This is a genomic window from Streptomyces sp. NPDC104106, assembly GCF_055584345.1.
Window position 1 is genome coordinate 166,044 of sequence record NZ_JBVJMF010000013.1, and the last position, 55,628, is coordinate 221,671.

General features: G+C 74.1%; 50 protein-coding genes and 1 pseudogene (2 of these 51 cut by a window edge). 32 read left to right on the forward strand and 19 right to left on the reverse strand.

The genetic code is table 11. The annotated features are described in order from the left end of the window. From ACZ60X_RS28155 to ACZ60X_RS28170, 4 genes are all read left to right on the forward strand, one after another. Positions 1-31, forward strand: partial view of an amidohydrolase family protein gene (locus tag ACZ60X_RS28155; RefSeq protein ID WP_469604070.1) — the 3' end only. Its footprint begins 1,163 nt before the window's first position; the window shows 31 of its 1,194 coding nt (coding positions 1,164-1,194); its start codon lies off the left edge, out of view; the stop codon is at positions 29-31. After that, positions 31-1,164, forward strand: a complete 1,134-nt coding sequence (locus ACZ60X_RS28160) for an acyl-CoA dehydrogenase family protein (RefSeq protein ID WP_469604073.1) — start codon at positions 31-33, stop codon at positions 1,162-1,164. The genes ACZ60X_RS28155 and ACZ60X_RS28160 overlap by 1 nt, the downstream gene beginning before the upstream one ends. A 2-nt stretch (positions 1,165-1,166) precedes the next feature. Further along, positions 1,167-2,129, forward strand: coding sequence for an acyl-CoA dehydrogenase family protein (locus ACZ60X_RS28165; RefSeq protein WP_469604349.1), 963 nt, complete (start codon positions 1,167-1,169; stop codon positions 2,127-2,129). Between the two features lie 550 nt (positions 2,130-2,679). Then, a complete protein-coding gene (locus ACZ60X_RS28170; RefSeq protein WP_469604075.1) occupies positions 2,680-3,192 on the forward strand; it encodes an ATP-binding protein in 513 nt (170 codons plus the stop codon). A gap of 280 nt (positions 3,193-3,472) precedes the next feature. Here the strand turns inward: ACZ60X_RS28170 and ACZ60X_RS28175 are convergent, their stop codons facing one another. Beyond that, positions 3,473-4,399: a cyclase family protein gene (locus ACZ60X_RS28175; protein WP_469604078.1), complete on the reverse strand. Its 927-nt coding sequence runs from the start codon at positions 4,397-4,399 to the stop codon at positions 3,473-3,475. 86 nt (positions 4,400-4,485) lie between these two features. Here ACZ60X_RS28175 and ACZ60X_RS28180 point away from each other — a divergent pair, with 86 nt between their 5' ends. Genes ACZ60X_RS28180 through ACZ60X_RS28190 form a run of 3 tightly spaced genes read left to right on the forward strand, consistent with a single transcriptional unit; the run spans position 4,486 to position 7,652 of the window. Then, a complete protein-coding gene (locus ACZ60X_RS28180; protein WP_469604081.1) occupies positions 4,486-5,400 on the forward strand; it encodes an SDR family NAD(P)-dependent oxidoreductase in 915 nt (304 codons plus the stop codon). 54 nt (positions 5,401-5,454) lie between these two features. Beyond that, positions 5,455-6,603, forward strand: coding sequence for an acyl-CoA dehydrogenase family protein (locus ACZ60X_RS28185; RefSeq protein ID WP_469604086.1), 1,149 nt, complete (start codon positions 5,455-5,457; stop codon positions 6,601-6,603). Next, positions 6,603-7,652, forward strand: coding sequence for an alcohol dehydrogenase catalytic domain-containing protein (locus tag ACZ60X_RS28190; protein WP_469604088.1), 1,050 nt, complete (start codon positions 6,603-6,605; stop codon positions 7,650-7,652). The genes ACZ60X_RS28185 and ACZ60X_RS28190 overlap by 1 nt, the downstream gene beginning before the upstream one ends. 21 nt (positions 7,653-7,673) lie before the next feature. Here the strand turns inward: ACZ60X_RS28190 and ACZ60X_RS28195 are convergent, their stop codons facing one another. Continuing rightward, positions 7,674-8,705, reverse strand: a complete 1,032-nt coding sequence (locus tag ACZ60X_RS28195; protein WP_469604091.1) for a GlxA family transcriptional regulator — start codon at positions 8,703-8,705, stop codon at positions 7,674-7,676. Positions 8,706-8,776: 71 nt separating this feature from the next. Between ACZ60X_RS28195 and ACZ60X_RS28200 the strand changes: the two genes are divergently transcribed. Together ACZ60X_RS28200 and ACZ60X_RS28205 are read left to right on the forward strand one after the other, a co-directional pair. Beyond that, positions 8,777-10,087 (forward strand): MFS transporter, encoded by a 1,311-nt coding sequence (locus tag ACZ60X_RS28200; protein WP_469604094.1) that lies wholly within the window; start codon positions 8,777-8,779, stop codon positions 10,085-10,087. Between the two features lie 189 nt (positions 10,088-10,276). Continuing rightward, positions 10,277-10,531, forward strand: a pseudogene (locus tag ACZ60X_RS28205) (methyltransferase); the annotation flags it as partial. Positions 10,532-10,576: 45 nt separating this feature from the next. On the opposite strand, the gene ACZ60X_RS28210 reads toward ACZ60X_RS28205, so the two are convergent. The 4 genes from ACZ60X_RS28210 to ACZ60X_RS28225 all read right to left on the reverse strand — a co-directional run bounded on the left by ACZ60X_RS28210 (position 10,577) and on the right by ACZ60X_RS28225 (position 15,552). Further along, complete coding sequence (locus tag ACZ60X_RS28210) at positions 10,577-11,185, reverse strand: flavin reductase family protein (RefSeq protein ID WP_469604097.1); 609 nt, start codon at positions 11,183-11,185, stop codon at positions 10,577-10,579. Positions 11,186-11,236: 51 nt separating this feature from the next. Next, on the reverse strand, positions 11,237-12,028 hold the full coding sequence (locus ACZ60X_RS28215) for an enoyl-CoA hydratase/isomerase family protein (RefSeq protein WP_469604100.1): 792 nt from the start codon (positions 12,026-12,028) through the stop codon (positions 11,237-11,239). Next, complete coding sequence (locus tag ACZ60X_RS28220; RefSeq protein ID WP_469604103.1) at positions 12,019-14,241, reverse strand: acetate--CoA ligase family protein; 2,223 nt, start codon at positions 14,239-14,241, stop codon at positions 12,019-12,021. The genes ACZ60X_RS28215 and ACZ60X_RS28220 overlap by 10 nt, the downstream gene beginning before the upstream one ends. 96 nt (positions 14,242-14,337) lie before the next feature. Next, positions 14,338-15,552 carry a flavin-containing monooxygenase gene (locus ACZ60X_RS28225; protein ID WP_469604106.1) on the reverse strand — a complete coding sequence of 405 codons (1,215 nt, stop codon included), beginning with the start codon at positions 15,550-15,552 and terminating at the stop codon, positions 14,338-14,340. Positions 15,553-15,735: 183 nt separating this feature from the next. Here ACZ60X_RS28225 and ACZ60X_RS28230 point away from each other — a divergent pair, with 183 nt between their 5' ends. Genes ACZ60X_RS28230 through ACZ60X_RS28240 form a run of 3 tightly spaced genes read left to right on the forward strand, consistent with a single transcriptional unit; the run spans position 15,736 to position 17,479 of the window. Continuing rightward, positions 15,736-16,188: a DoxX family membrane protein gene (locus ACZ60X_RS28230; RefSeq protein ID WP_469604109.1), complete on the forward strand. Its 453-nt coding sequence runs from the start codon at positions 15,736-15,738 to the stop codon at positions 16,186-16,188. After that, positions 16,185-16,601 (forward strand): Zn-ribbon domain-containing OB-fold protein, encoded by a 417-nt coding sequence (locus tag ACZ60X_RS28235; protein WP_469604113.1) that lies wholly within the window; start codon positions 16,185-16,187, stop codon positions 16,599-16,601. Before ACZ60X_RS28230 ends, ACZ60X_RS28235 begins: the two co-directional genes overlap by 4 nt. Further along, a complete protein-coding gene (locus tag ACZ60X_RS28240) occupies positions 16,598-17,479 on the forward strand; it encodes a GNAT family N-acetyltransferase (protein WP_469604115.1) in 882 nt (293 codons plus the stop codon). The genes ACZ60X_RS28235 and ACZ60X_RS28240 overlap by 4 nt, the downstream gene beginning before the upstream one ends. A gap of 28 nt (positions 17,480-17,507) precedes the next feature. Here the strand turns inward: ACZ60X_RS28240 and ACZ60X_RS28245 are convergent, their stop codons facing one another. The 3 genes from ACZ60X_RS28245 to ACZ60X_RS28255 form a co-directional block, all read right to left on the reverse strand. Next, positions 17,508-18,173 carry a pyridoxine/pyridoxamine 5'-phosphate oxidase gene (locus ACZ60X_RS28245; protein WP_469604118.1) on the reverse strand — a complete coding sequence of 222 codons (666 nt, stop codon included), beginning with the start codon at positions 18,171-18,173 and terminating at the stop codon, positions 17,508-17,510. A 24-nt stretch (positions 18,174-18,197) separates the two neighbouring features. Continuing rightward, positions 18,198-18,623, reverse strand: coding sequence for a pyridoxamine 5'-phosphate oxidase family protein (locus tag ACZ60X_RS28250; protein ID WP_469604120.1), 426 nt, complete (start codon positions 18,621-18,623; stop codon positions 18,198-18,200). 83 nt (positions 18,624-18,706) lie between these two features. Next, positions 18,707-19,879 carry a thiolase C-terminal domain-containing protein gene (locus tag ACZ60X_RS28255; RefSeq protein WP_469604123.1) on the reverse strand — a complete coding sequence of 391 codons (1,173 nt, stop codon included), beginning with the start codon at positions 19,877-19,879 and terminating at the stop codon, positions 18,707-18,709. Between the two features lie 139 nt (positions 19,880-20,018). On the opposite strand from ACZ60X_RS28255, the gene ACZ60X_RS28260 reads away from it, so the two are divergent. After that, positions 20,019-21,284, forward strand: a complete 1,266-nt coding sequence (locus ACZ60X_RS28260) for an acyl-CoA dehydrogenase family protein (RefSeq protein WP_469604126.1) — start codon at positions 20,019-20,021, stop codon at positions 21,282-21,284. Continuing rightward, positions 21,281-21,754 carry a nitroreductase family deazaflavin-dependent oxidoreductase gene (locus ACZ60X_RS28265; protein ID WP_469604129.1) on the forward strand — a complete coding sequence of 158 codons (474 nt, stop codon included), beginning with the start codon at positions 21,281-21,283 and terminating at the stop codon, positions 21,752-21,754. The genes ACZ60X_RS28260 and ACZ60X_RS28265 overlap by 4 nt, the downstream gene beginning before the upstream one ends. Before the next feature lie 217 nt (positions 21,755-21,971). Here ACZ60X_RS28265 and ACZ60X_RS28270 read toward each other — a convergent pair whose 3' ends face one another. Continuing rightward, on the reverse strand, positions 21,972-22,601 hold the full coding sequence (locus tag ACZ60X_RS28270) for a LysE family translocator (RefSeq protein WP_469604133.1): 630 nt from the start codon (positions 22,599-22,601) through the stop codon (positions 21,972-21,974). Between the two features lie 82 nt (positions 22,602-22,683). Here ACZ60X_RS28270 and ACZ60X_RS28275 point away from each other — a divergent pair, with 82 nt between their 5' ends. Further along, complete coding sequence (locus ACZ60X_RS28275; RefSeq protein WP_469604136.1) at positions 22,684-23,136, forward strand: Lrp/AsnC family transcriptional regulator; 453 nt, start codon at positions 22,684-22,686, stop codon at positions 23,134-23,136. Positions 23,137-23,218: 82 nt separating this feature from the next. On the opposite strand, the gene ACZ60X_RS28280 is transcribed toward ACZ60X_RS28275, so the two are convergent. Continuing rightward, positions 23,219-23,854 (reverse strand): TetR family transcriptional regulator, encoded by a 636-nt coding sequence (locus tag ACZ60X_RS28280; RefSeq protein ID WP_469604351.1) that lies wholly within the window; start codon positions 23,852-23,854, stop codon positions 23,219-23,221. Between the two features lie 134 nt (positions 23,855-23,988). On the opposite strand from ACZ60X_RS28280, the gene kbpA reads away from it, so the two are divergent. Then, positions 23,989-24,774: an AfsK-binding protein KbpA gene (kbpA, locus tag ACZ60X_RS28285; protein ID WP_469604139.1), complete on the forward strand. Its 786-nt coding sequence runs from the start codon at positions 23,989-23,991 to the stop codon at positions 24,772-24,774. A gap of 187 nt (positions 24,775-24,961) precedes the next feature. After that, positions 24,962-27,325 (forward strand): protein serine/threonine kinase AfsK, encoded by a 2,364-nt coding sequence (afsK, locus tag ACZ60X_RS28290; protein ID WP_469604143.1) that lies wholly within the window; start codon positions 24,962-24,964, stop codon positions 27,323-27,325. Positions 27,326-27,679: 354 nt separating this feature from the next. Here afsK and ACZ60X_RS28295 read toward each other — a convergent pair whose 3' ends face one another. From ACZ60X_RS28295 to ACZ60X_RS28305, 3 genes are read right to left on the reverse strand one after another with little or no spacing between them, the layout of a single operon-like run. Continuing rightward, entirely contained in the window at positions 27,680-28,474 is a 795-nt protein-coding gene (locus ACZ60X_RS28295; RefSeq protein ID WP_469604146.1) for an enoyl-CoA hydratase/isomerase family protein, read from the reverse strand. Next, entirely contained in the window at positions 28,459-28,866 is a 408-nt protein-coding gene (locus ACZ60X_RS28300) for a Zn-ribbon domain-containing OB-fold protein (protein ID WP_469604353.1), read from the reverse strand. Before ACZ60X_RS28300 ends, ACZ60X_RS28295 begins: the two co-directional genes overlap by 16 nt. Positions 28,867-28,868: 2 nt before the next feature. Further along, the gene (locus ACZ60X_RS28305) at positions 28,869-30,023 is read right to left on the reverse strand and encodes a lipid-transfer protein (protein ID WP_469604149.1); all 1,155 of its coding nucleotides are present in this window, start codon (positions 30,021-30,023) and stop codon (positions 28,869-28,871) included. An 87-nt stretch (positions 30,024-30,110) separates the two neighbouring features. Between ACZ60X_RS28305 and ACZ60X_RS28310 the strand changes: the two genes are divergently transcribed. Continuing rightward, positions 30,111-31,724, forward strand: a complete 1,614-nt coding sequence (locus ACZ60X_RS28310; protein WP_469604151.1) for a FadD3 family acyl-CoA ligase — start codon at positions 30,111-30,113, stop codon at positions 31,722-31,724. A 66-nt stretch (positions 31,725-31,790) separates the two neighbouring features. Here ACZ60X_RS28310 and ACZ60X_RS28315 read toward each other — a convergent pair whose 3' ends face one another. Beyond that, positions 31,791-31,985, reverse strand: coding sequence for a hypothetical protein (locus ACZ60X_RS28315; protein ID WP_469604154.1), 195 nt, complete (start codon positions 31,983-31,985; stop codon positions 31,791-31,793). Positions 31,986-32,191: 206 nt separating this feature from the next. Then, the gene (gene afsR / locus ACZ60X_RS28320) at positions 32,192-35,167 is read right to left on the reverse strand and encodes an SARP-family global regulator AfsR (RefSeq protein ID WP_469604156.1); all 2,976 of its coding nucleotides are present in this window, start codon (positions 35,165-35,167) and stop codon (positions 32,192-32,194) included. A gap of 199 nt (positions 35,168-35,366) precedes the next feature. On the opposite strand from afsR, the gene ACZ60X_RS28325 reads away from it, so the two are divergent. From ACZ60X_RS28325 to ACZ60X_RS28350, 6 genes are all read left to right on the forward strand, one after another. Beyond that, a complete protein-coding gene (locus ACZ60X_RS28325) occupies positions 35,367-36,590 on the forward strand; it encodes an amidohydrolase family protein (RefSeq protein ID WP_469604159.1) in 1,224 nt (407 codons plus the stop codon). Then, positions 36,587-37,513, forward strand: coding sequence for an LLM class F420-dependent oxidoreductase (locus tag ACZ60X_RS28330; protein ID WP_469604161.1), 927 nt, complete (start codon positions 36,587-36,589; stop codon positions 37,511-37,513). The genes ACZ60X_RS28325 and ACZ60X_RS28330 overlap by 4 nt, the downstream gene beginning before the upstream one ends. Before the next feature lie 9 nt (positions 37,514-37,522). Then, positions 37,523-38,293, forward strand: coding sequence for an SDR family NAD(P)-dependent oxidoreductase (locus ACZ60X_RS28335; RefSeq protein ID WP_469604162.1), 771 nt, complete (start codon positions 37,523-37,525; stop codon positions 38,291-38,293). Between the two features lie 92 nt (positions 38,294-38,385). Further along, positions 38,386-39,504 (forward strand): LLM class flavin-dependent oxidoreductase, encoded by a 1,119-nt coding sequence (locus ACZ60X_RS28340; protein ID WP_469604164.1) that lies wholly within the window; start codon positions 38,386-38,388, stop codon positions 39,502-39,504. A gap of 15 nt (positions 39,505-39,519) precedes the next feature. Beyond that, complete coding sequence (locus tag ACZ60X_RS28345) at positions 39,520-41,250, forward strand: N-acyl-D-amino-acid deacylase family protein (protein WP_469604167.1); 1,731 nt, start codon at positions 39,520-39,522, stop codon at positions 41,248-41,250. Next, positions 41,247-42,707, forward strand: a complete 1,461-nt coding sequence (locus ACZ60X_RS28350) for an aldehyde dehydrogenase family protein (RefSeq protein ID WP_469604171.1) — start codon at positions 41,247-41,249, stop codon at positions 42,705-42,707. Before ACZ60X_RS28345 ends, ACZ60X_RS28350 begins: the two co-directional genes overlap by 4 nt. A 15-nt stretch (positions 42,708-42,722) precedes the next feature. Here the strand turns inward: ACZ60X_RS28350 and ACZ60X_RS28355 are convergent, their stop codons facing one another. After that, positions 42,723-43,118: a nitroreductase/quinone reductase family protein gene (locus tag ACZ60X_RS28355; RefSeq protein ID WP_469604173.1), complete on the reverse strand. Its 396-nt coding sequence runs from the start codon at positions 43,116-43,118 to the stop codon at positions 42,723-42,725. 147 nt (positions 43,119-43,265) lie between these two features. Between ACZ60X_RS28355 and ACZ60X_RS28360 the strand changes: the two genes are divergently transcribed. Genes ACZ60X_RS28360 through ACZ60X_RS28375 form a run of 4 tightly spaced genes read left to right on the forward strand, consistent with a single transcriptional unit; the run spans position 43,266 to position 46,100 of the window. Continuing rightward, a complete protein-coding gene (locus tag ACZ60X_RS28360; protein WP_469604175.1) occupies positions 43,266-43,643 on the forward strand; it encodes a hypothetical protein in 378 nt (125 codons plus the stop codon). Between the two features lie 10 nt (positions 43,644-43,653). Then, the gene (locus ACZ60X_RS28365) at positions 43,654-45,219 is read left to right on the forward strand and encodes a peptidoglycan-binding protein (protein ID WP_469604178.1); all 1,566 of its coding nucleotides are present in this window, start codon (positions 43,654-43,656) and stop codon (positions 45,217-45,219) included. Then, positions 45,173-45,661: a protease inhibitor I42 family protein gene (locus ACZ60X_RS28370; protein WP_469604180.1), complete on the forward strand. Its 489-nt coding sequence runs from the start codon at positions 45,173-45,175 to the stop codon at positions 45,659-45,661. The genes ACZ60X_RS28365 and ACZ60X_RS28370 overlap by 47 nt, the downstream gene beginning before the upstream one ends. Before the next feature lie 34 nt (positions 45,662-45,695). After that, positions 45,696-46,100 carry a hypothetical protein gene (locus ACZ60X_RS28375; RefSeq protein WP_469604183.1) on the forward strand — a complete coding sequence of 135 codons (405 nt, stop codon included), beginning with the start codon at positions 45,696-45,698 and terminating at the stop codon, positions 46,098-46,100. Between the two features lie 247 nt (positions 46,101-46,347). Here the strand turns inward: ACZ60X_RS28375 and ACZ60X_RS28380 are convergent, their stop codons facing one another. After that, entirely contained in the window at positions 46,348-47,898 is a 1,551-nt protein-coding gene (locus ACZ60X_RS28380; RefSeq protein WP_469604187.1) for a CehA/McbA family metallohydrolase, read from the reverse strand. Between the two features lie 155 nt (positions 47,899-48,053). Between ACZ60X_RS28380 and ACZ60X_RS28385 the strand changes: the two genes are divergently transcribed. From ACZ60X_RS28385 to ACZ60X_RS28395, 3 genes are all read left to right on the forward strand, one after another. Then, entirely contained in the window at positions 48,054-48,899 is an 846-nt protein-coding gene (locus ACZ60X_RS28385) for an LLM class F420-dependent oxidoreductase (RefSeq protein ID WP_469604190.1), read from the forward strand. Between the two features lie 48 nt (positions 48,900-48,947). After that, positions 48,948-51,533 (forward strand): bifunctional FO biosynthesis protein CofGH, encoded by a 2,586-nt coding sequence (locus tag ACZ60X_RS28390; protein WP_469604192.1) that lies wholly within the window; start codon positions 48,948-48,950, stop codon positions 51,531-51,533. A 62-nt stretch (positions 51,534-51,595) separates the two neighbouring features. Further along, the gene (locus ACZ60X_RS28395) at positions 51,596-52,159 is read left to right on the forward strand and encodes a hypothetical protein (protein ID WP_469604195.1); all 564 of its coding nucleotides are present in this window, start codon (positions 51,596-51,598) and stop codon (positions 52,157-52,159) included. Here the strand turns inward: ACZ60X_RS28395 and ACZ60X_RS28400 are convergent. Continuing rightward, on the reverse strand, positions 52,152-52,673 hold the full coding sequence (locus tag ACZ60X_RS28400; RefSeq protein WP_469604198.1) for a DUF2165 domain-containing protein: 522 nt from the start codon (positions 52,671-52,673) through the stop codon (positions 52,152-52,154). The genes ACZ60X_RS28395 and ACZ60X_RS28400 overlap by 8 nt on opposite strands. An 87-nt stretch (positions 52,674-52,760) precedes the next feature. On the opposite strand from ACZ60X_RS28400, the gene ACZ60X_RS28405 reads away from it, so the two are divergent. Then, positions 52,761-55,628: the 5' portion of a tetratricopeptide repeat protein gene (locus tag ACZ60X_RS28405; RefSeq protein ID WP_469604200.1), read on the forward strand. 144 nt of this gene lie beyond the right edge of the window; the window shows 2,868 of its 3,012 coding nt (coding positions 1-2,868); it begins with the start codon at positions 52,761-52,763; its stop codon lies beyond the right edge, outside the window.

Sequence of the window (55,628 nt, forward strand, 5' to 3'; positions counted from 1 at the left end):
CCGCATGCTCGGCCTGGACCTCGACAGGTGATGGACCTCTCGTACACACGGGAGGAGGAGGACTTCCGGGCCCGGCTGCGGGAGTGGCTCGCGAAGGTCCTGCCCGCGCTCCCGGCGAAGCCGCCGCCCGGCGACTGGCCCGCGCGCCGGGCGTACGACCTCGGCTGGCAGCGCATGCTGTACGACGCCGGGTACGCCGACGTCCACTGGGGCGCCTCCCCGACCACCCGGCTGATCTTCCTGGAGGAGACCGAGCGCGCCGGGGCGCCCTACGTGGGGGCGAACTTCGTGGGCCTGCTGCACGCCGGGCCGACCATCGCCGCCGAGGGCACCGAAGGGCAGCGGGCGCGCTGGCTGCCGCCGATCCTGCGCGGTGAGGAGGTGTGGTGCCAGGGGTTCAGCGAGCCGGGGGCCGGCTCCGACCTCGCCGCGCTGCGCACGCGCGCGTGGCGGGACGGCGACGACTACGTGGTGAGCGGGTCCAAGATCTGGACCTCGCACGCCGAGGTCGCCGACTGGTGCGAACTGCTGGTGCGTACCGACCCGGACGCGCCGAAGCACCGGGGCATCACCTGGCTCGCGCTGCCCATGGCCGCCGAGGGTGTCACCGTACGGCCGCTGCGCACGCTCGCCGGGTCCGCGGAGTTCGCCGAGGTCTTCCTGGACGAGGTCCGGGTGCCGGTGGCCAACCGGGTCGGCGCGGAGCACGACGGCTGGCGGGTGACCATGGTGACCCTGTCCTTCGAGCGGGGCACCGCGTTCGTCGGCGAGGTGGTGGCCTGCCGCCGGGTGCTCGGCGAACTCGCCCGCGCGGCACGGGAGAACGGCCGCTGGGACGATCCCGTGCTGCGCCGCCGCCTCGGCCGGCTGGATGCGGAGTTCCGGGCGCTGTGGCGGCTGACCCAGTGGAACGTCAGCGCGGCGGAGGCGAGCGGGGGCGTGCCCGGCGCGGGCGCCTCGGTCTTCAAGCTCCGCTACTCGCACGCCCGCCAGGAGCTGTACGACACCGCCGCCGACGTCCTCGGCCCGGACTGCCTCGACCTGGACCGGCCGTGGGTCCTGGACCGCCTGTCGTCCCTGTCGTACACCATCGCCGCCGGGACCTCGCAGATCCAGCGCACCATCGTGGCCGAGCGGATCCTCGGCCTGCCCAGGGGGAGATGAGCGTGCGTTTCCAACTCACCGACGACCAGCGCGCGTTGCGAGCGGGGGTGCGGGAGCTGCTGGCCCGGTGCTTCGGCCGGGAGGCGCTGCGGGCGGCCGTGGACGCGCCGGGGCGGCTGGACCGCGGGCTGTGGCGGGCGCTCGGCGAGGCCGGCTTCTTCGCCCTCCGCCTGCCCGAACCGGCCGGCGGGGTCGGGCTGGGCCTGCCCGAGGCGGCGCTGGCGTTCGAGGAGGCGGGGCGGGCGCTCGTGCCGGGCCCGCTGGTCGCCACGCACCTGGCGGCCGCCGACGTGCCGGGGGCGGCCACCGGGGAGACGGTGGTGACGGCCGTGGACGGGCCGGTCGTGGAGTGGCTGGCGGCGGCGGACACCGTGCTCGGGGACGCGTCGGGGGCTGTGCCCCTGCGCTCGGTGGACCCGCTGACCCCCCTGCACCGGGTCACCGGCACGGCCTCGGCCGCCCTGCTCACCGCGCCTCTCCCCGACCGCCTCACCGGTCCTCTCGCCGGTCCCGTTACCGGTCCCCTCCCCGACCGCCTCACCGGCCCACCCACCGGCACCCTCGCCGTCCTCCTCACCGCGGCCGAACAACTGGGCACAGCCGCACGGGTGTGCGAGCTGGCCGTGCAACACGCCCGGACCCGTGAGCAGTTCGGGCGGCCGATCGGCTCCTTCCAGGCCGTCCAGCACCTGTGCGCCGACCTGCTGGCGCGCACCGAGATCGCCCGTGCGGCGGTGTACGCGGCGGCCGTCACCGCCGATCCCGCCGACGTCGCCGCCGCCCGCCTGCTCGCCGACGAGGCCGCCGTACGCGGCGCCCGCGACTGCCTCCAGGTGCACGGCGGCATGGGTTTCACCTGGGAAGCGGACGTCCACCTGCATCTGAAGCGGGCCTGGGTGCGGGCCGAGCGTGGCGGCGGGAGCACGCAGAGTGAGGAACTGCTCGCCGCCGCGCTGCCGGGCTGATCGCGCGGCACCGCTCTGGGCTGCGGCGCCCGAAAATCCATGGCCCAGGATGTCGCGGATCGTGGCGGGGTTGCGTCACGGAGCGTTGATGCGCTGTTGTGCTCCTCGTGCGACTCGTAACAGCCCGTCGTCGGGCGCCCGCTCCGGTACCTTGTGTGGGATGCGAGTGGCTGTGAGCGCGAGCCGGGCCGGCGACACCCCCGGGGTGATGCCGGGCGGAGTGGCGCGCGCCGCTGCTCGCGGGGCGGTCGCGGGGCCGGACTCCGTTTCGGACGCCGCCTGTTCGACTCCCCGGCCCGAGCGTCGCACAGTATGCCCTACGCGTACTCCTTCGCGCTGGAATATGCCCGAAGCGCTTGTTGGGGTGACTGTACGTCAACCATGCTGTCTCATAAGGGAATCACGGTCCGTGATCCCCGCTCTGGCCGTTGTTCTGGCCATGCAGAAAATGGCTACGATCGTGGCCCTCGTCGTGATCGTCGTCGCGGCTCGCGCCGCGGCGGCCGGGCGATACGGGGTCATGTGTCCGCCGGTTCGGATGGTGTGAGCGGTGCAGGTGCTTCAAGTGCAGCTGGAGATCCGGCCCGACCCCGCGGAGGTGGGGCGGGCGAGGAGGTGGGCGCGCTCCCGGCTCGCCGGGCTCGGGATAGCGGTCGACGAGCCGCTGGCCGAGAACCTCGTCCTGCTCGTCTCCGAGCTGGTGACCAACGCCGTGGTGCACACGGGCCGTCCGGCCGTGCTGCGGCTCTCGCTGCTGGCCGGGCCGGCCGGGCCCGCCGAGTCCGCCCCGTCGGCCACGGTGCGGGTCGAGGTGGCCGACACCAGCTCGCGCGCCCCCGTGCCGCGCTGCGCCCGCAGTGACGCCACCGGTGGCCGGGGCCTCGCCCTCGTGGACTGTCTCGCCGACCGGTGGGGCTGGAGCCCGGAGGGTGGCGGCAAGAGCATCTGGTGCGAACTGGACCGCTGTTCACCCTCGGACGGGGAACCGCCCCGGAAGGGCGCGGCGCTGGTGTACGGGGGCGGTCTGTCCGCGTACGAGGGGCTGGCCTTCGAGGCGGTGTAGATCCCGGTGCCGCGTGCGCCGGGGGTGCATCCGTGCGCGGGGGCTGCGAATGGTGCGTATGTGACAAATCCCCGTTCCGGCGTTGACGACAGGTGACCGGCTGAACACGCTGGTGGGCGTCGATTCGCCGCGAGGGGACGGCGAGGGCCCGAAGACGGTGGTCCTCGCCGGGTGTGGGTCGCATCGGATGGCGGCGTGTGCGCACGGCCGTGGGGGAGACGCGCCGTCGGGGGGCGCGCCGCCATCCGGTTCCACCGGCCTTTCAACCGGTGACGGGACCTCACAGGATCGCCACCGGTGCCACCGGTGTGCCCGTCGCACCGACGAACGGCTCCGGCATCGCCGACAGCAGGAAGGCGTACCGCCCGGCTTGTCCACAGGCTGTGGACAACTCTTCGAGATTCCAGTTCTGCCCCTGGAGCATCCCCATCTCCACCAGGTCCAGCGCGTGCACGGGCAGCCACAGATCGTCGATCTCGGGCGGAAAGACCTCAAAGGTGAGCGTGTCGTTCGCGACCGCCGCGACATCGCGCGTGTGGAACCACTCCGGGGTGCGGACGGACAGTCCCGGGGACGGATGGCCGTACCCGTGCCTGTCCCCGGCGAGGTACACCCGCACCTGGCCCGTGCGCACGAGCACGATGTCACCGGCGCGCACGCGCGTACCCGCGAGTTCCTCCGCCGCATCGAGGTCCTCCGGTGTCACCGCGTGGCCCCCCTCCAGCCGGTCCACGCCACGCGCGCGTGCCACGTCCAGGAGCACGCCGCGCGAGACGATGTGCCGCGCCGTGTCGATCCCGCTGAACTCGGCGCCGCCGTGCGCGGTCACCGTGTGCGCCGGGCGGCCGTTGTAGAGCTTCCCGGAGTGCGAGACGTGGGTGAGCGCGTCCCAGTGGGTGCCCGCCTGCAGGCCCATCGTCACCGCGTCGTCGCTGCACGCGACCGTGCCGGGGCCGAAGAGTTCCTGGTTGAGCTGCACCATGGCGTGCAGCGGGTTGATCCGGCCCGGGATCACCCCGGTCTGCACGCCGTCCTGTCTGAGCGGCAGGGCGAGCGGGACGCGGCGGCCGGTGCGCACGCAGGCGGCGGCCTCGCGCACGACCTCGTCGGTGATGAGGTTCAGCGTCCCGATCTCGTCGTCCGCCCCCCAGCGCCCCCAGTTGTTCACGCGCTCGGCGATCTCGTGGAACTCCTTGGGCAGTGCCATCCGGTGCCTCCCCGGGGCTTGTGTCCGCGCGTCCGGCGGGCCATAAAATCTAACGGGCCGTCAGAAACCGTGGGAAGGGGCCGGGCGTGGGGAACTTCTTGGCAGGCAAGGTGGTCGCTGTCACGGGGGCCGGACGGGGCATCGGCCGCGCGGTCGCGCGGGCGGCCGCCGCCGAGGGCGCGCGGGTCGTCGTCAACGACTACGGCGTCACCACGGACGGCACCGCGCCGACGAGCGAGGTCGCCGAGGCCGTCGTCAAGGAGATCGAGGCGGCGGGCGGCGAGGCCGTCGCGGTCGCCGACGACATCTCCACCATGGCGGGCGGACAGCGGGTCGTGGACACGGCACTCGCGTCGTACGGCCGGCTCGACGCAGCGGTCTGCGTCGCCGGGATCCTGCGCGAGCGGATGCTGTTCAACATGACCGAGCGGGAGTGGGACCCCGTGCTCGCCACCCACCTCAAGGGCACGTTCACCGTCTTCCGGGCGGCCTCCGCGGTGATGCGCGCGCAGCGCTCGGGCACCCTGATCGGCTTCACCAGCGGCAACCACCAGGGCTCGGTCTCCCAGGCCAACTACAGCGCGGCGAAGGGCGGGATCATCTCGCTGGTCCGCAGCGCGGCGCTGGGTCTGCACAAGTACGGGGTGAGCGCGAACGCGGTGGCGCCGGTGGCCCGTACGCGGATGTCGGCGAACGTCCCCGTGGAGCTGACGGAGATCGGCGAGCCGGAGGACGTGGCCGCGCTGGTGGTGTACCTGATGTCCGACGGGGCCGCCGCGCTCGGCATCACCGGGCAGGTGTACACCGTCGCGGGGCCGAAGATCGCGGTGTGGGCGCAACCCAGGGAACTGCGTTCGGTCTACGGGGAGGGGCCCTGGACGCCGCAGCGGATCGCGGAGTTGCTGCCGGGGTCGGTCGGGGTGGATCCGATGCCGATGCTGTCCCAGCTCCTGGCGATGGAAGAGGCGGCGCGCAGTGGGGCCCGGCCGAACGCCCGATGACTCACGCCCTTCAGGGACGCTCCCGTGACCCTCCCACGTGAAGGTGGTCCACCTATGGATTTCGAGTTCGGCCGGCAGGACGAGCGGTTCCGCGCGCAGGCCCGTGCGTGGCTGGCGGCCAACGCCGGCCCCTCGACCGACCGCCGTACATGGGAACGCACCCTCGGTGCCGCCGGCTGGATAGGGATCGGCTGGCCGGAGGCGGGGTACGGCAACCGCACCGCCACGCTCACCCAGCAGGTCGTCTGGGCCGAGGAGTACGCGCGGTCGGGGGCGCCGGGGCGGTCGGGGCACATCGGGGAGAACCTGCTCGCGCCCACGCTCCTCGCGCATGGCGGTGCGGAGCAGAAGAAGCGGTTCCTGCCGCCCGTCGCCGCCGGCGAGGAGCTGTGGTGCCAGGGGTACAGCGAGCCCGGGGCCGGCTCCGACCTGGCCGGGATCCGTACCGTGGCCGTGCGGGACGGGGACCGGTACCGGATCAGCGGGCAGAAGATCTGGACCTCGCTCGCCCACGAGGCCGACTGGTGTTTCGTGCTCGCCCGCACCGAGCCGGACTCCCGCCGCCACCACGGGCTGAGCTTCCTGCTCGTCCCCATGGACCAGCCCGGCCGCATCGAGGTCCGGCCGATCCGGCAGATGACCGGCACCAGCGACTTCAACGAGGTCTTCTTCGACGGGGCGCACGCGCGCGTGGAGCACGTCGTCGGGGGTGCGGGGCAGGGCTGGCGGGTCGCGATGAGCCTGCTGGGCTTCGAGCGAGGCGTGTCGACGCTCGCCCAGCAGGTCGGCTTCGCCGCGGAGCTGGGGCGGGTGGTGCGCGCCGCGGTGGCGAGCGGCGCCGCGGACGATCCCGTCGTACGGGCGCTGCTCGTACGGCAGTGGGCCGAGCTGCGGACCATGCGCCGGCACGCCCTGCGCACCCTCGGCGGCTCCGGCGATCCCGGCGCGCCCAGTGTGGCCAAGCTGCTCTGGGCCGGCTGGCACCAGCGGCTGGGCGAGCTGGCGGTGCGGGTGCGGGGCGCGGAGGCGGGCGTGGGCCCGGCGCGGTGGTCGCCGGCGGCGCCGTACGAACTCGACGCGGACCAGCACCTGTTCCTCTTCTCCCGGGCCGACACGGTCTACGGCGGCTCGGACCAGGTCCAGCGCACGATCATCGCCGAGCGGGTGCTCGGCCTGCCCAGAGAGCCCAAGGGGGCCCCGTGATGCGCGGAGTGGTGTTCGACGGCGAGCGGGTGCGGGTGGTCGACGATCTCGCCGTGCGCGAGCCGGGGGCCGGTGAGGTGCTGGTGGCCGTCGCGGCGGCGGGGCTGTGCCACAGCGACCTGTCCGTGGTGGACGGGACGATCCCCTTCCCGGTGCCGGTGGTGCTGGGACACGAGGGCGCCGGGGTGGTCGAGGCGGTCGGTGCCGGGGTCACCCATGTCGTCCCCGGGGACCATGTGGCGCTGTCCACCCTCGCCAACTGCGGCGCGTGCCCGGAGTGCGACCGGGGCCGGCCGACCATGTGCCGGCAGGCGATCGGCCGCCCCGGCCGGCCGTTCACGCGGGGCACCGAGCCGGTCCACCAGTTCGCCGCCAACTCGGCCTTCGCCGAGCGCACGATCGTCAGGGCCGTCCAGGCGGTACGCATCCCGGCGGACCTGCCGCTGCCGTCCGCCGCGCTCATCGGCTGCGGGGTGCTCACGGGGGTGGGGGCCGTGCTGAACCGGGCCCGGGTGGACCGGGGGGACAGCGTCGTCGTCATCGGCACCGGCGGGGTCGGGCTCAACGTCATCCAGGGCGCGCGGATCGCGGGGGCGCTGCGGATCGTCGCCGTGGACGCCAACCCCGACAAGGAGGCGGCGGCCCGGCGGTTCGGCGCCACCGACTTCCTGACCTCCACGCAGGGCGTGCGGGACGTCCTGCCCACGGGCGCCGACCACGTCTTCGAGTGCGTCGGCCGGGTGGAGCTGGTCCGGCAGGCCATCGACCTCCTCGACCGGCACGGGCAGGCGGTCCTCCTCGGGGTCCCGCCGGCCACCGCCGAGGCCTCCTTCCGCGTCTCCTCGCTGTACCTGGACAAGTCCGTCCTGGGCTGCCGCTACGGCTCCTCGCGCCCCCAGCGGGACATCCCGCTGTACGCCGAGCTGTACCGGCAAGGCCGGCTGCTGCTCGACGAGTTGGTGACGGCGGTGTACACGGTGGAGGACTTCGAGAAGGCGCGGGCGGACGCCGAGGCGGGACGGGTGGCGCGGGCGGTGCTCACCTTCTGAGCCGGGGCCGTCCCGCCCGGCTCAGGCGGCCCTGCCGGCCGTCGTGCGGAAGGTGCGCCGGTAGGCGGTCGGGGTCACGCCGAGCGCCTGCTGCAGATGCTGGCGCATCGACTGGGCCGTGCCGAAGCCCGCCTCGGCGGCGACCTGGTCGACGGACAGGTCGGTGGTCTCCAGCAGATGGCGGGCGCGTTCGACGCGCTGCTGGGTGAGCCACTGGCCGGGGCTGACGCCGACCTCCTCGCGGAAGCGGCGGGTGAAGGTGCGCACCGACATGGACTCCCGCGCGGCCATGTCCCGCAGCTGGATCGGCTCGTGCAGTCGGCCGAGCGCCCAGGCGCGCGCGGCGGTCGTGGTCGCCAGCTGCGGGTCGGGGACCGGGCGCTGGATGTACTGGGCCTGGCCGCCGTCGCGGTGCGGGGGGACGACCATGCGCCGGGCCACGTCGTTGGCGACGGCCGTGCCGAAGTCGCGGCGCACCATGTGCAGGCACAGGTCGATGCCGGCGGCCACCCCGGCGGAGGTCAGCACGTCGCCGTCGTCGATGAACAGCACGTCGGCGTCGACCTCGATGCGCGGGAAGAGCCGCTGGAAGTGCTCGGCCTCGGCCCAGTGCGTGGTCGCCGGGCGGCCGTCGAGGCGGCCGGCGGCTGCGAGGACGTAAGAGCCGGTGCAGATGGAGGCGAGGCGGGTGCCGGGGCGGACGCGGGCGAGGGCGGCGGCCAGCTCCTCGGTGAGCCGGCCCTCCTCGAAGACCGGGCCGAGTTCGTACGACGCCGGGACGATCACCGTGTCGGCCCCGGCCAGCGCCTCGGGGCCGTGCGCGACGTGCACGGAGAAGTCCGCGTCGGTCTCGACCGGTCCCGGCGGGCGCACCGAGCAGGTCACGACCTCGTACAGGTGCCGGCCCCGCTCGTCCCTGGCACGGCCGAAGACGCGGTGCGGGATGCCCAGTTCGAAGGGCAGGAGGCCGTCCAGGGCGAGGACGACGACGCGGTGCGGACGGAAAGCCTCGCGGGAGGCGCCGGCAGCGGCCGTGGCCCGATCGATGTCCATGGCCCGATCCTAGCGAATGCTGTCCTCCGGGCCGCTCGTTGTGCGGGGCCGGACAGCGGACGCTGTATGACGTGACTCAGACAAGTCCTGCCGCAGCCCCCGTCCGGGCGGCCCCGCCCGCCCGGCGTCCGCGCGTGCACCGCGCGTGGTTCGTCGCCGCCGTCACGTTCGTCACGATCATCGGCGCGGCCGCCTTCCGCTCCCTGCCCGGCCTGCTGATCGACCCGCTGCACCAGGAGTTCGGCTGGTCGCGCGGCACGATCGGCGCGGCCGTCTCCCTCAACCTCGCGCTCTACGGGCTCACGGCCCCGTTCGCCGCCGCGCTGATGGACCGCTTCGGCATCCGCAAGGTGGTCGCCGTCGCGCTGACGGTGATCGCGGCCGGCTCGGGCCTGACGGTGTGGATGACGGCGGCCTGGCAGCTGTGGCTGTGCTGGGGCCTGCTGGTGGGCCTCGGCTCGGGCTCGATGGCCCTCGCCTTCGCGGCGACGGTCACCAACCGCTGGTTCACCGAGCGGCGCGGACTGGTCAGCGGCATCCTCACCGCCGCGTCCGCCTCCGGCCAGCTGATCTTCCTGCCGGTGCTGTCCTGGATCGTGGAGCACCACAGCTGGCGCCCGGCGGCCGTGACGGTCGCCCTGGCCGCCCTCGCCGTCGTCCCCTTCGTGTGGCTGCTGCTCCGGGACCACCCGGCGGACGTCGGCGCGAAGCCGTACGGCGCGGCGGAGTTCGTCCCCAAGCCCCCGCCGGTGCCGGGCGCCGCCCGCCGCACGCTCGGGGTCCTCGCGACCTCCGTGCGCACGGGCACCTTCTGGCTGCTGGCCGGCACCTTCGCGATCTGCGGTGCCTCCACCAACGGCCTGATCCAGACCCACTTCGTGCCCGCCGAGCACGACCACGGCATGCCGGTCACCACGGCGGCCTCGCTGCTCGCGGTCGTCGGCGTGTTCGACGTGGCCGGCACGATCGCCTCCGGCTGGTTCACCGACCGCTTCGAACCGCGCCGCCTGCTGGCCGTGTACTACGCCCTGCGCGGGCTGTCCCTGCTGTTCCTGCCGATGCTGCTGGGCCCGTCGGTCCACCCGCCGATGCTCTTCTTCATCGTCTTCTACGGCCTCGACTGGGTGGCCACCGTCCCGCCCACCCTGGCCCTGTGCCGCGAGCAGTTCGGCGACGACAGCGCCATCGTCTTCGGCTGGGTCCTCGCCTCCCACCAGATCGGCGCGGCCCTGGTCGCCTACCTCGGCGGCGTCGCCCGCGACGTCTTCGGCTCCTACGACCTCGTCTGGTACGCCTCCGGCGCCCTGTGCGCGGCGGCGGCGCTGATGTCCCTGGTGATCCGCCGCACGGCCCCACCGGTCCTCGCGCCGGCCGTATCCTGAACGCACGCTTGACGAAAGGGAAGTTCATGACACTCGGCATGGTCCTCGGCGACGTGTTCCTCGTGCCCGCCCACGCAGGAACCCCCTCCCGAGGAGCAGGCCGTGTCCCTGGTCCGCTGGACCGAGAACGACGAACCCCTGTCCGCCCGCTGGCGCTCTGAGAGCGAACTCCCGCCGCCCCGGCGGCCGCACGCCTTCCTGACCGGGCTCCCTGCCCACCTGGAACCCGGCGGCGAAGGCTGGCTGATCCTCTCCGACCTCGCCGAACACCTGGGCCTGCGGACCCGCGCCGAGCTGCGCGGGGCGATCGGGCGGGCGGGACTGAGGGTGCTCGGCCGCCTGGACACCCGCCCCCGCCACCCACGCGCGCAACGCCGGGACGACCCGCTGCACGCGGCCCGCGCCGCCGAGGTGACGTCGTTGTGGCGGTTGGCGCCGGGCTGAGGTGCGGGGGACGCCGGGTGTGAGGCGGGCGGACCGGCGTGCGGCTCAGGGGCCGTCGGGCCCCAGGCGGGCGAAGCGCCCCCGGTGGAAGAGGAGTGGGTCCCCGGCCCCCGCCGCGCCGAGGGCGGACACCCGTCCCACGACGATGAGGTGGTCGCCCCCGGTGTGCACGGCCTGGACCGCGCAGTCGATCCAGGCCGCCGCACCGGCCAGGCGCGGCGAGCCCGACACGGGCGCCGCGTCGTACGCGACCCCCGCGAACTTGTCCGCGCCGCGCACCGCGAACGCACGGCACAGCTCGCCCTGGCCGGCGCCGAGCACGTTGACGCAGAAGACGCCGGCGCGGGCGATGCGCGGCCAGGTGGTGGACGCGCGGCCCACCAGGAAGCAGACCAGGGGCGGTTCGAGGGAGAGGGCGGAGAAGGACTGGCAGGCGAACCCGGCGGGGCCCCGTTCGCCCGCGGCGGCCGGGGCGGTGATGACCGTGACCCCGGTCGCGAAGTGCCCGAGCACCCGGCGGAACTCGCCCGGCTCCACCGGGGCCCGCTCGTCCTCCCGGACGCAGCGCAACTCCGGCCGCGGCAACGGCTCCACGGGCCCCGGCGCCGACCTGAGGTAACGGACGGCCGCCGCTGCCGCCCCTGCGTGTCCCATCACGCCTCCCATTGAAGCTGACGCACCGTCAGATGAGAAGTCCCGGCGGCCTCACCTTCCCCGGAACTGCGGGCCGCGGCGCTCCGCGAACGCCCGCAGGCCCTCCTGGGCGTCCTCGGTGGTCATGTTGATCTCCTGGGCCCAGGCCTCCGCGGCGAAGGCGGTCGCGCGGGAGGAGTCGAGGGAGGTGTTCACCAGGTGCTTGGTCAGAGCCAGGGCGCGGGTGGGGCCGGCGGCCAGGCGGGCCGCCCACGCGCGGGCCGTCCGCGCCAGGTCCCCGTCCGGTACGACCCGGTTGACCAGGCCCAGCCGCTCGGCCTCCGGCGCGGCAAGCGCGTCCCCGAGGAACATCAGCTCCTTGGCCCGGTGCGGTCCGAGCAGGCGGGGCAGCAGGTAGGCGCCGCCCGCGTCCGGCACCAGGCCCCGGCGGACGAACACCTCGATGAAGCGGGCCGATTCGGCGGCCAGGACCAGGTCGCAGGCGAGCGCCAGATGTGCGCCCAGACCCGCCGCCGTGCCGTTGACGGCGGCGATCACCGGCTTCTCGCAGTCCAGCACGGCCGCGATCAGCCGCTGGGCGCCCCGGCGCAGCACCCGGGCCACGTCCCCGGGCAGCCGCTCGCCCGCGCCGGTGCCCCGCAGGTCCGCCCCCGCGCAGAAGCCCCGCCCGGTGCCGGTCAGCACCAGCGCCCGTACCCCCGGATCCGCCGAGGCCGCCGTGAACAGCCCGACCAGCCGCTCCCGCATGTCCGGGGTGAGGGCGTTCAGCGCCTCGGGGCGGCACAGGGTGACGTAGTGGACCCGGTCCCTGACCTCGTCCTCGACGGCGGGGGTCACCGGCACACCACCAGCGCGTCCAGCGCCACCGCGCCCTGCCCCCGCGGCAGTACCAGCAGCGGGTTGATGTCCAGCTCGGCGACGCGGTCGCCGAGTTCGAGCGCCATGCGCTGGACCCGCAGGACCACCTCCACCAGCGCCTCGCGGTCGGCCGGCGGGCGGCCCCGGACACCGTCCAGCAGGGCCCGGCCGCGCAGCTCGGCGAGCATGGCGCGGGCCTGGTCCTCGCCGAAGGGCGGGACGCGGACCGCCGCGTCGCGCAGCACCTCGACCAGGATGCCGCCGAGGCCCACCGTCACGGTCGGGCCGAACAGGTCGTCGTGGGTGACCCCGACGACCATCTCCACGCCCTGTCCGACCATCTGGCACACGAGGATCCCGTCCAGCGGGACACCTTCGTAGCGGGCGATGTCGGTCAGCTCGCGGTAGGCGTCGCGCACCTGGCTGGCCGAGGTCAGGCCGATCTTCACGAGGCCCAGTTCGGTCTTGTGGGCGATCTGGGCGCCCGAGGCCTTCATCACCACGGGGTAACCGATCTGCGCGGCGGCGCGTACGGCCGCCGCCGCGCTGGTGACCAGCTGCTCGCGCGGGACCCGGATGCCGTAGGCGCGCAGCAGTTGCTTGGCCGCGTGCTCGCTGAGCTGCCGGCCGGGGCTGAGCAGGGCCTGCGCCTTGCGACAGGAGGGGGAGGGCGTGCGCGGGGCCTCGTCGAAGGGGGAGCGGTAGTCGCTCACGAAGGCGTGGTGGTCCAGCCACGCGCGCACGGCCGCCAGGCAGTTGCCCACCGTGCGGAACGTCGCCACGCGGGACGAGCCCAGCAGGGTCTCGCGGTACGCCGGCTCCGTGCCCACCGGGGAGCCCCACACCACGCAGACCAGCTTGTCCGTCTCCTCGGCCGCTGCCACCAGGTCCGCCGCGAGCCGGTCGCTGAGCGGCGGGAAGGGCCCGGTCACCGGGCAGAGAAGGACCCCGATCGACGGATCGGCCAGGAGCGCGTCGATGATCTGCCGGCCGCGCCGGTCGCCCACCGGGTGCCCGCCGTTGTCGACCGGGTTGGCCACGCTCAGGTACCCCGGTATCCACTGGTGCAGCTGCGCCTGGCGCTCGTCCGACAGCCTCGGCAGGCTCAGCCCCATCCCGGCGGCCAGGTCGGCGACGTGCGCGCCCGTGCCGCCGGAGATCGAGTAGACGGCCACCCCGTCCGCCAGCGGGGCCCGCGCCCGCGCCAACAGGGCGGCGGTGTCCTGGAGTTCGTCCAGCGCGTCGACCCGGACGACCCCGTACTGCCGCATCGCCGCGTCCACCACCTCGTCCGCGCCGGTCAGCTTGCCGGTGTGCGAGGCGGCCGTGCGCGCGCCGGCCTCGGTGCGGCCCACCTTCACCGCGACCACCGGCACCCCGCGGCGGGCGGCGCGGTCGGCGGCCAGCAGGAAGGCGCGGCCGTCCTTCAGGCCCTCCACGTAACAGGCGATGGCGCCGACCTCGGGCTGTTCGGCGAAGTACGAGATGAAGTCGGCGCTCTCCAGATCGGCCTCGTTGCCGGTGGGCGCCCAGTGGGACAGGCGGATGCCCAGCTCCTGCAGCGAGAAGACCGGACGGCCCTGGTGGCCGGACTGGGTGATCAGCGCGATCGCCGGGCCGGTCAGGTCCTCGCGGACGGGCTCGAAGGCGTTCAGGTTGGTGTTCGGACCGAGCAGGCGCAGGCCCGAGCGGCGTACGGCGTCCGCCAGCCGCTCCTGCGCCGCCGCGCCGGCCTCGCCCGTCTCGGCGAAGCCCGAGGCGAAGGCGACGGCGAACCTCACCTTGGCGTCGGCCAGTTCCTCGATCACGGGGAGCGGGTCGGCCACCAGGAGGACGGCCAGGTCGACCTGGCCGGCCGGGAGTTCGGCGACGGAGGCGGCACAGGGGACGCCGAAGACGGACGGGCGGGTGGGGTGCACCGGGTGCACCCGCGCCCCGACCCGCTCGGCCCAGGCCAGCAGCTGCCGGGTGATCCCGGTGTTCGGCCGGCCCTCGGCGTCCGAGGCGCCGATCACGGCGACGGACCCGGGGCGGAAGAAGCGGGTGAGGTCCGGGACGTCCGCGTACAGCGGGCGACCGCTGACATCGAGGTCGCGGGCCCGGCCGTGGACCGCGGGGCCGGGCCGCTGATCGCCGCACGCGATGACCCGGGCCCGGCGGGAGTCGGTGGTGAGGGTGCCGTGGGTTGATCCAAGCATCGGTCCGCCCCGCTCCTGTGAGACAGCAGAAGTAAACTGACGCCGTGTCAGATTACTGAAATGACGCACAGTCAGGAACTGGTCGGGCCTTGGAAGTCACCGGCGGGTGTGCCTGGCGACGGCCTTCGCGATCCGTCCGGCGTCCAGCGCCAGCTCCCGCAGCATCCCGCTGATCGGGTTGGTGAATCCGGTGAAGTACAGGCCGGGCGCCTGCGCGGGGCTGCGGCCGCCGCGTACGACCGGCAGGCCGCGCCCGTCGAGCACGTCGAGATGCCCGACCAGCTCCCGAAGCCCCCGCGCGTACCCCGTCGCCGCGATCACCGCGTCGGGCTCGATCCGGCTGCCGTCGGCGAGGACGACCCTTGCGGGGTTCCCGCCCTCGAAGGAGTCGACGGCGGCCACGATCTCCACCCTGCCGGCGCGCACGGCGTCGATCAGGCCGGCGTCCTGCACCGGGATCGCGCCCTGCCGGACCCTGCTGTACAGGCCGGTGTCCGGGCGCGGCAGCCCGTGCGCGGTCAGGTCCGGTGTGGTGGCCCTGGTGAACGGCCCGGCCAGCCGGTCCACGAGGCCCGCCGGGAGCCGCCGTACCAGCACGCCCGTGTACTGGGCGGGCCAGCCGAGCGTCGAGCGGCGCAGGATGTGCGGGGCGGTGCGCACCGCCAGCCGCACCCGCGCCGCCCCGCCCGCGACCAGGTCCACGGCGATCTCGGCACCGGTGTTGCCGGCGCCGACGACCAGCACGTCCCGGCCGGCGTAGGGCCCGGCGTCGCGGTACTCGGCCGCGTGCAGCAGCTCGCCTGTGTAGCCCTCGCGGCCCGGCCAGTCGGGCAGGTGCGGGGTGTGGTTGTAGCCGGTGGCGACGACGACCGCGCTGCCGGTCAGCTCACGGCCGCCGGAGGCGCGCAGCAGCCAGCCGCCGCCGTCCGGGGCCCGCTCGACGCGGAAGACCTCCACGCCGGTGACGATCTCCAGCTCGTGGTGCTCGGCGTACTTCTCCAGGTAGCGGACCAGGTCGTCGCGGGCGACCCAGCGCCCGAACCGGCGGGGGATCCGCAGGCCCGGCAGGGCGGACAGCCGCCGTGTGGTGTGCAGCCGGAGGCGGTCGTAGTGGCCCCGCCAGGAGGCGCCCACCGCGTCCGCCTTCTCCAGGACGACCGCCCGCACGCCCCGCGCCCGCAGCGCGTACGCGGCCGCCAGGCCGCCCGGACCGCCGCCGATGACGTACACCGGGTGGGCGGCCGGGGCCGGGGACGGGCCCGGTGGGACGGCGGCGGATGCGGCGGTGGACGCGGAACGTGAGTGGGCCATGCTCGGAGCGTATTCACCCACCCGCTTGATGGGTCTCGGTCAAGACCGGAATTGGTTGCGGATTGATCACGCGTGTACGGGAACGGTTCGCAACCGGTGAAGAACCAGAGCGCCGACGGCGTCGGCCACCGAGGCGGACGCACGGGTGGGCTTCGACAGACATCTGACGTACCGTCAGATGTCATGGACTCCATATGGCTGGACGGTGCCCAGTGGCTCGCCGTGCTGCGGATCGGCCTCGGGCTGTGGTGGCTGGAGAGCTGGCGGCACAAGGACAAGAAGGCCTGGTTCGAGCGGGGCAGCGGCATCGCGTGGGCGGCGGAGATCGCGGACAAGCACCGCTGGGCGCCGGTGCGGACCGGCTTCGCGACGGTCGTCGGACCGCGGCCGCGGCTGATGGCGTACGTCGTCGCCTACGCCGAACTCGCCCTCGGCCTCGGCCTGATCCTCGGCTTCCTCACGCCGGTCGCGCTGGCCGGCGGCCTGCTGCTGAACGCGCTCTACTTCGTCCTCATGATCCACGACTGGGCGGAGCAGGGGCAGAACTCGATGATGGCCCTGATCTCGCTCGTCGGCCTGTTCGCGATGGCCTGGCAGAGCTGGTCCCTCGACGCCTGGCTGGGGTGGTTCCGGTGAGCGCCGCGCGCCACGACCTGCCGGAGCCCGACGCCTTCACCCGCCCCTACTGGGAGGCGGCCGCGCGCGGCCGGCTGCTGATCCGCCGCTGCGGCGCCTGCGGCCGGGCCCACCACTACCCCCGCGAGTTCTGCCCGCACTGCTGGAGCGAGGACGTGACCTGGCAGGAGGCGAGCGGCCGGGCCACCCTCTACACGTGGTCCACCGTCCACCGCAACGACCTGCCGCCCTTCGGCGAGCGCACACCGTACGTCGCCGCCGTGGTCGACCTGGCGGAGGGACCGCGGATGATGACGCAGGTCGTGCGCTGCGCGCCGCGGGCCCTGGCCGCCGGGATGGCGCTGCGGGTGGCGTACCAGGACGGAAAACCGGTGTTCGAGCCCGGCGGCGAGCCGGATGATGGGGGCGCATGAGCCCCGAGAACTGGCATCTCACCGACGACGTCGACGCGTTCCTCGCCCGCGCGGGCGGCTTCCTGCACTCCAGGCCGGCGCTGCACACCGTCCCGCTGACGGTGACGGACACCCTTCGCCGGCGCGGCCCGCACGTCTACGGCGCCGCGGACCCCCTCTTCGGCGTCCTGTACGACGGGGGCGGCCCGGACGGTGCCGTCCGCGCGGTCCTGCTCCACACCCCGCCCTTCCCGCTCCACGTCACCGCGCTCACCCCCACCGAGGCCGACGCCCTGGCGGCCCGGCTCGCGGACCTGGACCATCCCGCCCCCGGCGTCTCGGGCCCGCAGGACACGGCTGAGGCCCTCGCGGCGGCCTGGCGGCGCCGGACGGGCACGGCGGCCGCGCTGCGCCAGCGGCAACGGCTGTACCAGCTGGCCGAGTTGACCGTACCGGAGCCGGCCCCCGAGGGCCGTGCCAGGATCGCGGACGCCGGGGACCGGGAGCTGCTGGCCCGCTGGTACGGCGATTTCATGCGGGACGCCGGACAGGAGGCCACCCAGGACCCGGGCGCGTGGGCCGACGCCCGCATCGCGCAGCGCGGCGCGACCCTCTGGGAGACACCCGACGGCACCCCCGTCTCCCTGGCCGGCGCCACCCCCGAGATCGCCGGCCAGGTCCGCGTCGCCCCCGTCTACACCCCGGCCGGGCTGCGCGGCCGGGGCTACGCGGGCGCGGCCACGGCGGAGGTGAGCCGGGCCGCGCGGGCCGCGGGGGCCACGGAGGTGGTGCTCTTCACCGACCTCGCCAACCCCACCAGCAACGGGCTGTACCAGCGCATCGGCTACCGCCCGGTGGCGGACTTCGCCGTGTGGCGGTTCGGCGACGACCAGGGGTGAGGCGTGCGCGCCCGCAAGGACGCCGCCCTCAGGGCCACAGAAGCACCCTGCGCCAGCCGAACTGCGTGCTCTGGTACTCCAGCCGCACATGCCGCCGCTCCGCGTCGCCCTGGAAGAACTCCACCGACTCCGGGTGCAGCCGGTACAGGGTCCAGGTCGGGGACGGCTCGGCCGGGTTGGCGCGGGCGCGGGCCCAGGCGGCCTGGGAGGCGTGGCGCAGTTCCTCGGCCGAGGTCAGCTCCTCGCTCTGCCGGCCGGTGAGGGCCGCGGCCAGCGCGCCCGTGGAGCGGGCGTGCAGATCGGCCTGGCTCTCGGCCGAGGGCGCCGCCGTCACCGGTCCGCGCACCCTGACCTGGCGGCCCAGCACCGGCCAGTAGAAGGCCAGCGCCGCGTACGGGTGCGCGGCCAGGGCCCGGCCCTTGCGGCTGGTGCGGTGCGAGGCGAAGGACCAGGCGTCCGCGTCGGCGCCGTGCAGCATCACCGTCCGCACGTCCGGCCGCCCCTCCTCGTCCACCGTGGCCAGCGACATCGTGTGCGGCTCGGGCTGCCCCGCCGCCACCGCCTGCGCGAACCAGTCCGTGAACAGCAGCAGGGGCGTCGGCGGGGCGGTGGCCGGGTCGAAGGCGGGCAGCGTCGTCGTCTCCGGGTCCCACACGCGCAGGGACCTCAGCAGCGCCGGAAGATCAGTTCCCATGCCCCCATGCTCACACTCGCGCGCTCACACCCGGCCGAGATCCGACGACACCCACCGCTGCGGACGCATATGGGCCACCACCTGCTCCCCGTGGTTCTTCCAGGCGAAGTCGACGTAGCCGGCCACCTTCTCGGCCGGCAGGTAGCGCGCCGACATCTCCCGCAGCTCCTCGATCGTCGCCGGGGCCGTCCTCACCACGGGGCCCTCCACCGACACGTACCTGATCGTCGGCTCCAGCCGGTCGATCATCAGCGAGAACCGGCCTGCCTCGCTGATCAGGGCGTACTTGCGGGACTCCCGCCCCGTCATGATCCACACGTCCCCGCCGGGCTCGTACCGGTACCAGATCGGCACCGTCAGCGGCGCCCGCCCCTGCCCCGCGTCCACCGCCAGCGCGGCGATGTGCGGCTCGGCCAGGAACGCCTCTCGCTGTGCACGGGTCAACGCCATGAAGGTCTCCTCCTGCGGCTCGTCCGTGGCCGGTGACAACACCGGCCGGCGGGAGTCGTCTTCCCGGGCGGCCCGGCGGGGGATCAGTTCCGGCCGAGCACCACCGTCCCGGACGAACAGAACCAGCCCCCCGTCCCCGAGGCGACCCCGAGCCGGGGCAGGTCCCCGTCCCTTGCCCGCACCTGCCGTTCGCCCGCCTCCCCGCGCAGCTGCCGCACCGCCTCCACGAGCAGGAACAGCCCCCGCATCCCGGGGTGCTGGGCCGACAGCCCGCCCCCGTCCGTGTTCACCGGCAGCTGCCCGCCCCGCACCAGCAGCCGGCCCTTCTCCACGAACGCCCCACCCTCGCCCTTCCCGCAGAAGCCCAGATCCTCCAGGGTCACCAGGGCCATGTAGGTGAAGGCGTCGTAGATCTCGGCGAAGTCGATCTCGGCCGGGCGCACCCCGGCCCGCTCGAAGGCGAGCCGGCCGCTGACCGCCGCCGGGGAGACCGTGAAGTCCTCCCACGCGGACATCGCCGCGTGCGAGACGTGCTCGCCGGTGCCGAGGATCCAGACGGGTTCCGTACGGCAGTCCCGTACGTACTCCTCGGCCGCCAGCAGGACCGCCGCGCCGCCGTCCGAGCGGATGCAGCAGTGCAGCTTGGTGAACGGGTCGGCGATCACCGGGCCGGCGAGGACGTCGTCCACCGTGACCGGGTCCCGGAACATCGCCTCCGGGTTCAGCGCCGCGTTGGCCCGGGCCTGCACCGCGACCTCGGCCAGCTGCTCGACGGACGTGCCGTGTTCGATCATGTGGCGGCGGGCGGCCATCGCGTACTTGGCGATCAGGGTGTGCCCGTAGGGGACCTCGAACTGCAGGGGGCCGCGGGCGCCGAAGGACAGCTCGCCCGTCCGGCGGCCCGCCCTGATGTCGGCGCGGGCCGTGGAGCCGTAGACGAGCAGGACGGCGCGCGCGTGGCCCGCCGCGATCGCGTCCGCCGCGTGCGCCGCCATCACCTCCCAGGTCGCGCCGCCGACCGAGGTGGAGTCGACCCAGGTGGGGCGCAGGCCCAGGTACTCGGCGACCTCGGCCGGGGCCAGCGTGCCGAGCCCGGCGGAGGCGAAGCCGTCGACCACCGAGCGGTCCAGTCCCGCGTCCGTGAGGGCGCGGCGGGCCGCCTGCGCGTGCAGGGCGTACGGCGTCGCGTCCGCCACCCGCCCGCAGTCCGACAGCGCCACCCCGACCACGGCGACTTTCCGGCTCCCGGCTGTCATGAGCGGCCTTCCGTCTGTCATGGGCGGCCTTCCGTCTGTCATGAGCGGTCCCGTCCCCTGGGCATCTCGCTTCGACCCTCCTAATATGACGGCCCGTCAGATCCCGTGGGAAGGGCCGAGGGGAAAGCAGGGAGAAGCAATGGACACGCGTCTCACCGCCGAACAGGAGGAGATCCGGCGCACCCTGCGCGAGCTCCTCCGCAAGCGCTGCGGCCCCGGCGACCTGCGCGCCGCTCTCGCCGCCCCCGCCGGACACGACCCCGCCCTCTGGTCCGACCTCGCCGACCGGCTCGGGCTGCCGGGCCTCGCCCTGCCCGAGCGGTACGGCGGGGTCGGCTGCACGGTGACCGAACTGGCCCTCGCCTGCGAGGAGACCGGCCGGGCGCTCGCCCCCTCACCGCTCCTCGCCACCGCCGTGCTCGCCGCGCCCCTCGTCCTCGCCCTCGGCACGCAGGCCCAGCGCGCCGCCCTGCTGCCCCGCCTCGCCACCGGCGCCCTCACCGCCACCCTCGCCGTGGCCGGACCCGACCTCGCCACCGCGCTCGCGCTGACCGGCGGGAACGGTCGGTACGCCGCCGGGGGCGGGCGGGCCGGGGGAGTGCAGGCGCGGCCCGCGGCGGACGGATGGCTGCTGTACGGCCAGGTGGACCAGGTCCTGGACGGGCACAGCGCCGGGCTGCTGGTCGTGGCGGCGCACACGGGAGGCTACGCCCGGTCCCGCACCCGGCTGTTCCTCGTGCCGGGGGACGCGGGCGGGGTCGTACGCGTACGGCAGACCGCCCTGGACGCGACCCGGCCCCAGGCGCGGATCCAACTGCGGGACGTCCGCGCGGAGTTGCTGGGCGAGGACGGGGCGGAGGTGCTGCCGGCGCTCGCGGCGCTCGGGGAGCCGGTCGCCGCCGTGCTCGCCTGCGAGGCCGTCGGGGCGGCCGACCGGGTGCTGGAGCGGACGGTGGAGTACGTCGGGCAGCGCGAGCAGTTCGGACGGCCCGTCGGCTCCTTCCAGGCGGTGAAGCACCGGCTGGCCGACGTGTACGTGGCGGTGCAGGCGGCGCGCTCGGCGGCGTACTACGCGGCGTGGGCCTGCGGCGCGGGAGCGGGGTCCGCCTCGGCTTCGCCGCCGGCGTCCGGTTTCCCGCCCGCGCCACCCGCACGGCTCTCCTCGGCGCAGCCGGTCCCCGGGGACGGCGGGCTCGCGCTCGCGCAGGGGCTGGAGGCGTTGTGGTCGGCCGCCGCCGAGGGCATCCAGTTGCACGGCGGGATCGGTTTCACCTGGGAGCACGACGCGCACCTGTACTTCAAGCGGGCGGCCGGGGACGAGTTGCTGTTCGGGCCGCCGCACCGGTTGCGCGACCGGGCGGCGAAGGCGGCCGGGCTCTTCGGGGGCGGGGAGGTGGCGGTGTGATCGGCGTCCGGATGGTGCAGAGGGTGTCCGCCACGCGGGGGTTCGCCAAGGTCGCCCCGCATGTGGTCCCGGCGCTGGACCGGGCCGTCCACCGGCTCACCCGGGGCAGGGTGCTGCTCAGCGCCCGGCTGCTGCCCGGCGTGATCCTCACGTCCACCGGCGCCCGCAGCGGACAGCCCCGCCGGACTCCGCTGGCCTGCATGCCGGAGGAGGACGGAAGGAGCTGGCTGCTCGTCGGCTCCAACTTCGGCCGTACGGGTCATCCCGCCTGGACGTACAACCTGCTCGTCCACCCGGACGCCTCGATCAGCTGGGCGGGGCGGGACATCCCGGTCACCGCCCGCCTGCTGACGGGGCGGGAGCGGGCGGCGGCCTGGCGGGCGGCGGTGGCGTTCTGGCCGCCGTACGCCGCGTACCAGGAGCGGGTGACGAGGCAGATCCGCCTGTTCCGGCTCACCGCCGCTCCCTAGTGCCCGGGCAGGCAACGTTCGCCCCGTCGCGACGCCCGGCACGCTCCCCCGCTGCGCGGGGGGTGCCCCCACTCGCCGCACCGGCCGAAAGCCCAGGTACGCCCAGTACGAGGACTTCCGGCCGGCACGCCGACAGCACGCACCGGACGCCGCTCCGTGACGGGCAAACGTCGCCTGCCGGGGCACCAGGGTGCCCGGGCGGTGCCGGGCCGGTGCGCTACAGCGTGGCCAGGCGCTCCGCCAGGAGCACCGCGCCGATGCCCAGCATCGCCGCGCCCGACGTCCGCGTCACCATCCGGGCCGCCGCCGGGCGGGCGGACAGCAGCGCACGCGCCAGGACGCCGACCGTCAGGTACACCACCGCGCAGCACGCCATGTGGAGCAGCCCGAGGGCCGCCGTCTGGGCCGGGACGGGCAGGTGGGGGCCGTGCAGGGTGAGGAACTGGGGAAGGACCGAGAGGTAGAGCAGCAGGCCCTTGGGGTTCAGGCCGCTGATCGTGGCCCCCCGCAGGAAGAGCCGCCCCTCGCCGGTCCCCGGCCCGGCCTGCGTCCTTGGCTCCCCCGGCACCGCCGGGCGGCGCAGCACGCCCCAGCCCAGCCACAGCAGGTACCCGGCGCCCGCGACCGTCAGAGCGGTCAGCAGCTTGGGCGAGCCCGCCACCAGGACCGCCAGCCCCGCCGTCGCGAGGGCCGTGTGCACGGCGTACCCCGAGACCAGACCGGCCACCGCGCGGGGCACCGGACGGCCGCGCAGGGCGGTCGCGATGACGTACGCCCAGTCGGCCCCCGGTACGCACACCAGCAGCAGGTCAACGGCGAGGAAGGAGAAGAGCAGTCCCGAGTCCATGGTGGGGACATTAGGCGTGAAGAGGGCGAAAGTGTTCCCGAAGTTTTCCTCCGGTCCGGGCTTTCGGGGGAAGATCTGTCTCATGGACGACGTGGACCGGAAAATCCTTGCCGAGCTGCAACAGGACGGGCGGCTGACCGTGACCGAGCTGGCCGCGCGGGTGCGGCTGAGCGTCTCGCCCTGCCACCGGCGGCTGCGCGAGCTGGAGCGCTCCGGCGCCATCGAGGGATACCGGGCCGTGGTGGACCCGGCCGCGCTCGGGCTGAACTTCGAGGCGCTGGTCTTCGTGTCCATGCGGCAGGAGGACCGGGACACGGTGGCCGAGTTCGAGCGGGCGGTCAGCGAACTGGAGCATGTGCTGGACGCCCAGCGGCTGTTCGGCGAGCCCGACTACCTGCTCCGCGTCGCCACCGCCGACCTCGCCGCCTTCCAGCGGCTGTACGACGACCGGCTCGCCACCCTGCCGGGCGTCCAGCGGCTGACGTCCACGCTGGTGATGAAGCACGTCGTACGGGACCGGCCGCTGCCCGCATAGCAGTGCAGGCGGTGGCTCGTCGCGGGTCAGCGCGCGAACCACCGCCTGCCAGACAGGACTTGGGGAAAGAAGAGGAAAAGGGCTACTTGCTCGGCTTTCTGCCCGTCACGCCCAGGTGGACCAACAGAGCCAGATTCGGCTTCAGTTCGGCCTGTTTCACCCCCCAGGAGGAGAAACCCTTCTGGTGGGCGGCCACCGCCGCGAGCATCGCGACCAGCGAACCGGCCACGGCCGCGGGGTTCACGTCCTTGTCGACCCTGCCCTTGGCCTGCAGTTCGGCGATGGAGTCCGCGAGGGAGTTGTTCACCGAGTTCAGGATCTTCATCCGGATCTTGTAGAACCGTTTGTCCCCCTCGGCCGCGCCGAGGTCGACCACCCGCAGGATCGCGTCGTTCTTCCGCCAGAACTCCAGGAAGCCGTCGACGAGTTCCTGCGCGGTCTGCCACCCGGACTTGCCGGCCCAGGAGCGGCCTTCGAGCAGCTCGGTCAACCCGGCGCCCTCGGCGGCCATTTGCTCGGCGATCTCCAGGACGGCGCCTTCGACGTCCGGGAAGTACTGGTAGAAGGTCGCGGGCGAAGTGCCCGCCTTCCGGGCGACATCGATGACCTTGACGTCCCGGTACGGGGAGGAGCTGAGCATCTCGCTGAGGCAGTCGAGCAGCTTCTGCCGGGTCGCCTGCCCACGCCGGCCGGCCACGCGGCCGTCGACGGTACGCACTTGTCCTGTCATGCCGTCAGCTTACCGAGGGGTGATCTGAGCGCGATTCGGCCGACTGCAAATGGGGTGCACGGGTGCTCTGAGGGTGGTGTGCCTGGTCTGCGGGGTGCGCGCGGCCCGGTTACTTTGGCGGCATGGCCGAAAACAGGGCATCCGCGAACGAAGAGGCGGAAGAGGCGGAAGAGGTGGTCGAGGGGGAGGTGGTCGAGACGGAGGAGGTGTACGGAGAGGGCGTGCCGTGCTGGGTCGACGCCCAGCTGCCCGACGTGGAGGCGGGCAAGCGGTTCTACGGCGAGCTGTTCGGGTGGTCCTTCGAGGACGCGTACGGCTCCTCGGTGTGGGCCCGGACGGACGGCGCGCCGGTCGCCGCGCTCTCGCACAAGACCGACGGCAGGATGCCCACCGTGTGGACGGTGTACTTCGCCACCCCGGACGCCGAGGCCCTCGCCCGGCGGATCACGGCGGCCGGCGGGCAGGTCGTGCTGGCCCCCGCCCCGCTGGACGACCTGGGCGTCACCGCCCTCGCCGCCGACCCCGAGGGCGCGGTGTTCGGTCTGTGGCAGCCGGGCCGCCACCGGGGCTTCGGGCGCCGCCGCGAGCCCGGCACCTTCGTCTGGGCCCAGCTCTACACCCGCGACACCGCCACCGCGAACACGTTCTACGGCGGCCTCTTCCACGAAGCCCTGTTCGGTGCCGGCGCCCAGCCCGACTTCGGGCGGGCCGAGGTCACCGAGGTCTTCCCGGCCGAGATGCCCCCGCACTTCCTCACCCACTTCCGGGTCACCGACCTGGACGACACCCTCGGGGCCGTCCAGCGGCTCGGCGGCCGGGTGCAGGCGCCGCCCTTCGAGACGTCGTACGGCCGGGTGGCCGTCGTCACCGACAATCAGGGGGCGTCGTTCGCGCTCCTGTGGCGCTGAGCGTCGCCGATCCGACCGCTTTAGTGGGATCAGTGGCGAGACACCCCGATTATCACCGGGTTCGCAACCTGCCGCCCGGCCAGGAAGAATCGGGGTGCGTGCCGCCATGGCGGTGCGGTGGTGAGACGCTGCACGTCGGTCGCGTACATATGGGGTGGCGCGGCCAGTACGGGGAGGTGGCAGGCAAGTGGTGGATCAGCTGACGCAGCACGATCCGCGCCGGATCGGGCCGTTCGAGGTGCTGGGCCGGCTGGGGGCCGGAGGCATGGGGCTGGTCTATCTCGCGCGCTCGGCGTCCGGCCGGCGTGTGGCGATCAAGACAGTGCGCACCGAGCTGGCCGAGGACCAGCTGTTCCGGGTCCGCTTCACCCGCGAGGTGGAGGCGGCCCGCGCGGTCTCCGGCTTCTACACCGCGGCCGTGGTCGACGCCGACCCGCGCGCCGCCGTGCCGTGGCTCGCGACCGCCTACGTCCCCGCGCCCTCCCTCGAGGAGATAGTGAACGACTGCGGGCCGCTCCCGGCCCAGGCCGTGCGCTGGCTCGCGGCGGGTGTCGCGGAGGCCCTCCAGTCCATCCACGGCGCGGGGCTCGTCCACCGCGACCTGAAGCCGTCCAACGTGCTCGTGGTCGAGGACGGCCCCCGGGTGATCGACTTCGGCATCGCGTCGGGCGTCTCGAACACCCGCCTGACCATGACCAACGTCGCCGTCGGCACCCCCGCCTACATGTCCCCCGAGCAGGCCAAGGACTCCCGCAGCGTCACCGGCGCCAGCGACGTCTTCTCGCTCGGCTCCATGCTGGTCTTCGCGGCCACCGGCCACCCGCCCTTCCACGGCGCCAACCCGGTCGAGACCGTCTTCATGCTGCTGCGCGAGGGCCCGGACCTGACCGGCCTGCCCGACGAGCTGCGCCCGCTCATCGAGGTCTGCATGCAGATGGAGGCCACGGCGCGCCCCACCCCGGCCGACCTCCAGGCCCAGCTCGCGCCGCACCTCTTCGGCTCCGGTACCGACGACAGCGGCACCGCCTCGGCCTGGCTGCCCGAGAAGGCGGTCGCCCTCATCGAGTCCCGCCGCGGCGGCCGCCCGCCCGTCAAGAGCGCTCCGCCCGGCCCCGGCAGCCGGGGCAGCGCCGGCGGCCGCCAGGCGGTGCCCCCGCCGCCCCCGTACGACCCGCCGGTCCCGCCGGCCCCCTCGGTCCCGCCGGTGTCCGTCGCCGCCCCCGACAGCGGGCCGGTCCGGCTGGCCGGAGCCCAGGTGCCCATCGGCCCCGGCCCGCGCGTCGCCGACGCCCGCGCCGCCGCCGTGAAGGCACCCCCGCCGGAGGCCGGCCTGGTCGCCACCTGGTCCCGGCCGCGCCCCGGCCTCGCCGGCGCCGACCCCGCCGTACCGGCCGCCCCGCCGGTGCCCCCGGAGCCGGCGAGTGGCTGGCGCCCCTGGCGTTTCCGCATGTCGAACGATGTCTGGGGCACGCCGGCCGTCGCGGGCGACCTGGTCTACGTCACCTCCTTCGAGGTGCACGCCCTGGACGTGGCGACCGGCCGCCGCCGCTTCAAGACGCGGGACGTCGCCTGGTCGATGGCGGTCGCGGACGGCCGTGTCCACGCCTCCGACGGGCCGACCCTGTTCGCCCTGGACGCCCGTGAGGGCACCGACCTGTGGCGGCTGTCGACCGACGCCTGGGTGTACTCGCTGAAGGCCGACCACGGCACGGTCGTCACCGGTACCCGGGGCGGCGGCGTCCAGGCCTGGGAGGCCGCGACCGGGCAGAAGCTGTGGGAGATCAGCGGCTGCCAGACCGACTTCGAGGCCCCCGAGTCCGGCCCGCTCGTCCACGACGGCACCGTCTACGTCTGGCAGGACGCCCGGCTGCGCGCCCTGGAGGCCCGCACCGGCGAGGAGCGCTGGTCGTACCCGGTCGGCGACGCGGCCTCCTGCGGCGGTGTGCCCGTGCGCCTCACCCCGGCCCCGGACGGCTACGTCTACGTCTCCGCCGGCACCCGGGTGATCGCCGTCGAGGCGGTCAGCGGCATGGTCCGCTGGCACTTCGAGGCCCCGGCGGTCTTCCTCAGCCCGCCGACCTTCGCGCCGGGCCCGGCGGTGACGGGCGGCGGCGTCTACCTCGCCGACTACCTCGGCACGGTCTACGCCCTCGACGCCACCGACGGCCGCGACCGCTGGCGCATCGCGACGGAGGCCCGCTCCTCGATCGAGCCGGTCCTGGTCGCCGCCGGTCACGTCCACGTCGGCAGCGGCAAGGCGCTGTACACCCTGGACGCCGTCACCGGCACGCCCAAGTGGCGCTTCCAGGCGGGCGGTGACGTCGTGGGCGCGCCCGCCGTCGCCGAGGGCCGCATTCACTTCGGTTCGACGGACCACCTGCTCTACACCCTGAAGGCCGACGACGGCCGGCTGCGCTGGAAGCTGGCGACCGGCGGCGAGATCACCGGCTCCCCGGTGGTCAAGGACGGTGTGGTGTACGCGTGCAGCAAGGACCGGTGCGTGTACGCGCTGGACGCGGAGAAGGGCACGGGCACGGCACGCACGGCGTGAGCGGGGGCGCCGGCGTGCGTGACGGCCGTCGTACCGGTGCGTCACGGAAAGGGCTCCAGACGGCGGCCGTCCCAGGGCAGACGCTACCCCGGCCGCCGGAGCCCCGCCACGCAGGCGCCGGGCTGGATGAGGTTCGCCCGAGGGCACCACAGCCGGCACGACGCTGCGGGACGGCACCGTGAGGCTGGTCGGCTGCGCGACCCGTGCGAAGCCGTACGCGACCGTCGAGGTCGCCAATCCCCGTGCCCGCGGGGCCACTTCCCCGGCGCGCGTCTCCTTCCCGGACGCGCACCGGCTCGGCACACTCGACCACTGCGCTCCCGAACCGACGGCCTCCCCCGGTCCTCTGACCGCTCACCGCACCCGGAACCCGCCCGCGCGCCGCCCGGCGAACAGCTCCGCCTGCCGCTCGCCCGGCAGATTGCCGAGGGCGATGAGAGCGGGCGCCTGCGCGAACGCCTGGGCCAGGGCCGCCTCCCGGGCCGCCCACAGCGCCCGCACGCTGCCCTGCACGCCCGGCGCCGGATACCCGGCGATCACGGTCGCGCAGCGCACGGCGGCGGCCAACGCGCCGCCCTCCCCGGTGACTTCGGAGACCAGCCCGATCTCGTGGGCGCGCCGGGCGGAGATCCGCTCGGCGGTGCCCATGAGCGTCATCCGGGCCACCTCGCCGTAGGGCATCCGCGCGGCCAGCAGCATGGCCTCGTAGGCGCAGACCATGCCGTACGCGGTGTGCGGATCGAAGAAGACGGCCGTCGGGTCGGCGACGACGAAGTCGCACTCGCCCAGCAGGTAGAAGGCGCCCCCGCAGGCCATCCCGCGCACGGCGGCGACCACGGGCTTCCACAGGTCGTTGGCCTTGGGCCCGAGCCGGAGCAGCGGATCGTCCTGCATGTACGGCGACGACGGCTGCGGCACGACGACGTCCCGGTCGATCCCGGTGCAGAAGGCCCGCTCCCCGGCCCCGGTGAGCACGACGGCCCGCACAGCGTCGTCGACGCGCAACCGACGCCACACCGCCGTCAGTTCGTCCACCATCTCCAGGTCGACGGCGTTGAGCCGTGCGGGCCGGTCCAGCGTGACGACGGCGACCCCGGTGTCCCGGTCGGCCTCGACCCGTACGGTGTTCCGGCTCACGCGAGCACCCACTGCGGCAGTCCGCCGCCGAAGACGGCGTGCACCCGCGCCCCGATCCGGATCCGCGCCGGATCGAGGGAGCCCAGCGGCGCCCCCGCCCGGCTGACCACGTTGCCCACGAGCCGCACCCCCGGGGCGTCGTCCAGCTCCACGACGACGACGTTGTACGGCGCCTGCTCGGCGTAGTCGGGGAGCAGCGGCGGATGCGGGACGACGTAGGACCACACGCGCCCGCGCCCGCTGGTGGGCCGCCACTGGCTCGCGAAGGACCGGCAGTGCGGGCAGCAGGGGCGGGGCGGGAAGCGGGGCTCACCGCAGTCCGCGCAGGCCTGGACGCGCAGCTCGCCCCGGGCGGCGTACTCCCAGAAGGGGGCGCCGTCGGTGTCGGTGAGGGGGGTCAGCATCATCAACTCCTCAGCAGCAGAGCGGAGGTGGGCACCCCTTCACCGGCGGTGACCAGGCAGGTGGCGGCGCCGGGCACCTGGGCGGTGCTGGTGCCGCGCAGCTGCTTCACGCCTTCGGTGATGAGGTTGAAGCCATGGACGTAGGCCTCGGAGAGCCCGCCCCCGGAGGTGTTGAGCGGCAGCCGCCCCCCGATCTCCAGGGCCCCGCCCTCCGTGAACGCGCCCCCCTCGCCCCGGCCGCAGAAGCCGTACCCCTCCAGCGAGAGCGGGACGAGGGCGGTGAAGGCGTCGTAGATCTGCGCCACGTCGACGTCGTCCGGGGTGAGGTCGGCGTGCTTCCACAGGTGCCGGGCGGCGGTCCAGGCGGGGCCGGTGAGCGGGTCGTCGTTCCAGTAGTTGACCATGCCGTGGTGCTGGGCGGGCAGCCCCTGGGCGGCGGAGTGGACGTACACGGGGCTGTGCCGGCAGTCCCGGGCCCGCTCCCTGCCCACGACGACGCAGGCCAACGCCCCGTCCGTCTCCAGGCAGTTGTCGAAGAGGCAGAGCGGTTCGCTGATCCAGCGGGAGGTCATGTACATCTCCCGGGTCAGCGGCCGGTCGTACATCACGGCGGCCGGGTTCTGGTTGGCGCGGTTGCGGCAGGCGAGGGCGACGTTGAAGAGGTGGTCGCGGGTCGCCCCGTACTCGTGCATGTACCGCCGGGCCAGCATGGCTATCTCGTCGGCGGGCCGGAGCAGGCCGAAGGGCCGGGTCCACTGCGCGGGGGTCGGCAGCTGCACGGTGGTGTTGGTCCACGGCCGGGGCCCGCTGCCCCGCTTGCGCGAGCGCCAGGCGACCCCGACGGAGGCCTGTCCGGAGGCGATGGCGGCGGCAAGGTGCGCGACGGTCGCGCACGAACCGCCGCCGCCGTAGGGGACCTTGCTGAAAAAGGTGAGGTCCCCGAACCCGACGGCCTTGGCCAGCTCGACCTCGTCGGTCTCCTCCATGGTGTAGGAGGCGAGCGCGTCCACCTCGCCGGGCGCGATCCCGGCGTCGTCGAGCGCGGCGAGCACGGCCCGGCAGGCGAGCGTCCTCTCGTCCTCGGCAAGCCGCTTGGCGAACGCGGTCTGCCCGATCCCGACGATGGCGGTGGCGTCCTTGAGCCCGGCGACTGCCATGGCGTGTTCCCCCTCCTGACGTCCTGACAGCACGTCAGATTACCTCTAATCTGACGGGCAGTCAGCTACGCGGAGGGGGCGTGCGCCGTGGACGAGCGGAAGTGGGACACCATCCCGCAGCTGGTGCGCTGGGCGGCCGAGCGGTACGCGGACGGCGAGGCCGTGGTGGACGGCCGTACGAGGATCACGTACGCCGGACTCGGCGCCCGCGTCGAACGCGCGGCGGCGGCCTGCCTGGCGAGCGGGGTGCGCACCGGCGACCGGGTCGCGGTCTGGGCCCCCAACTCCCTGGACTGGATCGTGTCGGCCCTCGGCGCGGTGTCGGCGGGCGCGGTCCTCGTCCCGCTGAACACCCGCTTCAAGGGCACGGAGGCGGCGGACGTCCTGCGCCGCAGCGGGACCCGGCTCCTCTTCGTCACGGGCACCTTCCTCGGCACGTCGTACGTCGCGAGCCTGCGCCGTGCGGCGGGTCAGGGGCCGCCGGACACCGGCCGGGGACCGCTCCCGGGCCTGCCGGACCTGGCGGAGGTGGTGGTCCTGGCGGAGGACGCGCCGCCGGAGTTCCGGACGTGGAAGGACTTCCTGGCGGCAGGGGAGGCGACGGCGGGAGCCGAAGTACGCGCCCGCGCCGCCGCGTTGGACCCGTCCTCGGTGTCGGACATCGTCTACACCTCGGGCACGACGGGCCGCCCCAAGGGCGCGGTGATCACCCACGGGCAGACGCTGCGGGCGTACGGCATCTGGGCCGACCTGGCGGGCCTGCGCCCCACGGACCGCTACCTCATCGTGAACCCCTTCTTCCACACCTTCGGCTACAAGGCGGGGGTGATCGCCTGTCTGATGCGCGGCGCGACGATGATCCCGCAGCCGGTGTTCAACGCGGAGACGGCGCTGGCGAACATCGCGGCGGAGCGGGTCTCCGTCCTGCCGGGCCCGCCCACTCTCCACCAGGCGCTGCTGGACCATCCGGCCCGGGCGGCCTACGACCTGTCGGCGCTGCGCCTGGTGGTGACGGGCGCGGCGGTCGTGCCGCTGCTCCTGGTGGAGCGCCTGCGCGGCGAACTGGGCGTGCAGACGGTCCTCACGGCGTACGGGCTGTCGGAGGCGAGCGGCATCGTCACGATGTGCCGCAGGGGCGACGACCCGACCCTGATCGCCGCCACCTCCGGCCGGGCGATCCCGGGCACGCAGGTGCGGGTGGCGGACGCGAAGGGGCTGCCGGTGCCGTCCGGCGCGGCGGGCGAGATCCTGGTCCGCGGCTTCAACGTCATGCGGGGCTACCACGGCGACCCGGCGGCGACGGCCCAGGTCCTCTCCCCGGACGGCTGGCTGCGTACGGGCGACGTGGGCGTCCTGGACGACGCCGGCAACCTGCGCATCACGGACCGGATCAAGGACATGTTCATCGTCGGCGGCTTCAACGCGTACCCGGCGGAGATAGAGCAGCTCCTCGCCCTCCACCCGGACGTCCGCGAGGCCGCCGTGATCGGCGTCCCGGACCCGCGCCTGGGCGAGGTCGGCAAGGCGTTCGTCGTCCGCAGACCGGGCTCGGTCCTGACCGCCGACGACCTGATCGCCTGGTCCCGCCGCGAGATGGCGAACTACAAGGTGCCGAGGTCCGTGACGTTCGTGCCCGAGCTGCCGCGGAACGCGAGCGGGAAGGTGGTGAAGGGGGTGCTGCGGGGCGGACCGCACCCATGACGCACGTCGGCCGCGACGGCTCCCCCTCGGTGCCGTCGCGGCCGGTTCCCCCGTGTGGGAGGTGGTTCAGCTGGGGTCGGACGTGATGTGGACGTTGTCCGTGCTCACCGGGGCGTCGGTGATGTGGACGTTGTCCGTCGTGACCGTGCCCGTGCCCTTGGCCGGGGCGTCGGTGATGTGGACGTTGTCCGTGCTCACCGGGGCATCGGTGATGTGGACGTTGTCCGGGGTCACGGTCTCGTCCTGCGTGCTCTCGCTCATGGTGCTTCCTCCCCATTGGCGCTGTACTCGTCTGGCTGCCCGTCCGGCCGTTCCCCCGATGGACGGCCGGACGGGCCTCGGATCGCCCAACCCTAGATCGTTCGCGCAGGCGATCCCGCAGCCGGTCCGTCTGCCCCCCGACGCGACGGATCGACAGGACGAGACTGCCGTGGCGCGATAAACGAACGATGAACGTGCCCGACGGCTCAGGCCGCGGCGGAGGGGGCCAGCAGCGCGCGGACGGTGCCGGCCTCCGGGGAGCCGAGCGACTCGTAGATCGTCAGGGCCTCCTGCCAGCAGACCTGGGCCCGTCCGGACTGCCCGATTCCGGCCAGCGCCTGGCCGAGGACGGTGAGGACCATCCCGCGCCGCCACTCGCCCCCGATCCCGCGGAGCACGGTCAGAGCCGTTTCCGCGCTGACCGAGGCCTGGGCGTGCCGGCCCGCGGACAGATCGAGTTCGGCGAGCCGGAACAGCGTCATTCCCTCCCACAGCCGCTGCCGGCTCTCCCGGAAGACCGCGAGCGCCTCGTGCAGCCGTTCGGCGGCCTCGGCGGGCAGGCCGTTCTGCGTGAGGGCCATCCCCAGGGCGTAACGCCCGTTGGCGGTCTTCACGGCGTGCCCCAGGCCCTCGTACATGCCGACGCCCTGCTGGGCCAGTTCCACCGCGCTCTGCGGACGTCCCGTGGCGAGGTGGATGCGGGACAGGTTGCACAGGACGCTGGCTTCCCCGGCGCGGTCGCCGCAGTCCCGGAAGTCCGCGAGGGCTTGCTTGAGGTGTTCCTCGGCATCGGCGTAGCGCTGCTGGTAGAAGGCCATGGCGCCGCGGATGTTCGCCGCCCAGCAGAGGGCGAGCGGGTCGCGGGAGGAGTCGTCGAGGAGCAGTGTCTCGCGGGCCGACTCGTCCGCCTCCGCGAACCGCCCCGACAGCTGGTGGGCGTTGGCCAGGACGACCGATGCCCGCACCTGGGCGCGCAGGTTCCCGCAGGCCCGTGCCGCGTCGCGCAGCGCGATGGCCGCGGCGTCGTACTCCCGTGAGTTGGCGCCGGACTCGGTCAGGTCGACAGCGGCCCACAGGAGGTCGATGGCGCGCAGCAGCGTCTGCGGTCCCGCGAACTGGCGTACGCACGCCAGCAGGGACACGGCCTCCGCGTACAGCCAGTCCTGGGCCCGACGCCGGTCCTCGAACCTCAGCCCCGGATACTCGGTCGGCTGAAGGTGGTCCACGACCCGGTCCCCCGGCCGCTCCATCGCGTACACCCGTGCCGCCGTCGCCAGGTAGAAGTCCAGCAGGCGCGACATCGCCGACTCCCGCTCGCTCGGCGGGAGTTCGTCCCGTTCGGCGCACGCACGCGCGTAGAGCCGGACCAGGTCGTGGAAGCGGTAGCGGCCGGGGGCGGCGGATTCCAGCAGGGAGGTGTCCACCAGGGATTCCAGGAGGTCCTCGGTCTCGTCCGCGGGGAGGTCGAGGACCGCCGCCGCCGCGGCGAGCGAGATGTCCGGGCCGTCGGCCAGGCCCAGCAGCCGGAAGGCGCGGGCCTGGGGCGGTTCCAGCTGGCCGTAGCCCAGTTCGAAGGTGGCCTTGACCGCCAGGTCGCCGGCCTGGAGTTCGTCCAGGCGGCGGCGCTCGTCGGCCAGCTTCGCCGCCAGGACCGAGACCGTCCACGTCCTGCGCGCGGCCAGCCGCGACGCCGCGATGCGGATGGCCAGCGGCAGGAAGCCGCACGCCGCCACCACGTCCAGCGCGGCCTCCCGTTCCGCCGCCACCCGTTCCCCGCCCACGATCTTCGTGAAGAGCGCGAGGGCCTCGTCCGGGGACATCACGTCGAGGTCCACCAGGTGGGCCCCGGCGAGGTCGACCATGCGGACCCGGGACGTCACCAGGGCCGCGCAGCCCTCCGTGCCGGGCAGCAGCGGGCGTACCTGCGCCGCGTCCTTGGCGTTGTCCAGCAGCACCAGCACCCGGCGGCCGTCGAGGACGGAGCGGTACAGCGCCGAACGCTCCGCCAGGGAGTCCGGGATCGCCGAGTCCGCCGTGCCCAGGGCCCTCAGGAACGAGCCCAGCACCGTCTCCGGTTCCGCCGGGCGCGGGCCCGCGCCCTGGAGGTCCACGTAGAGCTGGCCGTCCGGGAAGGCGGTGCGGGCCCGGTGGGCCACGTGCACCGCCAGGGTCGTCTTCCCCACGCCTCCGATGCCCGCGAGCGCCGACACCGCCATCACCCGGCTCCCGGCCGCCGCCGACTCCGACGCCGAGGACAGCACCTCGCTCAGGTCGGCGACGAAGGACGCGCGGCCGGTGAAGTCGGGTACCGAGGCGGGCAGTTGCGCGGGGCGGACGGGGACCGTGGACGGTTGCGCCGTCGGGGACGACGGCTCCGCGAGGGCCGGGTCCGCCTGGAGGATGCGCTGCTGCAGTTCGCGCAGGCCCGGGCGGGGGTCGACGCCCAGTTCGTCCGCGAGCAGGCGGCGGGTGTCGGCGTACACCGCCAGCGCCTCCGCCTGGCGGCCGCTGCGGTACAGCGCCAGCATCAGCAGTTCGCGCAGGCGCTCCCGCAGGGGGTGGGCGGCGGTCAGCGCGGTCAGCTCCGAGACGGCCTCCGCGTGGCAGCCCTGTTCCAGGTCCATGTCCAGGCGGGATTCGAGCAGGCCCAGGCGCCATTCCTCCAGGCGGACCCGCTGGGTCTCGGCGTAGGGGCCGGGGACGCCCGCCAGGGGCTCGCCGTCCCAGCGGCCGAGCGCGTCGTTCAGCAGGTCGCGGGCCCGGCCCAGGTCCCCGGCCGCGCGCGCCTTGTCCGCCCGCGCCGCCAGTTCCTGGGCCCGCGCCAGGTCCAGGGCGCCCTCGGCGAGGCCCCGGACCGCGTAGCCGCCGGACTCGCTGACCAGCACGCCGGGGCCGAGGGCCTTGCGCAGCCGGGAGGCGTACGTGCGCAGCGCCGCCAGGGCCTGCGAGGGAGGCTCGGCGCCCCACAGGGCGTCGATCAGCTCCGCCGCCGTCGCCGTACGGCCCTCGCGCAGCAGCAGGGCGGCCAGCAGCGCGCGCTGCTGCGGGGAGCCCGTGCCGATCGGCTCCTCGCCGCGCCAGGCCCGTACCGGACCGAGCACACCGAACCGCAGCGCCTCCGGTCCCGTGCCGGTCACGGAGCCGGGACGGCGCTGCTCGGGCACTCGCGGCCCATCGTCCATGCGGTGGTCCCCCTCGGCATCACGAACAACCCCGTCAGTTTGCCTTGTTCCGGGCGGTTGCGTCAGCCGTGGGAGACGGCGATCACAGACCGCCACACCTGAGTGCACAAGGTCCTCACAGTCCCTTCGCACCCGGCGGCCGGGACGACCGTTCCGCAGGGAGCTGACGGACCGTCAGATCAGCGCTACCGTGAGGCGCATGGAGACACCACAGTTCCCGCTGATCATCTCCGTCGACGACCACACCGTGGAGCCCGCCACCGTCTGGCGGGACCGGCTGCCGCGGAAGTACCTGGACCGCGGACCCCGGATCGTGCGCGCCCCCCTGAAGGAGATGACCTTCCTGGGCGGCCGCTTCAAGCCCGTCATGGGCGACCCCGGGAGCGCGGACGGGCCCCTCGGCGACTGGTGGGCCTACGAGGACCTGCGACGGCCGCTGACCCGGCTCGACACCGCCGTCGGCGTCGACCGCGACGAGGTCAGGCTGGAGGTCATCACCTACGAGCAGATGCGGCCCGGGTCCTACGACGTGACCGCCCGGCTCGCCGACATGGACGTGGGCCACGTCCAGTCGGCCGTCTGCTTCCCCACCTTCCCCCGCTTCTGCGGGCAGACCTTCGCCGAGGCCGCCGACAAGGAACTGGCCCTGCTGTGCGTGCGCGCCTACAACGACTGGATGGTGGAGGAGTGGTGCGGGCCGACGGCGCGCGGCCGGCTGATACCGCTGACGCTGATACCCCTGTGGGACGCCGGGCTGGCGGCCGAGGAGGTGCGGCGCAACGCCGCGCGCGGGGTGCGGGCCGTCGCCTTCTCCGAGATCCCCCCGCACCTCGGCCTGCCGTCCGTGCACGGCGACGACTGGGACCCGTTCCTCGCCGCCTGCGACGAGACCGGCACGGTCATCGCCATGCACATCGGCTCCAGCAGCCGGATGCCTTCCACCTCCGCCGACGCCCCGCCCGCCGTCGGCTCCACCATCACCTTCGCCAACTGCTGCTTCTCGATGGTGGACTGGCTGATGAGCGGTAAGTTCGAGCGCTTCCCCCGCCTGAAGGTGATGTACGCGGAAGGCCAGATCGGCTGGATCCCGTACATCCTGGAGCGCGCCGACGTCGTGTGGGAGGAGAACCGGGGGTGGGGCGGGGTCGCCGACAAGGTCACCCGGCCGCCGTCCGAGACCTTCGCCGACCACGTGCACGGCTGCTTCTTCGACGACGCCTTCGGGCTGCGCAGCCTCGACTCCATCGGCGTCGGCAACGTCCTGTACGAGACCGACTACCCGCACTCCGACTCCACCTGGCCCAAGTCCCGCGAGGTCGCCGAGACCCAGATGGCGCATCTGGCGGACGACGTGGTCGAGCGGATCGTGCGCGGCAACGCCATCGACCTGCTGGGGCTCACCCCCGAAGGGCTCTGGCGGTGAATGCCCCGCTCCACGGCATCCAGCTCCCCGTCCAGTCGCAGAGCACCCTCTACGCCGAGCGCTGGGAGGCGGCGGCCGGAGCCGGGGACCTGGTGGAGATCGCGCGGGCGGTGGACCGGGCCGGGTTCGGCTACCTCGCCGTCTGCGACCACGTGGCCGTCCCGCGCCGGCTGGCCGCGGTCATGGGCACGGTCTGGTACGACCCGGTCGCCACCCTCGCCCACCTCGCCGCCGTCACCGAGCGGGTCCGCCTGCTCAGCCACGTCGCCGTCGTCGGCCTGCGCCACCCCCTCGTCACCGCCAAGCAGTACGCCACCCTCGACCACCTCTCCGGCGGCCGGCTGATCCTCGGGGTGGGCGCCGGGCACGTGCGGGAGGAGTTCGAGGCGGTCGGGGCCGACTTCGCGCGGCGCGGCGCCGTCCTGGACGAGACCATCGACGCGCTGCGGGCCGCCCTCGGGCCGGATGAGTTCCCCGAACACCATGGCAAGGCCTACGACTTCGCCGGCCTCGGCCAGCGCCCGCGGCCCGCGCAGCCGCGAATCCCCCTGTGGGTCGGGGGCTCGTCCCCCGCCGCCGTGCGCCGGGCGGCGCTGAAGGGCGACGGCTGGCTGCCGCAGGGGGACCCGCGCGAGCGGCTGCCCGCGCAGATCGCGCGCATCCGCGGCCTGCGGGCGAAGGCGGGCGCCGAGGGGCCGTTCACCGTCGGGGCGATCACCGAGCCGCTGTACGTCGGGCGGCCCGGCTGGGAGGTGGGGCGGCGGACCCTCACCGGGGCGCCGCGGGAGATCGCCGCCTCGCTGCGGGCGTACCGGGCGATGGGCGTGGACCAGATCCAGGTCCGGTTCCGCAGCCGGGACCGGGCCGAACTGATCGACCAGATCACCGCGTTCGGGGCGGAGGTCGCGCCCCACCTGAGCTGAGGAGTGCCGATGGGCAAGCTGGACGGGCGGGTCGTCCTCATCACCGGGGCGGCGCGCGGGCAGGGCGAGCAGGAGGCGCGGCTCTTCCGGGCGGAGGGCGCGCGGGTGGCCGTCGCGGACGTGCTGGACGAGCAGGGCGAGGCGCTGGCCAAGGAGATCGGCGCGCTGTACGTCCACCTCGACGTGGGCGAGGAGGACGGCTGGCGGGCGGCCGTCGCGGCCGTGGAGGAGGCGTACGGGCGGCTCGACGGGCTCGTGAACAACGCGGGCATCCTGCGCTTCAACGCCCTCGCGGACACCCCGCTGGACGAGTTCATGCAGGTCGTGCGGGTCAACCAGGTCGGCTGCTTCCTGGGCATGAAGGCGGTCGTGCCGCGGCTGGGGCAGGGCGGGACGATCGTGAACACCGCCTCCTACACGGCGCTGACGGGGATGGCGGCCGTCGGCACGTACGCGGCCACCAAGCACGCCGTCCTCGGGCTGACCCGGGTGGCGGCGCTGGAGCTGGCGGACCGCGGGATCCGGGTCAACGCCATCTGCCCGGGCGCCATCGACACCCCGATGTCCAACCCGGCCCGCCTGGACCCCGACGCCGACCCCGAGGAGATGACCCGCGCCCTGGACGAGCTGTACCGCAGGCTCGTGCCGCTCGGCCGGGTGGGCCGGCCCGAGGAGGTGGCCCGGCTGGCGCTCTTCCTCACCTCGGAGGACTCCTCGTACATCACCGGGCAGCCGTTCGTGATCGACGGGGGGTGGCTGGCGGGCGTCTCGGTCATCTGACTGGGCGTCAACTATTGACCTATCTGACGCCACGTCAGAAAGTGCGTTGCACGCGTAACGAACCACCCCCGGACCGGGAAAGGTGAACCGCCGTGGAATTCGGGCTCTTTGTACAGGGATACGTGGGCAAACGCGCCGAGACCGACCCGCTGGCCGAGCACAAGGCGCTGATGGAGGAGACCGAGTACGTCATCCAGGCGGACCGGTCCGGCTTCAAGTACGCCTGGGCCTCCGAGCACCACTTCCTGGAGGAGTACTCCCACCTGTCCGCCAACGACGTCTTCCTCGGCTACCTCGCGCACGCGACCGACCGCATCCACCTGGGCTCCGGCATCTTCAACCCGCTCGCCCAGGTGAACCACCCGGTGAAGGTCGCCGAGAAGGTCGCCATGCTGGACCACCTCAGCGAGGGCCGCTTCGAGTTCGGCAGCGGGCGGGGCGCCGGCTCCCACGAGATCCTCGGGTTCATACCGGGCGTGACCGACATGAACTACACGAAGGAGATCTGGGAGGAGACGATCGCCGAGTTCCCGAAGATGTGGCTGCAGGACGAGTACGCCGGCTTCCAGGGCAAGCACTGGCAGCTCCCGCCGAGGAAGGTCCTGCCGAAGCCGTACGGGACGTCCCACCCGGCGATGTGGTACGCGGCCGGGTCGCCGGCGTCGTACGCCATGGCCGCGCACAAGGGCCTCGGCGTGCTCGGCTTCAGCATCCAGAAGGTCTCCGACATGGAGTGGGTGCTGGAGCAGTACAAGACGGCGATCGTGAACGCCGAGCCGGTCGGCGACTTCGTCAACGACAACGTGATGGTGACGACGACGGCGATCTGCGCGCCGACGCACGCGCAGGCCGTCGACATCGCGGTGAACGGCGGGCTGCACTACCTGCCGTCGCTGGTCTTCCGGTACCACGACACCTTCCCCCGGCCCGAGGGCTTCCCCGTCTGGCCGCAGACCCTGCCCCCGTACACCCCGGAGTTCGTGGAGCTGCTCGTCGAGGAGGAGCTGCTGATCTGCGGCGACCCGGACGAGGTGCTGCGCCAGTGCGAGCGGTGGGAGCGGGCGGGCGCCGACCAGCTGAGCTTCGGGCTGCCGGTGGGGGTGCCGAAGGAGGAGACGCTGCAGACGATCCGGCTGATCGGGGAGCACGTGATTCCGAAGATCGACACGGATCCGGTGCACCGGACCACCCGGTTCCGGCAAGCGGTCTGAAGGGGGTTCGCCGGAATGCTGGACCACGTCATCAAGGGCGCCACCGTCGTGGACGGGACGGGTGCGCCCGCCTTCACCGCCGACGTCGGCCTCCGCGACGGCCGGATCGCCGTCGTCGGCACCGCCACCGAGGAGGCCCGCACCAGCGAGGACGCGCGCGGTCTCGTCCTCGCCCCCGGCTTCGTCGACCCCCACACCCACTACGACGCCCAGCTCTTCTGGGACCCGTACGCGACGCCCTCCCTGAACCACGGGGTGACGACGGTCGCCGCCGGGAACTGCGGGTTCACGCTCGCCCCGCTGCACCCCGGCCGCCCCGAGGACGCCGACTACACGCGCCGGATGATGTCCAAGGTGGAGGGGATGTCGCTCGTGGCGCTGGAGGAGGGGGCGCCCTGGAGCTGGCACTCCTTCGGCGAGTACCTGGACGCCCTCGACGGCCGGATCGCCGTCAACGCCGGTTTCATGGTCGGCCACTGCGCGCTGCGCCGGTACGTGATGGGCCCGGACGCCGTCGGCGGGCAGCCGGACGACGCGCAACTGGACGCGATCGTGCGGCTGGCGCACGAGGCCATGGACGCGGGGGCCTGGGGGCTGTCCACCACGCAGTCGAGCACCCACTCCGACGGCGACGGCCGGCCGGTCGCCTCCCGGCACGCCGGGCCCGCCGAACTGCTCGCCCTGGCCAGGGCGGTCGGCGAGCACGAGGGCACGCAGATCGAGGCGATCGTCGCCGGGTGCCTGGACCAGTTCAGCGACGACGAGATCGACCTGCTCGTGGAGATGAGCGCGGTCGCCGGGCGGCCGCTCAACTGGAACGTCCTCACCGTCGACGCGGCCGTCCCGGAGCGCGTGCCCCGCCAGCTGAGCGCGAGCGAGCGGGCCCGGAAGGCCGGCGGCCGGGTGGTGGCGCTCACCATGCCGATCCTCACCCCGATGAACATGTCCCTCGGCACCTTCTGCGCCCTCAACCTCATCCCGGGCTGGGGACCGGTCCTCGGGCTGCCCGTGCCCGAGCGGACCGCCCGGCTGAAGGACCCGGCCGTCCGGACCGAGCTGCTGCGCCGGGCCGGATCCAGGGAGGCCGGCGTCTTCCGGCGGCTGACGAACTTCGGGCGGTACGTCGTCGGCGACACCTACAGCGCCGCCAACGAGGGGCTGACCGGCAGGGTCGTGCGGGACATCGCGGCCGAGCGCGGCCAGGACCCCTTCGCCTGCCTGGTCGACATCTGCGCGAACGACGGACTGCGCACGGTGCTGTGGCCGATGCCGACCGACAACGACCCGGCCTCCTGGGCGCTGCGCGCCGAGACCTGGCGGCACGAGGACGTCCTGCTGGGCGGCTCCGACGCCGGCGCGCACCTGGACCGGATGTGCGGGGCGCCGTACACGACCCGGTTCCTCGGGGACTGCCTGCGCGGGCGGAAGCTGGTCGCTCTGGAGCAGGCGGTGAAGATGCTGACCGACGACCCGGCGCGGCTCTTCGGGCTGCGCGGGCGCGGGCAGGTACGCGAGGGCTGGCACGCCGACCTGGTCCTCTTCGACCCGGAGCGGATCGACGCCGGACAGGCGCGGCTGGTGCACGACCTGCCGGGGGACAGCCCCCGCCTGGACTCGGCGGCGATCGGCATCCGGGCCGTGTGGGTCAACGGGGTCGAGGCGATCCGGGACGACGCGGTGAGCGGTGCCGTGCCGGGCCGGGTGCTGCGCTCGGGGACCGACACCCGGACGGTGGGGACGCGGTGACCCCGGGGCACGAGGAGCAGCGGCTGTTCCTGGGCGGGCAGTGGGTCGAGCCGGAGGGCGGGTACTACCCGGTGACCGACCCGGCCACCGAGGAGACCGTCGGCCGGGCGCCGGAGGCCTCCCCGGAGCAGGCGCGCGCGGCCTGCGCGGCGGCCCGCGAGGCGTTCGGGGCGTGGTCGCGGACCCGGCCCGAGGAGCGGGCGGCGGTGCTGGCGCGGGCGGCGGAGATCATCCGTGACCGGCTGGTGCCGTACGCCGATCTCGCCCGCGCGGAGACCGGGGCGACCACCGCGACCGCCCGCGCGATGCAGGTCGGGGTGGCCGCCGCCCGCTTCCGCCGGTACGCGCGCGTGGAGCCCGCCGAGTGGCCGATCGCCCCGCAGATCAACGAGGCCGGTCCGATGGGGCGGGCCGGGGTGACGGGCGCGCTGGCCCTGCGGCAGCCCGTCGGCGTCGTCACCTGCGTCACCTCGTACAACAACCCGTGGGCCAACCCGGCCGGGAAGATCGCCCCGGCGCTGGCCATGGGAAACACCGTGGTCGTCAAGCCCGCCCCGCAGGACCCGCTGTCCGTCTACCGGATGGCCGAGGCGCTTCAGGAGGCCGGTGCGCCGCCGGGCGTGGTGAACGTGGTCTCCGCGCGGGACGTGGCCGTCGGCGAGGCGGTGGTGGCGTCCGGCGACGTCGACATGGTCAGCTTCACCGGCTCCACGGCCGTCGGCCGGCGCATCGCCGAGGTGTGCGGCCGGGACATGAAACGCCAGCTCATGGAGCTGGGCGGCAAGGGCGCGGCCCTCGTCCTCGACGACGCCGACCTCGCCTCGGCCGTCGCCGGCATCGGCACCACGTTCTCCTTCTACAGCGGCCAGATCTGCACCGCGCCGACGCGGGTGCTGGCGCAGCGGGGGGTGTACGCCCCCCTGGTGGACCGACTCGCCGCCTTGGCGGGCCGGTTGCCGGTCGGCCCGCCCGGCGCCCCCGACACGGTCGTCGGCCCGGTGATCTCGGCGGAGCACCGGGCGCGGGTCGAGGGGTACGTCGAACTCGGCCGCAAGGAGGGCGCCACGGTGGTCACCGGCGGCGAACGCCCGCCGCTGGAGCGGGGGTTCTACGTCGCCCCCACCCTCCTCGCCGACTGCGCCAACGACATGCGGGTGGCCCGCGAGGAGATCTTCGGCCCGGTCGTCGTGGTCGTCCCCTTCGACGACGAGGAGGAGGGCGTGGCCCTCGCCAACGACTCCGACTACGGCCTCGTCGACTACGTCTGGTCCGGTGACGTCGCCAGGGCCTTCCGGGTCGCCCGGCGGCTGCGGGCGGGCGGAGTGGGCGTCAACACGGTCGCCCGCAACATGGAGGCCCCGTTCGGCGGCTTCAAGAAGAGCGGGGTCGGCCGGGACGTGGGCTCCTACGCCCTGCACGCCTACAGCGAGGTGCAGGCGCTCGTGTGGCCGGGGTGAGCCCCTCGCGTTCGCTCAGTCCTCCAGGTCCACCCGCACCGTCAGCAGGTCCGTGCCGAACGCCCGGACCGCCGTGCTGTTGAGGAAGGGCAGGGCGCGCAGGCGGGCGCGGGGGTCGTCGTCGGGCAGGAGGTGGGCGGTGCCGCGGTGCCAGCGGCCGGCGAGGCGGACGCGGACCCTCGGGTCGGCCTGGATGTTGCGCACGTACTGCGACTTCTGCCCGAACTCGGAGACCAGCCAGAAGGACTCACCGACCCGGCGCCCGCCCACCGGAGTCCGCCGGGGCAGGCCGGAGGCGCGGCCGGTGGTTTCCAGGAGCGTCTGGAACGGCAGCCGGCGGTTGAGGGGGTTGGCGATGCGCCGCTGGAAGGCGGTCACCACGCGGTGCTTGCGCTCTGCGGGGGCTGACATGTCGGTCGCTCTCCTGGTTTTCGGCACGGCGTCCCGGCGGGGACGGCGTGTCGGCTCGGTGCAGGGCATGTGACGGCTGGGCTTCCTTGCAACTGCCGCGTGTTAGCCTCCCTCGCGGTCATGATCGACGCAATACGGGGGAGCCGGATGGGCACGTCTTCGGACGGCTACACGGTCAGGTCCGGTATGTCCGGGCAGGCGAAGGAACTGGACGCCGCGGGCAATGACGCGGGAAAGATCCGCGAGGCGATCCAGCCCGGCATGTGCTACACGGACGACGCACTCGGCGGCCCGGACGCCGCCGCGGCGTTCAACGCGTACGCCGCCGCCTGGGAGGCGGAGGCCAAGGCCCTGGAATCGGCGCTGCACGAACTGGCCGACAAGGTACGGCTGTCGAAGGGTGCGTACCACGGCAGCGACAGCCTCGTCGACACGAGCGTCCGCAGCGTGCCCGTCGGCGAAAGCAGCCTCACCACCACCATGCCCGCGCACGCCACCCGCCCGTCGGCGCTGGCCGGTTACTGAGGGGCGGGCGATGACGGAGTCCACGGCCGACCGCAGGAAGCGGCTGGGCGAGCTGTGCGGGACCATCTCCTCCGCCGACAGCAAGAACGACCTGATCGACGCCATCAACGACGCGCTCGCCGTGTCCGCCCCGGTCGGCGACACGGCGACGCTGGAGTTTCTGGGCAAGCTCTACCAGAAGCAGGACCTGGAGGACCTCTACAAGCGCATCGACAGGGTGGCCAAGAAGGGCCTGCCGGACGTGTGGGCCGGGAACACGAGCGTCCTCGCCTCGGACGCTGTGGCCGCCGCCGGGCGGGCCGCCGGGGCGGTGGGCCGGGCCTTCTACGGCGGCGGACTGGCGCTGCTCACGTTCGCCGACGCCCTCAAGAACGCCCAGAGCCAGGACGGCGGCGGGCGGCAGACGCTGCGCGAGGCGCTCCAGACGCTCGGCGGCAAGGACGACTGGTTCGACGACCTCTTCGAGTCCGACGCCGACGAGGCCGTCCGGCTGCAGGCCCGTTCTCTCGCCTCCCTGGGCGTCGAGGACATGCACAAGGCCGCGATCGCCGCCGACGACGCGGCCCACGCCGCCGCCAGGGACCTGAACAAGTGGGTCTCCGAAGCACGCCTCGGCAAGATGGGCACGGGCGATCTGACCGCCGTCGACAAGCTGATGCTGGCCGAGACCAGCGCCGTCGACGGCGACCCCGTGACGAACGAGATCCTCAGCGCGCACGACCTTCAACGCGCCGGCCTGCGCATGAATCAGCTGAGCGCCGCCGACAAGGCCGCCATGGACCAGATGCTGGCCGGCTCGGACACGCCGCAGGAGCGGGCCTATCTGATGAAGGCCCTGGCCGCCGGGCACAGCGTGCCGGAGATCGAGCAGTTCCAGGGCCAGATCCAGGGCCACGACCCGCAGTGGCTGCGCAGGCATCTCACGCCCGTCGTCACCGAGGTGGACAGCATGAACGACGAGGGCCTGGCTTCCGACGGCTCCAACAACAACAAGGACTACGTCACCTTCGACAGGCAGCTGTGGATCCAGGGCGGCGACGGCTCGGAGGGCACCTGCGTGGCCTCGTCCACCGTCACCGCCCGCGCCATGGTCGACCCCCTCTACGCCCTCGGACTCACCGGCGGCCCCAGCGGACAGGAGGACGACCCCGGGGCCTTCAGGCGGCGCCTGGTGGCCGAGCAGCACCGGCTGCACACGGAGGGCCACGGCGGTGACCACTGGGAGGGCATGGGCCCCGACGGGCAGGAGCACATCGACGACAGCACCATCGGCGCCGCCACCGGCGACGACTACCAGCGCCAGGACCTCAACAGCGCCGACGACCGCAGGGCGGTGCTGGGCAACGTCGAGAAGGCGGTCGCGGACGGCCGCCCGGTCCCTGTCGACGTCCAGGGCAAGGACGGCGCCCACGCGATGACCATCATCGGCCAGCAGGGCGACAAGCTGCAGATCTACAACCCCTGGGGCACGACGACCTGGGTCAGCGAAGACGACTTCATCAACGGACACATGGGCAAGGCAGCGGACAGTGGACTCAACGACGCGTACAGCGTGTACCTCCCGACGGCGAAGTAGGGCGGGCGGAGCCGTCGCGGCGGTCGCGCTGCTCACGCTCGTCGCGGGCTGCGGGTCGGACACCGCCGCGCCCACCGCGCACCCCACCGGCGAGAGCAGCATCACCGCCAAGGTCGGGGAGCGCTTCACGCTCACCGTCCACGAGAACGCCTCCACGCGCGAGCACTGGTTCCTGTCCGCTCCCCGGCCCGACGCCGCGGTGGTCCGCGAGCGCGGGCAGCACAGCGAGTCGGACACCGGCGCCACGCCCGTGCCGGGCGGCGGCGCCGGCCTCACCTTCACCTTCGAGGCCGTCGGCAAGGGCAGCACCCGGATCGTGCTGTACCACTGCACGTTCGCCACCACCTGCGACGCCGGCGGCGGCACCCCGGCCCCGGCGACGACCGCCCCGTTCCGGCAGTCCGCGCCGAAGCGCGTCACCTACACCGTCACCGTCCGCTGAGCCGACACCGGCGCGAGCGATTCCGAGACCCGCCATGAACCCCGCCCCGCAGCCCCCGGACCGCACCGACGACGAGCTGGCCCGGCTCGACATCTGCGTCCTGCTCCGCTACGGCCTCACCGCGCCGCCCGGCCCCCGGCGCACCGCCCTGTTCGGCGACGGCGCCGCGGGAGCGGCCGTGCTGCTCGACCGCCTCGGCACCCAGCCGCGCTCGGTGGCCTTCCTCGCCGACACTGTCCGGGCCGGCGGCCTCGCCTACGCGGCCGCGCTCCCCGAGCCGCTGCCGCGCCCGGAGGCGGCGGCCCTCGTACGCGACTGGCTGGCCGCCGGCACCGGACTCGCGGCCGGCGTCACCGCCGACGACACCGCCGCCCGCTGGCTGCGCGCCATCGCCACGATCATCGAACTACGCCACCTGACGAGCCCCACCCAGCCCTGACCACCACCTCGCGTGGGCCAGGCCACAACAGCGGCCCGGCCCGCGCCCCCGCGCGGCCGGTCACCATTCCCGAGGCCGCCGTGCGCGCCGGGCCACCGTCCCGCCTGGGCCGGGACGCAACGGTGCCCCCGGGCGGCTGGGCGTGGGCGCGGCGGGCTGACCGGCGTTTCCGCGCGGCCCGGCAGCGACTCCTCGGCCGTCCGGGAGGCCGGGGGCGCGACGCCGTCGGCGGAGGTGGTCGTCGGGGTCAGCGGGCCGGGCCGCCGGTCCGTCCGGTGTCGGCCGTTCCGAGGAAGACGGGGTTCGTGAACGCCGCCAGTGCGCCCGGTACCGGGCCCGCCGCAATCTCGTGGCGCAGCTCGGCGCGTACGTACGCCGCGTAGGACGGCGTCGTACGCCACTCGGCCGTGCCCGTGCCGGACACCGGCAGCGGGTCGCCGGTGAACAGCACGCCCTGGTCGGTGACGAAACGGACGGAGCAGCGCGGGGCGCCCGAGACCTCCAGCCGGACGGTCACCGGGGTGTCGGCGGACACGTCCAGCCGCTCCCCGATACCCGCCCGCCGCCCGCGCCCGCCCGTCACGCTGAAGGCGAGGGTGACGTTCTTCGACTCGGCGACGTACGAGCGGCCCGCGCGGATGCCCTCCTGGATGGCCTCCCGCGTCAGGTCGTCGGCGAGGACCACCGTCTGCGGGGAGCCGACCGCGTCCGGGTCGCGGTGGGCGTCGCTGTTGCCCATCGCCGGCAGCCAGGGCCGTCCCCGGCGCACGGAGGCGACCAGCTGGTTGTCCCACTCGGCGAGGGTGGCCTCGTCGTCCGGGGTGTAGGGGCCGTTCCACACCTCCACGGCGTCGGCCTCGGCGAAGCCGAACTTCCAGCCGCAGCCGACGCAGGTGGCGTGCGGATGGGCGGGGACGACCAGGCCGCCGGCGCGGCGGATCTCCCGCGCGAAGCGGGACCAGCGGTTGTCCCGCGCCCGGTAGCGCCAGTCCACGAACGTGCCGGGCTCGGTGCCGAGCGCCACCACGTGCCCGTTGCGCGTCGTGATCTCCTCGCCGAGCATGATCAGCAGGTCGTCGCCGGCCTGGTCCGCCCAGTGGGGGTGGGCGGAGTGCGTGTTGTGGTCGGACGAGTTGATGAAGTCCAGGCCCGCCGCCCGCGCGAGGGCCGCGATCTCGGCCGGGGTGCGGCGGCCGTCGGAGTACCAGGAGTGCAGATGGCAGTCGCCCCGGTACCAGGCCCGGCCCCGTCCCTTCGCCCGGGACGGCGGATACACCGGCCGCGGGGTCTCGCCCGCCTCGCCGTACGTCAGCGTGACCGTCAGCTCGTACGTCAGCCCCTGCGGCGCCACCGTGTAGGGGCCGAGCGCGACGTACCAGGTGCCCGCGCGCACCGGGCCGGGGACGTAGCCGGGGGTCGCGTCGTCGGCCCGGACGAAGAACTCGGTGCGCGCCCCGCCCGACCAGCCGCGAAAGCCCCGGCCGCCCAGTTCGGTGCCGCGCTCGTCGAAGAGTCCGATGTCGAGGGCGTTGCCCTGGGTGCCGGCCGGGACCGAGGGCCTGTCGTAGGAGTAGGAGACCTTGATCTCCCGTACGCCGGAGGGGACTTCGACCGGTACGTACACGAAGTCGGGCGAGCCGGGCGGCAGCGTCCCGCGCACCGTCCGCGTCGCCTGGCCACCCTGCCCGTCCGCCGCTGCGAAGCTCACGCCTCCCAACGTAAGGGCAGCGGCGGCGCCCGTCACGAACAGCGCGCGTCTGCCGATGCCGTGGGCCTGGTCGTGCGTGTCGTCACACATGCGGGTCACTCTCCCGTACGGGAGTGAACTCCCGTGAAAGGGAAGGGGATTGGTACACAACTATGTGTCATGCTCGCGACCTGACAGGCAAGGGTCCGGTGTGATGCCGACCAGTCGGTATGGACAGGCGGGCGGCGGCTCGGTACAGATGGGGCATGCGTATCGCCGTCACCATATTCCTCACCGACGAGACCGTCACACCGGTCCGACTCGCCCGCGAACTGGAGCAGCGCGGCTACGCCGGGCTGTATCTGCCGGAGCACACCCACATCCCCGTCGAGCGCACGACCCCCTACCCGGCCGGAGGCGACCTCCCGCGCGAGTACGGCCGCACCCTCGACCCCTTCGTCGCCCTCGGCCAGGCCGCCGCCGTGACCGAGCGGCTCGGCCTCGGCACCGGCATCACCCTGCTCGCCCAGCACGACCCGATCGCCCTCGCCAAGCAGATCGCCACCCTCGACCACCTCTCCGGCGGCCGCTTCACGCTCGGCCTCGGCTACGGCTGGAACGTCGAGGAGGCCGCCGACCACGGTGTCGACTGGCGCACCCGCCGGGAGCTGGTCCGGGACCGGGTGCGGCTGATGCAGGCGCTGTGGTCGGCCGAACCCACGGCGTACGCGGGAGGGTTCGGCGCGGTCCGGGCCAGCGAGGCGCACCCCAAGCCGGCGCAGAAGCCGCGCGGCACCGTCACCGGCCCGCGCACGCTCGTCGGCGGGGCGGCCGGGCCGAAGCTGTTCGCCCACATCGCCGAGTACGCCGACGGCTGGCTGCCGATCGGCGGCCGGGGCCTCACCGAGTCGCTGCCGGTGCTGCGCACGGCCTGGGCGGACGCCGGCCGCGACCCCTCCGCCCTCCAGGTCGTCCCCTACGCGGTGCAGCCGTCCCCGGGCAAGCTCGCGCACTACGCCGAGCTGGGCATCGAGGAGGTGGTGCTCCAGCTGCCCCCGGCCGGAGAGGAGGAGGTGCTGCGGGCGCTGGACGCGTACGCGCCCTTCCTGTAGGCCGGGCGGAGCCGTCGGTCCTGATCACCCCGAACGTATGCTCAAGGGATGACGACTTCCGCGACCTCCGGAACCGGCCCCACCGAGAACTCCATGCGTCGCGCCCTCAAACGCGCCCGGGACGGCGTCGCCCTGGACGTCGCCGAGGCGGCGGTGCTCCTGCAGGCGCGCGGCGAGGCGCTGACCGACCTCGCCGCGTCCGCCGCCCGGGTGCGCGACGCGGGTCTGGAACAGGCCGGCCGGCCCGGTGTCATCACGTACTCGAAGAGCGTCTTCATCCCCCTCACCCGGCTGTGCCGGGACAAGTGCCACTACTGCACCTTCGTCACCGTCCCCGGCAAGCTGCGCCGCGCCGGGCACGGGATGTTCATGTCCCCGGACGAGGTGCTGGACGTCGCCCGCAAGGGCGCCGCCCTCGGCTGCAAGGAAGCCCTGATCACCCTCGGTGACAAGCCCGAGGACCGCTGGCCCGAGGCGCGCGAGTGGCTCGACGCGCACGGTTACGACGACACCATCGCCTACGTCCGCGCCGTCTCCATCCGCATCCTGGAGGAGACGGGCCTGCTGCCCCACCTCAACCCGGGCGTCATGACGTGGACGGACTTCCAGCGGCTCAAGCCCGTCGCGCCCTCCATGGGCATGATGCTGGAGACGACCGCGACCCGGCTGTGGTCCGAGCCCGGCGGCCCGCACCACGGCTCCCCGGACAAGGAACCGGCCGTACGGCTGCGGGTGTTGGAGGACGCGGGCCGCTCCTCGGTGCCCTTCACCTCCGGCCTGCTCATCGGCATCGGCGAGACGTACGAGGAGCGCGCGGAGTCCCTCTTCGCGCTGCGGCGGGTCGCGCGGTCGTACCACGGCATCCAGGAGCTGATCATCCAGAACTTCCGCGCCAAGCCGGACACGGCGATGCGCGGCATGCCGGACGCCGAACTGGACGACCTGGTCGCCACGGTGGCCGTCGCCCGGCACATCATGGGCCCGTCCGCCTGCCTCCAGGCCCCGCCGAACCTGGTCGACTCCGAGTACGAGCGGCTGATCGGCGCCGGCATCGACGACTGGGGCGGGGTCTCGCCGCTGACCATCGACCACGTCAACCCCGAGCGTCCCTGGCCGCGGATCGAGGAGCTGGCGAAGCGCTCGGCCGCCGCCGGTTTCCGGCTGCGTGAACGCCTCTGCGTCTACCCCGAGTTCGTGCGCCGCGGCGAGCCCTGGCTGGACCCGCGCCTGCGCCCGCACGTCGACGCGCTCGCCGACCCGGAGACGGGGCTCGCGCGCGAGGACGCGGTGGTCGAGGGCCGCCCGTGGCAGGAGCCGGAGGAGGTGTTCGTCGCGGCGGGCCGCACGGACCTCAACGCGTCGATCGACACCGAGGGCCGCACCGGCGACCGGCGCGCGGACTTCGACGAGGTCTACGGCGACTGGGAGGCGCTGCGCGAGGCGGCCGCCCCCGGCATGGCGCCGGAGCGCATCGACACCGATGTGCGGCAGGCGCTGCGCACCGCCGCCGACGACCCGACCCGGCTGACCGACGCCGAGGCCCTGGCCCTGCTGCACGCGGACGGCCCGGCGCTGGACGCGCTGTGCCAGGTGGCCGACGACGTCCGCAGGACGGCCGTCGGGGACGACGTGACGTACATCGTCACCCGGAACATCAACTTCACCAACGTCTGCTACACCGGCTGCCGCTTCTGCGCCTTCGCCCAGCGCAGGACGGACGCCGACGCCTACACGCTCTCCCTGGAACAGGTCGCCGACCGCGCCCAGCAGGCCTGGGAGGTGGGCGCGGTCGAGGTGTGCATGCAGGGCGGCATCCACCCCGACCTGCCCGGCACGGCGTACTTCGACATCGCGCGGGCGGTGAAGGAGCGGGTCCCGGGCATGCACGTCCACGCCTTCTCGCCGATGGAGGTCGTCAACGGCGCCACCCGGACGGGGATGCCGGTCCGCGAGTGGCTGAGCGCGGCGAAGGAGGCGGGCCTGGACACCATCCCCGGCACGGCCGCCGAGATCCTGGACGACGAGGTCCGCTGGGTGCTGACCAAGGGCAAGCTGCCGACGGCCACCTGGACCGAGGTGATCACCACGGCCCACGAGCTGGGTATCCGCTCGTCCTCGACGATGATGTACGGCCATGTCGACCAGCCCCGCCACTGGCTCGGCCACCTGCGCACGCTGGCCGGGATCCAGCAGCGCACGGGCGGCTTCACGGAGTTCGTCACCCTGCCCTTCATCCACACGAACGCGCCGGTGTACCTGGCCGGCATCGCGCGCCCCGGCCCCTCGATGCGGGACAACCGGGCGGTGACGGCGATGGCCCGGCTCCTGCTGCACCCCTGGATCCCGAACATCCAGACGAGCTGGGTGAAACTGGGCACGGAGGGCGCGGCCGAGATGCTGCGCTCGGGCGCGAACGACCTGGGCGGCACGCTGATGGAGGAGACGATCTCGCGGATGGCGGGCTCGTCGTACGGCTCGTACAAGTCGGTCCGCGACCTCGTCGCCGTGGCCGAGGCGGCCGGCCGCCCGGCGCGGCCGCGCACCACGCTCTACGGCGAGGTGCCGCCGGAACGGCAGCGCGCGGCCGAGGCCTCGGACGGACACCTGCCGGAGCTGCTGCCGGTCCTGGACTGAGTACGATGATCCGACCCCCGGAGCATGGAGACGGGGCCCCGTAGCGGAGGAGATGCGTACCCGTGGCTGCCCGACTGCCCTCCTGGGCCTGGGTCACCGGCCTGACGGCGGGGGCGACCGCGGCCGTCGTCGCGCTCGCCGTGCAGGCGAACCACGGGCCGCATCCCACGGCCGCCGTGGCGGACCCGAGCCCGTCGGCCTCGGCGGGCGCGCACGCGTCCGCCACGCCCCGCTCCCCGGCGGCGCCCGCCCTGCCGGGCGCGTCGGGCCAGGGGCGGCGGATCGTGTACTCCGTCGGCGCGAAGCGGGTGTGGCTGGTCGACGTGACCGGCAAGGCCGTCCGCACGTTCGCGGTGTGGCCGGGCACGGTGAGCCCGCAGCCCGGCCGCTACTCGGTCACCCTGCGCATCCAGTCCCTCCAGGGCTCGGACGGCGTGCAGATCGAGCACGTCATGTACTTCACCAAGGTGGACGGCGTGAACGTCGCCTTCTCCAACGCCCTGGACGGCGCCTCGCCGCCCCCGGCCGACGGCAAGAAGCTGGGCGGCGTCCGCATGGACAAGCAGGACGGCGCCGCCCTGTGGGCGTTCGGCGACAAGGGCACGCCGGTGTCGGTCGTCAGCTAGCGTCCGCCTGCGCCGTGCGCGCGCCGTGCGGCAGCAGGTTGACGATCAGCGCGACACCGGTGAGCAGGAAGACGCGCATCGCCGCGTCCTCCCCGTTCCAGGCCTTCGACTGCCACATCGCGAACCACTCGCCGCCGATCGCGATGAACCCGGCGCCGAAGAGCAGCGCCAGCATCAGCAGCCCGTACGTGGACACCCGGCGGGCGAGGTCGGTTTCGCGCCGCGCCCACAGGTACGTACCGCCGATGAGGACGAGCGCGGCCACCGTCTCCCACACGATGATCAGGACGTAGGCGGTGTCCTGGAGCGCGGTGCTCGTGATGGCCCGCCCCATCAGGTCGTGGTCCTTGAACGTCGTGTCCATCGCCAGCACATGCCGGACGAACTGCTGGTTCGTCCCGAAGTCGGTGATGTTCCCGAGGGCGACCAGGGCGATGTAGAGGGCGAGTATGCCGGTGAGTACACCGGCGGCCAGGCTGAGGCTGGAGTGGCGCGTGGGGGTGGTGGTGGTCATGGCTGGATTCTCCCCTGCCGGAGCACCACTTCTCGCGTGGGCATTGCGCCAGAATGAACAGGCAGGCCGCGGGGGAGGGACGTGGGCATGACGCGGGAACGGCCGTCGGTGCAGGAGCTGATCGGGCGGCGCAGACGGGCGGGGTTCGTCGGCCGGGGCGGCGAACGCGCCGCGTTCCGGGCGAACTTGGACATGCCCGTCGAGGACGAACGCCACCGGTTCCTCTTCCATGTGCACGGCAACTCCGGTGTCGGAAAGACGTTCCTGGTCAGGGAGCTGGAGCAGATCGCGCGGGAGCGCGGCGCGGTGACGGCGTACGTCGACGAGAGCGTGGGCAGCGTGCCCGAGGCGATGGCCGCGGTGTGCCGCCAACTGGCCCAGCAGGGACACCGGTTGAAGAGGCTGGAGGAGGCGCTCGTAGCCCACCGGGAGCGCCGGCACGAGGCGGAGGCCGAGGCGGCGACCCTGGAACCCGCCGCCGAGGGCCCCTCCCCGCTGACCACGACGGCCGTGCGGCTGGGCATGGCGGGCGTCGGCGCGCTCGTCCCCGGCGCCGGCGCCTTCGTCGGCGCCGTGGACGCCGGCCAACTGGCCGACGGCGCCGCCCGGTTGAAGGCCCGGCTCAGCGCGCGCTTCCGCAGTCAGGAGGACGTGCAGCTGGTGCTCTCTCCGGAGCTGGTGCTGACCCCGAAGCTCCTGGACGAACTGGCCGACGTCACGGCGTCCGTGCCCTGGCTGGCCCTCTTCTTCGACACCTACGAGCGCACCGGCCCCTTCCTCGACGGCTGGCTGCACGAGCTGATGACCACCGACCGCTACGGCGCCCTGCCCGCCAACGTCCTCGTCGTCACCGCCGGCCAGCGCCCCTTCGACACCGCCCGCTGGGGCGGCTTCGCCGACTTCATGGCCGACCTGCCGCTCGGGCCGTTCACGGAGGCCGAGGCGCGGGCGCTGCTGGCCGACCGGGGTGTCGTGGCCGAACCGGTGGTGGCGGAGGTCCTCCGCCTGACCGGCGGCTTGCCCGTCCTCGTCTCCACCCTCGCCGAGGCCCGCCCCGCCGACCCGGACGACGTCGGCGACCCGAGCGCCACGGCGGTCGAACGCTTCCTGAAGTGGGAGCCGGACCCGGTGCGCCGGGCGGTCGCGCTGGCCTGCGCCCTGCCCCGGCGCCTGGACGCCGACGTCTTCCGCGCGGCGGCCGACTGCCCGGAGCAGGAGGCCGACGCCCTGTACGACTGGCTGCGCGGCATGCCGTTCGTCACCGAGCGCGGTGAGCGGGTGCAGTACCACGACGTCGTACGGGCGCCGATGCTGCGCCTGCAGCGCCGGCGCTCGCCGAGGGGGTGGGCGCGGCGGCACGGACGGCTCGCGGAGACCTTCGGGGCCTGGCGGCGCGAGCGCCAGGACGGCCTCGCCGACCCCTGGGCGGACGAGGAGTGGCGGGAGCTGCGGCTGGCGGAGGCCTACCACCGGCTGTGCGCCGGAGAGCGTACGGCGCTTTCCTTCGCGCTCGGCGCGGTGGTGCGGGCCTGCGCCTGGCGCGAGGAGGAGGGCCGCCGCTGGGCCCGGATGCTGGTGGAGGCCGGGACGGACGGCGCGGTGGAGGACGCGGCCCGCTGGGGCCGGGACCTGCTGCGCGCCCTGGACGCCCGCACCGCCGACGGCGCCCTGGCCGTGCTCCTCGACCACGCCCCGCTGGACACCGCCTCCCGGGCCATCGCGCACGCCGGCCGGGGCACCCTGTTCCGGATGGCCGGGGACCCCGGGCGCGCGCTCACCGCGTACGACCAGGCCCTCGCCCTCGACCCCGAGCTGGTGCTCGCCCGCGACGGCCGCGCCCACGCCCGCGCCGCGCTGCGCGACTACGCGGGCGCGGTCGCCGACCTGGACCGCGTCCTCGCCGGCGACCCCGACAACCCCGGCCACCTCAGCTCGCGCGGCGACTACCAGCGGCTGCGCGGCCACCACGACGCGGCCCTCGCCGACCTCGACCGGGCGATCGCCCTCGACCCCGCACTGCGCGCCGCCTGGGCCGCACGCGGGGCCACGCACCACGCCCTGCACCGCCACGAGGCCGCCCTCGCCGACCTGACCCGGGCGCTGGAGATCGACCCCTCGTTCGTCTGGGGCCTGGTCCGCCGCGCCCGCCTGTACCGCTCGATGGGCGACCAGGAACGCCGGCTCGCGGACCTGGACGCCGCGGTGGCGCTCGCCCCCGAAGCCCCCTGGGTGCTGTGCGAACGCGGCGACGCCCTGGCGGCCGCCGACCGCGACGCCGAGGCGCTGGCCGACTACGACCGGGCCCTCGCCCTGGACCCGGACTACGCCTCCGCCTACGCCAGCCGGGGCGCCCTGCACGGAAAGCACGGCCACGACGAGCGGGCCCTGGCCGATCTCGACCGGGCGCTGCGCCTCACCCCGGACTACCCCTGGGCACTGGTGCACCGCTCCCGGGCCCGCCGCCGCCAGGGCCGGCACGACCGGGCGCTCGTCCACGCCTACCGCGCCGTGGAACTGGATCCCCGGGGCGCGTGGGCCCTGGCCAACAAGATCCAGACCGACCTGGGTGTCGGCCGGCTGGAGCAGGCACGGTCGGATCTGGACCGGTACGTCACGCTGGACGGCGCGGACGCGGACTGGGCCCGCCACCAGCTGGCCACCGTGCACCTGCTGAGCGGACGCCACGAGGAGGCGCTGGCCACGCTGGACACGCCCGCGATCCGCTGCGCCGTCCACCTGCGCACCCGGAACTGGCCCCTGGCCCGGCGGACGGCCTCCCCGGGCGTGCACCGGGCCCTGGCGGTGAGCGGAGCCGAGGGCGTGAGAGCCGCCCACCCCCTGTGGACGAACCTCGCCCGCGCGAACGCCCCCGCCTGGGCGCGGCCGGTGATCAGCGCCGCCCTGCAGACCTGGCCCGAACTGGACCGCGCCCTGGACCACTTCCTGACCGCCCCG

Bases quoted from the DNA above. Each gene is read 5' to 3' on its own strand.
- ACZ60X_RS28185 (WP_469604086.1), top strand. From the start codon at position 5,455: ATGGATTTCGAGTTCGGCCGGCAGGACGAGCGGTTCCGCGCGCAGGCC.
- ACZ60X_RS28380 (WP_469604187.1), bottom strand. From the start codon at position 47,898: ATGTGTGACGACACGCACGACCAGGCCCACGGCATCGGCAGACGCGCG.
- ACZ60X_RS28355 (WP_469604173.1), bottom strand. From the start codon at position 43,118: ATGTCAGCCCCCGCAGAGCGCAAGCACCGCGTGGTGACCGCCTTCCAG.
- ACZ60X_RS28325 (WP_469604159.1), top strand. From the start codon at position 35,367: ATGGAGACACCACAGTTCCCGCTGATCATCTCCGTCGACGACCACACC.
- ACZ60X_RS28360 (WP_469604175.1), top strand. From the start codon at position 43,266: ATGGGCACGTCTTCGGACGGCTACACGGTCAGGTCCGGTATGTCCGGG.
- ACZ60X_RS28345 (WP_469604167.1), top strand. From the start codon at position 39,520: ATGCTGGACCACGTCATCAAGGGCGCCACCGTCGTGGACGGGACGGGT.
- kbpA (WP_469604139.1), top strand. From the start codon at position 23,989: ATGGCCGAAAACAGGGCATCCGCGAACGAAGAGGCGGAAGAGGCGGAA.
- afsR (WP_469604156.1), bottom strand. From the start codon at position 35,167: ATGGACGATGGGCCGCGAGTGCCCGAGCAGCGCCGTCCCGGCTCCGTG.
- ACZ60X_RS28335 (WP_469604162.1), top strand. From the start codon at position 37,523: ATGGGCAAGCTGGACGGGCGGGTCGTCCTCATCACCGGGGCGGCGCGC.
- ACZ60X_RS28300 (WP_469604353.1), bottom strand. From the start codon at position 28,866: ATGCTGACCCCCCTCACCGACACCGACGGCGCCCCCTTCTGGGAGTAC.
- ACZ60X_RS28175 (WP_469604078.1), bottom strand. From the start codon at position 4,399: ATGGCACTGCCCAAGGAGTTCCACGAGATCGCCGAGCGCGTGAACAAC.
- ACZ60X_RS28270 (WP_469604133.1), bottom strand. From the start codon at position 22,601: ATGGACTCGGGACTGCTCTTCTCCTTCCTCGCCGTTGACCTGCTGCTG.
- ACZ60X_RS28255 (WP_469604123.1), bottom strand. From the start codon at position 19,879: ATGACAGCCGGGAGCCGGAAAGTCGCCGTGGTCGGGGTGGCGCTGTCG.
- ACZ60X_RS28305 (WP_469604149.1), bottom strand. From the start codon at position 30,023: ATGGCAGTCGCCGGGCTCAAGGACGCCACCGCCATCGTCGGGATCGGG.
- ACZ60X_RS28245 (WP_469604118.1), bottom strand. From the start codon at position 18,173: ATGGGAACTGATCTTCCGGCGCTGCTGAGGTCCCTGCGCGTGTGGGAC.
- ACZ60X_RS28160 (WP_469604073.1), top strand. From the start codon at position 31: ATGGACCTCTCGTACACACGGGAGGAGGAGGACTTCCGGGCCCGGCTG.
- ACZ60X_RS28210 (WP_469604097.1), bottom strand. From the start codon at position 11,185: ATGGGACACGCAGGGGCGGCAGCGGCGGCCGTCCGTTACCTCAGGTCG.
- ACZ60X_RS28240 (WP_469604115.1), top strand. From the start codon at position 16,598: ATGAGCCCCGAGAACTGGCATCTCACCGACGACGTCGACGCGTTCCTC.
- ACZ60X_RS28390 (WP_469604192.1), top strand. From the start codon at position 48,948: ATGACGACTTCCGCGACCTCCGGAACCGGCCCCACCGAGAACTCCATG.
- ACZ60X_RS28195 (WP_469604091.1), bottom strand. From the start codon at position 8,705: ATGGACATCGATCGGGCCACGGCCGCTGCCGGCGCCTCCCGCGAGGCT.
- ACZ60X_RS28220 (WP_469604103.1), bottom strand. From the start codon at position 14,241: ATGCTTGGATCAACCCACGGCACCCTCACCACCGACTCCCGCCGGGCC.
- ACZ60X_RS28315 (WP_469604154.1), bottom strand. From the start codon at position 31,985: ATGAGCGAGAGCACGCAGGACGAGACCGTGACCCCGGACAACGTCCAC.
- ACZ60X_RS28190 (WP_469604088.1), top strand. From the start codon at position 6,603: ATGCGCGGAGTGGTGTTCGACGGCGAGCGGGTGCGGGTGGTCGACGAT.
- ACZ60X_RS28275 (WP_469604136.1), top strand. From the start codon at position 22,684: ATGGACGACGTGGACCGGAAAATCCTTGCCGAGCTGCAACAGGACGGG.
- ACZ60X_RS28230 (WP_469604109.1), top strand. From the start codon at position 15,736: ATGGACTCCATATGGCTGGACGGTGCCCAGTGGCTCGCCGTGCTGCGG.
- ACZ60X_RS28365 (WP_469604178.1), top strand. From the start codon at position 43,654: ATGACGGAGTCCACGGCCGACCGCAGGAAGCGGCTGGGCGAGCTGTGC.
- ACZ60X_RS28250 (WP_469604120.1), bottom strand. From the start codon at position 18,623: ATGGCGTTGACCCGTGCACAGCGAGAGGCGTTCCTGGCCGAGCCGCAC.
- ACZ60X_RS28385 (WP_469604190.1), top strand. From the start codon at position 48,054: ATGCGTATCGCCGTCACCATATTCCTCACCGACGAGACCGTCACACCG.
- ACZ60X_RS28400 (WP_469604198.1), bottom strand. From the start codon at position 52,673: ATGACCACCACCACCCCCACGCGCCACTCCAGCCTCAGCCTGGCCGCC.
- ACZ60X_RS28225 (WP_469604106.1), bottom strand. From the start codon at position 15,552: ATGGCCCACTCACGTTCCGCGTCCACCGCCGCATCCGCCGCCGTCCCA.
- ACZ60X_RS28260 (WP_469604126.1), top strand. From the start codon at position 20,019: ATGGACACGCGTCTCACCGCCGAACAGGAGGAGATCCGGCGCACCCTG.
- ACZ60X_RS28375 (WP_469604183.1), top strand. From the start codon at position 45,696: ATGAACCCCGCCCCGCAGCCCCCGGACCGCACCGACGACGAGCTGGCC.